The 56,905-nt window shown below is 59.2% G+C and carries 57 protein-coding genes, 1 tRNA gene and 2 pseudogenes (1 of these 60 cut by a window edge); 20 read left to right on the plus strand and 40 right to left on the minus strand.

The window, feature by feature from the left end; translation table 11 throughout:
- Positions 1-105: 105 nt before the first annotated feature.
- Positions 106-564: pseudogene (locus tag NA637_RS06440) on the plus strand (IS5-like element ISPst5 family transposase); the annotation flags it as partial.
- Between the two features lie 372 nt (positions 565-936).
- Here the strand turns inward: NA637_RS06440 and NA637_RS06445 are convergent.
- The 4 genes from NA637_RS06445 to NA637_RS06460 all read right to left on the minus strand — a co-directional run bounded on the left by NA637_RS06445 (position 937) and on the right by NA637_RS06460 (position 6,014).
- The gene (locus NA637_RS06445) at positions 937-1,344 is read right to left on the minus strand and encodes a TetR family transcriptional regulator (RefSeq protein WP_256071501.1); all 408 of its coding nucleotides are present in this window, start codon (positions 1,342-1,344) and stop codon (positions 937-939) included.
- Entirely contained in the window at positions 1,337-2,959 is a 1,623-nt protein-coding gene (locus NA637_RS06450) for a tyrosine-type recombinase/integrase (protein WP_256071502.1), read from the minus strand. The genes NA637_RS06445 and NA637_RS06450 overlap by 8 nt, the downstream gene beginning before the upstream one ends.
- A 251-nt stretch (positions 2,960-3,210) precedes the next feature.
- On the minus strand, positions 3,211-4,872 hold the full coding sequence (locus tag NA637_RS06455; RefSeq protein WP_256071503.1) for a hypothetical protein: 1,662 nt from the start codon (positions 4,870-4,872) through the stop codon (positions 3,211-3,213).
- Between the two features lie 2 nt (positions 4,873-4,874).
- Complete coding sequence (locus NA637_RS06460; protein ID WP_256071504.1) at positions 4,875-6,014, minus strand: tyrosine-type recombinase/integrase; 1,140 nt, start codon at positions 6,012-6,014, stop codon at positions 4,875-4,877.
- Between the two features lie 93 nt (positions 6,015-6,107).
- Between NA637_RS06460 and NA637_RS06465 the strand changes: the two are divergent.
- The 3 genes and pseudogenes from NA637_RS06465 to NA637_RS06475 all read left to right on the plus strand — a co-directional run.
- Positions 6,108-6,611, plus strand: a pseudogene (locus tag NA637_RS06465) (endonuclease); the annotation flags it as partial.
- 102 nt (positions 6,612-6,713) lie between these two features.
- On the plus strand, positions 6,714-7,340 hold the full coding sequence (locus NA637_RS06470; RefSeq protein WP_256071505.1) for a DUF2238 domain-containing protein: 627 nt from the start codon (positions 6,714-6,716) through the stop codon (positions 7,338-7,340).
- Between the two features lie 4 nt (positions 7,341-7,344).
- On the plus strand, positions 7,345-7,725 hold the full coding sequence (locus NA637_RS06475; RefSeq protein WP_256071506.1) for a DUF2784 family protein: 381 nt from the start codon (positions 7,345-7,347) through the stop codon (positions 7,723-7,725).
- Positions 7,726-7,738: 13 nt separating this feature from the next.
- Here the strand turns inward: NA637_RS06475 and NA637_RS06480 are convergent, their stop codons facing one another.
- The 21 genes from NA637_RS06480 to trmJ form a co-directional block, all read right to left on the minus strand.
- Positions 7,739-8,533, minus strand: a complete 795-nt coding sequence (locus tag NA637_RS06480) for an amidohydrolase (RefSeq protein WP_256071507.1) — start codon at positions 8,531-8,533, stop codon at positions 7,739-7,741.
- Entirely contained in the window at positions 8,521-9,669 is a 1,149-nt protein-coding gene (locus NA637_RS06485; protein ID WP_256071508.1) for a pyridoxal phosphate-dependent aminotransferase, read from the minus strand. Before NA637_RS06485 ends, NA637_RS06480 begins: the two co-directional genes overlap by 13 nt.
- An 89-nt stretch (positions 9,670-9,758) precedes the next feature.
- Entirely contained in the window at positions 9,759-11,237 is a 1,479-nt protein-coding gene (gene der / locus NA637_RS06490; RefSeq protein WP_256071509.1) for a ribosome biogenesis GTPase Der, read from the minus strand.
- A 106-nt stretch (positions 11,238-11,343) separates the two neighbouring features.
- Positions 11,344-12,492, minus strand: a complete 1,149-nt coding sequence (gene bamB, locus NA637_RS06495; RefSeq protein ID WP_256071510.1) for an outer membrane protein assembly factor BamB — start codon at positions 12,490-12,492, stop codon at positions 11,344-11,346.
- A 4-nt stretch (positions 12,493-12,496) separates the two neighbouring features.
- Entirely contained in the window at positions 12,497-13,138 is a 642-nt protein-coding gene (locus NA637_RS06500) for a YfgM family protein (protein WP_256071511.1), read from the minus strand.
- A gap of 40 nt (positions 13,139-13,178) precedes the next feature.
- Positions 13,179-14,462 (minus strand): histidine--tRNA ligase, encoded by a 1,284-nt coding sequence (gene hisS, locus NA637_RS06505; protein WP_256071512.1) that lies wholly within the window; start codon positions 14,460-14,462, stop codon positions 13,179-13,181.
- A 14-nt stretch (positions 14,463-14,476) separates the two neighbouring features.
- The gene (ispG, locus tag NA637_RS06510) at positions 14,477-15,589 is read right to left on the minus strand and encodes a flavodoxin-dependent (E)-4-hydroxy-3-methylbut-2-enyl-diphosphate synthase (protein WP_256071513.1); all 1,113 of its coding nucleotides are present in this window, start codon (positions 15,587-15,589) and stop codon (positions 14,477-14,479) included.
- A 2-nt stretch (positions 15,590-15,591) separates the two neighbouring features.
- Positions 15,592-16,581 carry a RodZ domain-containing protein gene (locus NA637_RS06515; RefSeq protein WP_256071514.1) on the minus strand — a complete coding sequence of 330 codons (990 nt, stop codon included), beginning with the start codon at positions 16,579-16,581 and terminating at the stop codon, positions 15,592-15,594.
- Positions 16,578-17,336 (minus strand): type IV pilus biogenesis/stability protein PilW, encoded by a 759-nt coding sequence (gene pilW, locus NA637_RS06520; RefSeq protein WP_256071515.1) that lies wholly within the window; start codon positions 17,334-17,336, stop codon positions 16,578-16,580. The genes NA637_RS06515 and pilW overlap by 4 nt, the downstream gene beginning before the upstream one ends.
- A 14-nt stretch (positions 17,337-17,350) precedes the next feature.
- Positions 17,351-18,499: a 23S rRNA (adenine(2503)-C(2))-methyltransferase RlmN gene (gene rlmN, locus NA637_RS06525; RefSeq protein ID WP_256071516.1), complete on the minus strand. Its 1,149-nt coding sequence runs from the start codon at positions 18,497-18,499 to the stop codon at positions 17,351-17,353.
- 20 nt (positions 18,500-18,519) lie between these two features.
- Positions 18,520-18,951, minus strand: a complete 432-nt coding sequence (gene ndk / locus NA637_RS06530) for a nucleoside-diphosphate kinase (RefSeq protein WP_256071517.1) — start codon at positions 18,949-18,951, stop codon at positions 18,520-18,522.
- 235 nt (positions 18,952-19,186) lie between these two features.
- Positions 19,187-19,384, minus strand: a complete 198-nt coding sequence (iscX, locus tag NA637_RS06535; protein ID WP_256071518.1) for a Fe-S cluster assembly protein IscX — start codon at positions 19,382-19,384, stop codon at positions 19,187-19,189.
- 13 nt (positions 19,385-19,397) lie between these two features.
- Complete coding sequence (fdx, locus tag NA637_RS06540; RefSeq protein ID WP_256071519.1) at positions 19,398-19,736, minus strand: ISC system 2Fe-2S type ferredoxin; 339 nt, start codon at positions 19,734-19,736, stop codon at positions 19,398-19,400.
- Between the two features lie 5 nt (positions 19,737-19,741).
- The gene (hscA, locus tag NA637_RS06545; RefSeq protein WP_256071520.1) at positions 19,742-21,604 is read right to left on the minus strand and encodes a Fe-S protein assembly chaperone HscA; all 1,863 of its coding nucleotides are present in this window, start codon (positions 21,602-21,604) and stop codon (positions 19,742-19,744) included.
- Positions 21,605-21,645: 41 nt separating this feature from the next.
- Positions 21,646-22,167, minus strand: a complete 522-nt coding sequence (hscB, locus tag NA637_RS06550) for a co-chaperone HscB (RefSeq protein WP_256071521.1) — start codon at positions 22,165-22,167, stop codon at positions 21,646-21,648.
- An 8-nt stretch (positions 22,168-22,175) separates the two neighbouring features.
- On the minus strand, positions 22,176-22,499 hold the full coding sequence (gene iscA / locus NA637_RS06555; protein ID WP_256071522.1) for an iron-sulfur cluster assembly protein IscA: 324 nt from the start codon (positions 22,497-22,499) through the stop codon (positions 22,176-22,178).
- A 10-nt stretch (positions 22,500-22,509) separates the two neighbouring features.
- Positions 22,510-22,902 (minus strand): Fe-S cluster assembly scaffold IscU, encoded by a 393-nt coding sequence (gene iscU, locus NA637_RS06560; RefSeq protein WP_256071523.1) that lies wholly within the window; start codon positions 22,900-22,902, stop codon positions 22,510-22,512.
- Between the two features lie 47 nt (positions 22,903-22,949).
- Entirely contained in the window at positions 22,950-24,164 is a 1,215-nt protein-coding gene (locus NA637_RS06565; protein ID WP_256071524.1) for an IscS subfamily cysteine desulfurase, read from the minus strand.
- Positions 24,165-24,194: 30 nt separating this feature from the next.
- Positions 24,195-24,686, minus strand: a complete 492-nt coding sequence (gene iscR, locus NA637_RS06570) for a Fe-S cluster assembly transcriptional regulator IscR (RefSeq protein WP_256071525.1) — start codon at positions 24,684-24,686, stop codon at positions 24,195-24,197.
- Between the two features lie 183 nt (positions 24,687-24,869).
- Positions 24,870-25,646, minus strand: coding sequence for a serine O-acetyltransferase (gene cysE / locus NA637_RS06575; protein WP_256071526.1), 777 nt, complete (start codon positions 25,644-25,646; stop codon positions 24,870-24,872).
- Positions 25,646-26,422 (minus strand): tRNA (cytosine(32)/uridine(32)-2'-O)-methyltransferase TrmJ, encoded by a 777-nt coding sequence (gene trmJ / locus NA637_RS06580; RefSeq protein ID WP_256071527.1) that lies wholly within the window; start codon positions 26,420-26,422, stop codon positions 25,646-25,648. The genes cysE and trmJ overlap by 1 nt, the downstream gene beginning before the upstream one ends.
- Positions 26,423-26,575: 153 nt before the next feature.
- Here trmJ and suhB point away from each other — a divergent pair, with 153 nt between their 5' ends.
- Positions 26,576-27,391: an inositol-phosphate phosphatase gene (gene suhB / locus NA637_RS06585; protein ID WP_256071528.1), complete on the plus strand. Its 816-nt coding sequence runs from the start codon at positions 26,576-26,578 to the stop codon at positions 27,389-27,391.
- Positions 27,392-27,436: 45 nt separating this feature from the next.
- Here suhB and NA637_RS06590 read toward each other — a convergent pair whose 3' ends face one another.
- The 6 genes from NA637_RS06590 to queA form a co-directional block, all read right to left on the minus strand.
- A complete protein-coding gene (locus NA637_RS06590; RefSeq protein WP_256071529.1) occupies positions 27,437-27,970 on the minus strand; it encodes a glycine zipper 2TM domain-containing protein in 534 nt (177 codons plus the stop codon).
- Positions 27,971-28,043: 73 nt separating this feature from the next.
- Positions 28,044-28,952 carry a protein translocase subunit SecF gene (secF, locus tag NA637_RS06595; protein WP_256071530.1) on the minus strand — a complete coding sequence of 303 codons (909 nt, stop codon included), beginning with the start codon at positions 28,950-28,952 and terminating at the stop codon, positions 28,044-28,046.
- Positions 28,953-28,964: 12 nt separating this feature from the next.
- Positions 28,965-30,833, minus strand: coding sequence for a protein translocase subunit SecD (gene secD / locus NA637_RS06600; protein ID WP_256071531.1), 1,869 nt, complete (start codon positions 30,831-30,833; stop codon positions 28,965-28,967).
- Between the two features lie 67 nt (positions 30,834-30,900).
- Positions 30,901-31,230: a preprotein translocase subunit YajC gene (gene yajC / locus NA637_RS06605; RefSeq protein ID WP_256071532.1), complete on the minus strand. Its 330-nt coding sequence runs from the start codon at positions 31,228-31,230 to the stop codon at positions 30,901-30,903.
- Between the two features lie 41 nt (positions 31,231-31,271).
- Positions 31,272-32,387 carry a tRNA guanosine(34) transglycosylase Tgt gene (gene tgt, locus NA637_RS06610; RefSeq protein ID WP_256071561.1) on the minus strand — a complete coding sequence of 372 codons (1,116 nt, stop codon included), beginning with the start codon at positions 32,385-32,387 and terminating at the stop codon, positions 31,272-31,274.
- A 14-nt stretch (positions 32,388-32,401) separates the two neighbouring features.
- A complete protein-coding gene (gene queA, locus NA637_RS06615; RefSeq protein ID WP_256071533.1) occupies positions 32,402-33,451 on the minus strand; it encodes a tRNA preQ1(34) S-adenosylmethionine ribosyltransferase-isomerase QueA in 1,050 nt (349 codons plus the stop codon).
- 113 nt (positions 33,452-33,564) lie between these two features.
- Here queA and NA637_RS06620 point away from each other — a divergent pair.
- The 3 genes from NA637_RS06620 to NA637_RS06630 all read left to right on the plus strand — a co-directional run bounded on the left by NA637_RS06620 (position 33,565) and on the right by NA637_RS06630 (position 34,903).
- Positions 33,565-33,651: transfer RNA gene (locus NA637_RS06620), tRNA-Leu, on the plus strand.
- Positions 33,652-34,093: 442 nt separating this feature from the next.
- Positions 34,094-34,306: a cold-shock protein gene (locus NA637_RS06625; protein WP_003284681.1), complete on the plus strand. Its 213-nt coding sequence runs from the start codon at positions 34,094-34,096 to the stop codon at positions 34,304-34,306.
- 99 nt (positions 34,307-34,405) lie between these two features.
- Positions 34,406-34,903 (plus strand): RDD family protein, encoded by a 498-nt coding sequence (locus NA637_RS06630; RefSeq protein WP_256071534.1) that lies wholly within the window; start codon positions 34,406-34,408, stop codon positions 34,901-34,903.
- 127 nt (positions 34,904-35,030) lie between these two features.
- On the opposite strand, the gene lptG is transcribed toward NA637_RS06630, so the two are convergent.
- Both lptG and lptF read right to left on the minus strand, forming a co-directional pair.
- Positions 35,031-36,092 carry an LPS export ABC transporter permease LptG gene (lptG, locus tag NA637_RS06635; protein ID WP_256071535.1) on the minus strand — a complete coding sequence of 354 codons (1,062 nt, stop codon included), beginning with the start codon at positions 36,090-36,092 and terminating at the stop codon, positions 35,031-35,033.
- Positions 36,085-37,206: an LPS export ABC transporter permease LptF gene (gene lptF / locus NA637_RS06640; RefSeq protein WP_256071536.1), complete on the minus strand. Its 1,122-nt coding sequence runs from the start codon at positions 37,204-37,206 to the stop codon at positions 36,085-36,087. The genes lptG and lptF overlap by 8 nt, the downstream gene beginning before the upstream one ends.
- Positions 37,207-37,392: 186 nt before the next feature.
- Between lptF and NA637_RS06645 the strand changes: the two genes are divergently transcribed.
- The 9 genes from NA637_RS06645 to rlmF all read left to right on the plus strand — a co-directional run bounded on the left by NA637_RS06645 (position 37,393) and on the right by rlmF (position 49,102).
- Positions 37,393-38,886: a leucyl aminopeptidase gene (locus NA637_RS06645; RefSeq protein WP_256071537.1), complete on the plus strand. Its 1,494-nt coding sequence runs from the start codon at positions 37,393-37,395 to the stop codon at positions 38,884-38,886.
- A 22-nt stretch (positions 38,887-38,908) separates the two neighbouring features.
- Entirely contained in the window at positions 38,909-39,328 is a 420-nt protein-coding gene (locus NA637_RS06650; protein ID WP_256071538.1) for a DNA polymerase III subunit chi, read from the plus strand.
- Positions 39,329-39,454: 126 nt separating this feature from the next.
- Positions 39,455-39,820 (plus strand): DNA polymerase III subunit chi, encoded by a 366-nt coding sequence (locus NA637_RS06655; protein ID WP_256071539.1) that lies wholly within the window; start codon positions 39,455-39,457, stop codon positions 39,818-39,820.
- A gap of 158 nt (positions 39,821-39,978) precedes the next feature.
- Complete coding sequence (locus NA637_RS06660; RefSeq protein ID WP_256071540.1) at positions 39,979-42,813, plus strand: valine--tRNA ligase; 2,835 nt, start codon at positions 39,979-39,981, stop codon at positions 42,811-42,813.
- A 362-nt stretch (positions 42,814-43,175) separates the two neighbouring features.
- Positions 43,176-44,558, plus strand: a complete 1,383-nt coding sequence (gene nhaD / locus NA637_RS06665; protein WP_256071541.1) for a sodium:proton antiporter NhaD — start codon at positions 43,176-43,178, stop codon at positions 44,556-44,558.
- Positions 44,559-44,617: 59 nt separating this feature from the next.
- Entirely contained in the window at positions 44,618-44,914 is a 297-nt protein-coding gene (locus tag NA637_RS06670) for a winged helix-turn-helix domain-containing protein (protein ID WP_256071542.1), read from the plus strand.
- Between the two features lie 6 nt (positions 44,915-44,920).
- The gene (locus tag NA637_RS06675; protein WP_256071543.1) at positions 44,921-46,747 is read left to right on the plus strand and encodes an SLC13 family permease; all 1,827 of its coding nucleotides are present in this window, start codon (positions 44,921-44,923) and stop codon (positions 46,745-46,747) included.
- Between the two features lie 110 nt (positions 46,748-46,857).
- Entirely contained in the window at positions 46,858-48,027 is a 1,170-nt protein-coding gene (locus NA637_RS06680) for a YbfB/YjiJ family MFS transporter (protein ID WP_228208387.1), read from the plus strand.
- Between the two features lie 70 nt (positions 48,028-48,097).
- A complete protein-coding gene (gene rlmF / locus NA637_RS06685; RefSeq protein ID WP_256071544.1) occupies positions 48,098-49,102 on the plus strand; it encodes a 23S rRNA (adenine(1618)-N(6))-methyltransferase RlmF in 1,005 nt (334 codons plus the stop codon).
- Positions 49,103-49,136: 34 nt separating this feature from the next.
- Here the strand turns inward: rlmF and NA637_RS06690 are convergent, their stop codons facing one another.
- From NA637_RS06690 to NA637_RS06700, 3 genes are all read right to left on the minus strand, one after another.
- A complete protein-coding gene (locus NA637_RS06690; protein ID WP_045425197.1) occupies positions 49,137-49,328 on the minus strand; it encodes a hypothetical protein in 192 nt (63 codons plus the stop codon).
- A 148-nt stretch (positions 49,329-49,476) separates the two neighbouring features.
- Positions 49,477-49,599 carry a hypothetical protein gene (locus NA637_RS06695; RefSeq protein WP_256071545.1) on the minus strand — a complete coding sequence of 41 codons (123 nt, stop codon included), beginning with the start codon at positions 49,597-49,599 and terminating at the stop codon, positions 49,477-49,479.
- Positions 49,599-50,810: an MFS transporter gene (locus NA637_RS06700; RefSeq protein WP_272888934.1), complete on the minus strand. Its 1,212-nt coding sequence runs from the start codon at positions 50,808-50,810 to the stop codon at positions 49,599-49,601. The genes NA637_RS06695 and NA637_RS06700 overlap by 1 nt, the downstream gene beginning before the upstream one ends.
- A gap of 149 nt (positions 50,811-50,959) precedes the next feature.
- Between NA637_RS06700 and yejK the strand changes: the two genes are divergently transcribed.
- On the plus strand, positions 50,960-51,967 hold the full coding sequence (yejK, locus tag NA637_RS06705; protein WP_256071546.1) for a nucleoid-associated protein YejK: 1,008 nt from the start codon (positions 50,960-50,962) through the stop codon (positions 51,965-51,967).
- A 178-nt stretch (positions 51,968-52,145) separates the two neighbouring features.
- On the plus strand, positions 52,146-52,943 hold the full coding sequence (locus NA637_RS06710) for an undecaprenyl-diphosphate phosphatase (protein WP_256071547.1): 798 nt from the start codon (positions 52,146-52,148) through the stop codon (positions 52,941-52,943).
- Between the two features lie 50 nt (positions 52,944-52,993).
- On the opposite strand, the gene NA637_RS06715 is transcribed toward NA637_RS06710, so the two are convergent.
- Positions 52,994-53,932 carry a glutathione S-transferase family protein gene (locus NA637_RS06715; protein WP_256071548.1) on the minus strand — a complete coding sequence of 313 codons (939 nt, stop codon included), beginning with the start codon at positions 53,930-53,932 and terminating at the stop codon, positions 52,994-52,996.
- Positions 53,933-53,967: 35 nt separating this feature from the next.
- Entirely contained in the window at positions 53,968-54,297 is a 330-nt protein-coding gene (locus NA637_RS06720; RefSeq protein WP_256071563.1) for a GIY-YIG nuclease family protein, read from the minus strand.
- Between the two features lie 266 nt (positions 54,298-54,563).
- Here NA637_RS06720 and mltF point away from each other — a divergent pair, with 266 nt between their 5' ends.
- Complete coding sequence (gene mltF / locus NA637_RS06725; RefSeq protein WP_256071549.1) at positions 54,564-56,024, plus strand: membrane-bound lytic murein transglycosylase MltF; 1,461 nt, start codon at positions 54,564-54,566, stop codon at positions 56,022-56,024.
- A gap of 18 nt (positions 56,025-56,042) precedes the next feature.
- Here the strand turns inward: mltF and ybaK are convergent, their stop codons facing one another.
- Entirely contained in the window at positions 56,043-56,513 is a 471-nt protein-coding gene (gene ybaK, locus NA637_RS06730) for a Cys-tRNA(Pro) deacylase (RefSeq protein ID WP_256071550.1), read from the minus strand.
- Positions 56,514-56,637: 124 nt separating this feature from the next.
- A protein-coding gene (metE, locus tag NA637_RS06735) for a 5-methyltetrahydropteroyltriglutamate--homocysteine S-methyltransferase (RefSeq protein WP_256071551.1) crosses the window boundary here: on the minus strand, positions 56,638-56,905 show its 3' portion. 2,033 nt of this gene lie beyond the right edge of the window; 268 of the gene's 2,301 nt are visible here — the last part of the coding sequence; the start codon falls outside the window, past its right edge; the stop codon is at positions 56,638-56,640.

Below are 56,905 nucleotides of genomic sequence, written 5' to 3' on the forward strand. Positions count from 1 at the left end.
ACCCAGTCTCACTCAGGCTGCTGGAAGGCTTGAGCCGTATGAGGGGTGACTCTCAAGTACGGTTCTTAGGGGAGGCAGGAGTGGTAACACTCCTGCTTTACCCGACTGAAGGCCCACATCGGCGCGGATGCCGAGTCTGGCCTGGTGCACAGCGTGGTGGGGACGGCAGCCAACGTTGCTGACGTTACCCAGGTCGACAAACTGCTGCATGGAAAGGAAAACATGGTCGGCGCCGACGCGGGTTACACCGGCGTAGAGAAACGCCCGGAACATGAAGGCCGGGAGGTGATCTGGCAGATTGCGGCCCGCCGCAGTACGTACAAGAAGCTGAGTAAGCGCAGTGCGCTGTACAAAGCCAAGCGCAAGATCGAGAAATCCAAGGCCCAGGTGCGCGCCAAAGTCGAGCACCCGTTCCGGGTGATCAAGCGCCAATTCGGCTACGTGAAGACACGCTTCCGTGGCCTGGCGAAGAACACCGCGCAGTTGGTGACACTGTTCGCGCTGTCGAACCTGTGGATGGCGCGCCGACATTTGCTGACGAATGCAGGAGAGGTGCGTCTGTAATGCGGGAAATGGCCGGCGCGAGGTGCTCGCGCCGGCTATAAATCCGGAAAGAGGGGATGATTTGATCGTTTTTTAGCCGAATCACCGTTTTGAAATCGGCAAGGGCTGGAGTCAGCCAGAAATACCTGACTACTTCAGACCATCCCTAATGTATTTTTTAACCGTCCAAAGCTGACATCTCAAAAACCAACTTTTCCAACAGAATCGGCGGAAGAGGTTCTTCGCAAACAACTGTATCCATGCCAAACAAAATCTCTAACAGCTGCTTACGAAGGGGCACTTCATTATGATTTTGACTAGGGAATTTTGATGCTAGAACTCTGGCATAACCGGACTAAGCCACTGCCATAGCTCGCCCTGAAATAGTCACACTCAACCTCTGGACTTCAACGCTTTGACATTTTTTGAGTCGACAATAGCTCGAAGCATCCTCAGTTCTGCTTCGAGACTTTCGTTGATAGACACGAGTTTAACCTTCATAGCTTTCAATCCATTAATTTCTATACGGAGCTCCTTGATTATATCGCGCATCTCTCGCTGAGCCTCCAGTCCTTTGACAATCTTTTCTCGATGCCCCTGACCGAGAGCAGTACGAATTTCTTCGGCAACACGGGGATAGCGATTATGGATTGTTGCACGACTCATACCTGCCTCTTCGGCAACCGAGGCAATAGACAACTTTCTACTAGATTCTACTATCCTCGTACGTCCGTGCTGGATCCGCTTTAAAGCATCTAGCAACTTTTTTTCGGTTCCCGATATTCGATCTTCTTTATGCATGACGAAGCCCCCCTTCAAGTAAAACACCGAGCTTAAGCTCCTCAATATCAGCTCCAAGCTCTTGAAGGACGACTTCACACCGTCGAATATCGCTGTCAATTCGTGCACCCGCACCTGGACCACAGTCATTAGCGATAGCTTTAAGCTCCAACATTTGAGCATATATGCCTACCCAATGTGGCAGCCGCGATTCATCGATAAGACTTTTCGAGCAATCACCGCATCGAGTTTTATCCAAGACACTGCCACCGGAGCAGCCCGTACTATCTGCAGTACACCATGCAATACCAGTACTTCTCAGATGCACAACCTCCGATACAAACTGAACCATTTCACGGCGGCTTTTGTAAGTCCGAATCGCCTCATCAGAGGATCGAAAAATACGAATGGTCTCTGCCAAACCACCAGAAACTAATGCATCTTCTTCAAAAACACTTTCAAGCACCAGCATCTTTTCGTGACGCATTGCAACATAGATTTCATCAAACAGCTCTTTATCTCTAACTTGATCCTCTGTATATATCGCAGTCATATCCAGCGTCCAATGTTTGAAATGATCACGAAGATAACGAACATCACCGAGTTGACTGCGAGCCACATATCGAGCGAACGTCCTTCTAAATTGGTGTGGCGCGACCTCCCAGTCAATATTATGAGCCAGCATAAACCGCTTTAATCTTGCCCTAATGGTTTGTGCAGCAAAAACTTGGAGTTTATGTGCATGCCCTCCCCACCCAAGGAACAAAGAATCGAGATGCGCTTCATAATCATGCATCTCTATCAGATTATTTGCCGACTTAGCCAAACTGTATCTATCATTTAGCTCGGCACGAATCTCTGCGGTGACCTTCCCCGCAACATCTAGCGCTTCATGGGTAAGCTTTGTGACTAGCCAATCTACCTTACCCTCTTTGGTCTTTGTGGATACTCCAGACATCCAGTAAAACTTAGTACCATCTTCCCCATCACGTACGTAGTGAGCGCCTACTTTTAAGCTCATGAGCTCTGAAACTCTTATACCGCTCGTTAGAAGAATGACGATACTGCAGGCATCTAGCAGGAGATTTTTCTCAAGTCTCAACCCTAAAATGCCACCCCGGTATCCCGTAGCCGCAAGTTTTGCGTTTACAGTGCCAGAATAGGAATATTGGGTTTGCCAATCGGAAACCATTTCCGCAAGCGCTAATGTCTCGTCTGCGCGCTCTAGACGTGATACAGCCGCACGAAAAATTTCCGCGAGCTTGTTATCTGGAATTGGCAAGGTCTTTGATTGGGCCCAGTGAGCACGATTTGCGCCTGACAACTCAGTCGCGCTACTTTCAGGCCAAGGGTGCACCATGGGAGTAGTAGTAACTTTACTGAGCAGATGCAGTGTGTGCACCGAGCTAAATCGCGTACAAAGATAGGACTTAGAAAACTTATCACCAGATCTACTGCTACTATTTTTTAAATAATTAACATACTGCATACACAGAAATTCTGAAATTTCAGACAAGCACTCGACATAAGCATCAGCAAACTTCAAAAATAATGATACATTTTTGAAAAAAGAAATTAACGAAGATCCGACTGGTCGCACCCGGCCCTCTATGCCGTTTAAATAGTATTCAAGCATAACTATTTTCAGAACTGAGCGCCAACGCTCTGGAATCTTACCGAATCGAATGCATTTATCGTGGTCAGCAGTCCCTGGTGGAAAAATCGCGTTTGGGAATCGCCAAACGTCATCCGCGAGATAACTTAAGACTTTGTATGTCCCGTCCCCTAGCCGTGTAGCGGTGACTGCTATAGGCAGGTGCGTGTGACCTTCACGAGCCTTTCTCAGTGCTTCTTGTTGATAATAGCTAACACCCTTAGCCAAAATCATTATGCCAACCCCAAAATTTCAGGATCTTTCCAAAATGGATGAGGATTCTGCCTAGCTTTTTCCCTAGCAGCCACAACAGTGGACTTATCAAATTTAGGCAAGATTTTTTCGTCAATAATTTTAATTATATGCCTATATAACCTCACCCATTTTTTTGCACCGATTCGCCCGCGCTCACGAACCAACAACCAATAGAAGCTTAATAATCTATGCAGGTCATCCGCAGTCACTACAAAAGAGCTGCAGCGAAAGCAGTTTAAGAACTCCACACAATGACTCCCATTCTTGGGAGCCCTGTGCCCGTTAACGGTATCCTTGCAACGGGCCACAGCAGTATTTACCTCTTTTACCGGAATAATACCAAAATCGGTATGATCATTTTCGAGAAGTTCTTTATTACGAACCTCCCCCATCAACGCCCAATTTTTCTCAGCATCAGCCGGCGCTTCCAAATAACTATCTAGGAGGACTTTTGGAGTATTTCCAGCCAACATTGCAGTTAAAAAAGGATCATTACCTGAGAGCTCCCATATTTTATTTGCAAAGGTCTTCCTTAATCTAGACACATTAACAACCAGTCTATCACCATTATCAGAAATCAACTCATGACGAACTACCAGCGCCTCCAAAGCTCGATTAATAGTATTAATAGTTATAGGTGCAGGAGTTCTTTCATCAGGATTCTTTAAGGGGCGCTCACGAACGAATAGCCTATCTTTCCACTCCCCCCTACTCCTTATAGACTCATTCCTTTCTGCGACCATGTTTATAATAGCGGAAATATCGGGCAGCACCACACTCAGGGTATCTACTTCATCATCCAGCGCTGACACAGCGCCACTACTAACTGACTGACAGTTCACTTTATGAGCGCGGCGCTTATAAGTAATCAAAATACTACGATCACGCCTAAGCGGATGAGGAAGCAAACAACTCATGGAAAGTTCGATTAAAGGCGTAAGATTCAATCCAGTACGAGCTACAATTGCAACCGCACAAAAGGCCAAGCCTTCCGCCAAAATAGGACCAGACGCCTCTTTTAGTGCAATCACCTCTCTTTTCAAAGCATTAATAACTTGTGTAAACTCTTTCTTTGAAAAAGCTTTTTCACTACTTTTCCTCCTATTGGAGTGCGGGTAAGGATTAGGAGGAAATATATCACTTGAAAGTAACCCACACCGTACCAATTCGCCAAGCACTGACTTACAACAGGTGTAAATATTTTTCTGAGTTGTATATCCAGCACCAGAGGCCTCGAGATATCTAATAAAAGATGCAACAAACCCCCTATCAATATGTCGCAAACCTATCTCACCCTTCATAGCCATTGACATAAACGAGCAATAACATAAAAAGCTTCTCGAAACGCGCTTTGCATAAGTAATAATACTCGCCACGGACTTAGTCTTACCTTGCGAAGCTATAGCAGACCCGAGCAGCACTTCTATGACTTTATGGCAATAATAGGTAACCTCATCACACCCTACACCATAATATCGCCCGAAATCCAATTTCCGCACTGTCAACGGACTTTCCGGAAAGTTAATCACATAACTCTCCGGAACAAAATTAATGGTCTTTGACAGATGATCCGCAATGATGGGGCTAGATGAGCCTTTATCTATCACCAGAGCAGCAGAAGAAAAATCTTTGCGCGCCATATTCATATTCTTCCAACGCAGACAGAATCAATAAATTCTTGATACTCTCCCATAACATCATCTTCAATCATAGAAATTAAGTGCAAGTACCTCTGCGTAGTAGCCACACTGGAGTGGCCGAGCCTATCCCGCACATATAGCAACGGATCTATAACACTCTTACGCCTGCGCATGTCATGGAGTGTATGCGTCGCATAGGTATGACGGAGCATATGAGGAGTGACTGTGAAAGGAAGCCCCAGATCTTTCCACATATGGTTTAGACTCTGGCCTTTAGGACTGTAAGGCACACCATACCTAGATAGAAACAACGGAATTGACTCTACACATGAGGTCTGCATACTCCGATTACGCTCATGAATTTTGTACTGCCATAGCGCCGCCATAAGCGAGCGAGGGATGTCAATCTCCCGCGCCTTATTCCCCTTAAGCTCCATATCCTTTGGACTACAGAAAACTCTAAAGTGAGAACTGCCTTTAGATATTTTAGCGGGATCAAATATATAGGAGCTTGGAAATGTAAGGAGCTCTTCCTTCCTCAACCCACTACTTAGGGCTAGTCGTGCAATAAGCTTTTGAGTAGAACAACTTACGGCATTTAAAAAAATTCTAACCTGCTCTTTAGTTAAAATTTTTATTGCTGCTCTCTTCCCCTTCACTAGTATATCGGGAGAAGCGACATATCCTCCAGTTACATCCACATGAGCCAAAAATACAGAATGGACTGCGACCCTTACTGTTTCAACATCATATGGAACCCTCTCTATCCAACCTTGGCGCCTTGCATAGTTATAGAAAGAGCAAACAACTCGCAGTCTAAGATTTATGGTGTTTTCGCTAAGCCCGCAACTACGCATCGACCAGTCACGGTATGCAGCCAGTGGGCTCGAGCCCAGCTCAAAAAAACCAACATCTCTCCAGTCTCGATTGGCAGCATTTAGAAAACCTAAATAGTCGTAAAGGGCTTGCCCGTATGAGGCCCATGTATGTTTACTTTCAACTCGCCCCCTGTGAAGGCAGCGGTAAATCAAGAAGGCGCTTACCTCGGGAATTGACCGTAGTTCTGCTGTTAGGATGATAGGAAATCCAGGGTAGCTAACCCCGTTTATTTGGAACCCCTCATTTGCGAAGACCAACTCCATCTCACCCGCCCCATAAAGCTTGCAATATGAGTCACGGTAGACACCCCAGACTCCTACGACAAGGAAATGTGTAACTATTTAACAGGCACATTTCACATCGTTCCCGCATGGGTGATCGGCCATCAGCGCCAATGCTGGCAGGACGGTGGACGCAAACACTGCACGTCTACCGACCCGGTGTTCAGCCAGGCGGAAGCCGATCTGCACAACCTGGTACCTGTGGTCGGTGAAGTGAACGGCGACCGCAGCAATTACGGCTTCGGCATGCTCAGCGAAAAGCCCAGCCAGTACGGCGCCTGCCCCTTCGTAGTGAATTTCAAGCAGCGCACCGCCATGCCACCGACCTATGCCCGAGGCGCCATTGCCCGCACCTACCTGTACATGAGCGAGCGCTACGGATTGCGGCTGTCGAAGCAGGATCGCCGCCTGTATGACCTCTGGAATCGCCAATTCCCGGTCGACGAGTGGGAACGGTGGCGCAACCGCAGCGTCGCCTGCATACAGGGCAATGCCAACCCATACATCGGTGCAATCGACTTGCGGCGCTGCGGCCGTTCGCTTTCGCGTGCAGCCTCAGCACCAGGTCGAGAAGGCTAGATGACGCAGCTTTGCCAAGCCGAGGCTCGCCGCGCTTACAGTTGCGGCTAACCCCGCAAGCACTGCATGCTGCCGGCTCGACCGTTAATCATGGCGACGCCAATGCAAGACCGCACGCTTTACGCAGCGCTGGGATCGGGTGTACTGCTGGCACTGATCTGTTCCGCTGTTGCACCCTATGACCGCGCAACCTGGCTGCTTGAGGTAGCGCCAGTGCTGATCGCCGCCCCACTGCTGATCTGGAGTCACCGGCGCTTTCCGTTGACCCACCTGCTTTATTGGGTGATCGCCATCCATGCGCTGGTGTTGATTGTTGGTGGCACCTATACCTATGCCCGCGTGCCGCCGGGGTTCTGGGTGCAGGACTGGTTTGACCTCGCCCGCAACCCTTATGACAAGCTGGGCCATTTCATTCAGGGCGTCACGCCGGCCCTGCTCACGCGGGAGATTCTGCTGCGCCGTCGCTTCATCGCCGAAGGCAAGATGCTGGGCTTCCTAGCGCTTTGCGTCGCGCTGGCGTTCAGCGCCTTTTACGAGCTGATCGAATGGTGGGTAGCGCTCCTTGCCGGCCAGGGCGCGGAAGACTTCCTCGGTACGCAGGGCGACCCCTGGGATACCCAGTCGGACATGCTCATGGCGCTGATCGGCGCGGGGCTCTCCGTCACCCTACTGGCGCGGCCGCAAAACCGGCAGATCCGCCGGCTGGGCGGGGCAGGCGCAGCGGTGTAGCGCGGTGCTTTATCGACTTGGAGCTGATGCAGTTCTGCTGCTGCATCTCGCCTTCATCGTCTTCGTGTTGCTGGGCGGCCTGCTCGTTGCCTGGAAACGCGGATTCTTGCTGTTGCACCTTCCAGCGATCGCCTGGGGCCTCTTCGTTGAGCTGAGCGGACGCCCCTGCCCACTCACCCATTGGGAAAACCTGCTGAGGCGGCTGGCCGGGAACGCAGGCTACGAGGCCGGCTTCATCGAACATTACCTGCTACCACTGATCTACCCCGCCTGGCTGAGCGTGCCAGTGCAATATCTGTTGGCTGCCGTGGTGGTACTGGTTAACGCACTCATCTATGGCGGCCTGGCGTGGCGTCACCGGCATCCATCAACAGCGCGCCGCTGACTTCCACTCCTGCTTAAAGCTTCAGCTCGAAAGCGTCGCCATCGTGGTAAGCGGGGAATTTACTGCGAAACTTGGCCAGATGAGCCGCGCGAAGCGTTGTGCGGAACACCCCTTCAGCATCGCCGGCTTCGAGCAGCGGATCGCCGAGATAGTCCAGTACCTGGCTGTCGCCGCTGTAGGGATAGCCCTTGCCGTCTTCCCCGACCCGATTCACCGCCGCGACGTAGCAGAGGTTCTCGATCGCGCGCGCGGGCAACAGGCGATTCCAGGCACTACGCCGGGCTGCCGGCCAATTGGCCGTATAAAGGAGCAGGTCGGTATCATGGGGATCGCGGCTCCACACCGGAAAGCGCAGGTCATAGCAGATCAGCGGGCGCACGTGCCAGCCGTTGAGTTCGAACAGAGCCTGTTTTTCACCCGCCGTGTAGTGCTTGTGCTCCCCTGCCATGCGAAACAGATGGCGCTTGTCATAGTGCAGCATTTCGCCGTTCGGCCGGGCCCAGAGCAGACGGTTGCGATGGCTGCCATCGGCGGCCTCGATGATCACGCTGCCGGTGATCACCGCATCCATACGGGCCGCCTGCTCGCGCAACCAGGCGTAGGTCGGGCCTTCTTCAGGCTCGGCGAGCTCGGCGGAGTTCATCGAAAAGGCCGTGGTGAACATCTCCGGCAGGACGATCAAGTCCGCGCCGCGGGCGTCATCCAGCAGCCCGATGAAGCGCTCACGATTGGCAGCGGCATCCTGCCAGACCAGCGTCGTCTGGATCAGCGCCAGTTCAAGGTCGGGTAAATTATTCAGATCGCGCATAGTCGTTCTGCTGCTTGGCGCAGCGTCTCCTCTCGTTTGGCGAAGCAGAAGCGGACGAGCCGCGACTCTGCAGGAGGCGTTTGGTAGAACACCGAAATCGGAATACTGGCCACACCGTGTTCACGGGTCAGCCACTCTGCCATGGCGACATCTCCGAGATCCGGGCGAATCGCGGAATAATCGGCCAATTGGAAATAGGTGCCCGCGGCGCGCGTGAAGCGGAAGCGCGAGTTGGCCAGCAAATCGCAGAACAGATCACGCTTGGCCTGGTAGAACGCAGGCAGTTCCGCCAGATGCTCGGGATGCGCCGCCATGAAATCGGCCAACGCCCACTGCAACGGCGTGACACCGGTGAAACTGACGTACTGGTGCACCTTGCGCAGCTCGTTGCTGAGCGCGGCGGGCGCCACTACGTAGCCGGTTTTCCAACCGGTAACATGGTAGGTCTTGCCGAAGGAGCTGATGACATAGGCGCGCTGATACAGCTCATCATGACGCAACACGCTGGCGTGCTCGCGGCCGTCGAACACAAGATGCTCGTAGACCTCGTCGCTGAGCAGATAGATGTCGCGATCGCGGATCAGCACCGCCAGGCGATCCAGATCAGCCATTTCGATCAATGCGCCACTGGGATTGTGCGGCGTATTGAGCACGATCATCCGCGTGCGTGGGGTAATCGCATCGGCGAGCTTCTGCCAGTCGATGGCAAAGTCCGGCAGGCTCAGCGCCTGATGCACACAAACGCCGCCGGCGAGTTTCACGGCCGGCTCGTAGCTGTCATAGCAAGGATCGAAGACGATGACCTCGTCACCTGGCCGGATCACCGCCTGGATCGCACAGAAAATCGCTTGCGTCGCCCCGGGCGTGATCGTGACCTCGGCCTCGGCGCTGACCTGGCGGCCATATAGCGAGCTGACCTTGAGTGCCACCTGCTCACGCAGGGCCGGCAAGCCGGTCATTGGCGCGTATTGGTTGTGCCCTTCCATCACATGCCGGGCAACCGCCTCGCGCAGCGCGTCGGGGCCATCGAAATCGGGAAAGCCCTGGGAGAGATTCAGCGCACCGGTGTCCGCGGCCAGCTGGGACATGGTGGTGAAGATGGTCGTGCCAACGTTGGGCAGTTTACTGGTGATCATGGGCATCGGAGGCTTGAGGCTTGAGGCTTGAGCATGCACCGCCGCGATCCCGGTCGTCCAGCCTTCAGCCTCCATCGCTCTTGTCGGCTCTACCGCTTGTCGCGGCGCTTCTTCTCGGCCTTCTTGTGGTGGGACATGAGGCGACGCTTCTTGTTTACCTGACGGTCGGTCAGGGTGTTCTTCTTGCCTTCGAAAGGGTTTTCGCCGCCCTTGTACTCGATACGGATGGGCGTACCGACCAGCTTCAGAACGCGTCGGTAAGTGTTCTCCAAATAACGCGTATAGGACTTGGGGACCGAGTCGACCTGGTTGCCATGGATAATGATGAGCGGCGGGTTGGCGCCGCCCAGGTGTGCATAACGCAGCTTGATTCGCCGGCTGGCAACCATCGGCGGCGCATGCTCGCGAACCGCGTCTTCAAGGATCTGCGTCAAACGGCTGGTGGGCCATCGAGTCACGGCTGAAGTGAACGAGGCCTGCACCGACTTGTACAAATTGCCAACGCCGGTGCCATGTTTGGCGGAGATGAAGTGGATGTCGGCGAACTCGACGAAGAACAACCGGCGCTCCAGCTCGGTCTTTACATAGTCGCGCTCACTCGGCTCCATGCCGTCCCACTTGTTCAGCGCGATAACCAGCGCGCGGCCGCTTTCCAGCACGAAACCAAGCAGGTTCAAGTCGTGTTCGACGACGCCCTCACGGGCATCCATGACGAAAATCACCACGTTGGAGTCCTGAATCGCCTGCAGCGTCTTGACCACCGAGAACTTTTCCACGGCCTCGAAGACCTTGCCGCGGCGACGCACACCGGCCGTATCGATCAGTGTGTACTTTTCGTCATCACGCTCGAACGGAATGTAGATGCTGTCGCGGGTAGTACCGGCCTGGTCATAGACAATGACCCGCTCCTCACCGAGCATGCGGTTGACCAATGTCGACTTGCCCACGTTGGGCCGGCCGATGATGGCGATCTTGATGCCATCCTTCTCGCTCGGCCCCGGAATGCGTTTGAGTTCCTCGCCTTCGGCTACCGCTTCGCCTTCTTCGCCCTCGTCTTCAGCAACCTCGGCGTTGTCCTTGGGAAACACACCGAGCGCCTGCTCAAGCATATGGCTGATGCCACGGCCATGGGCCGCGGCGATCGGTAGAGCATCGCCGAGGCCCAGCGGACTGAATTCCGCCCGGGCGATGTCGGGATCAATGCTGTCGACCTTGTTCGCCACCAGGAAGTGGCGCTTGTTCATCTTGCGCAAGTGCTCGGCAATCATCTGGTCGCCAGGTGTCATACCGGCACGTGCATCGACCATGAACATGACCGCATCGGCCTCTTGCATGGCTTGCAAGGACTGCTCGGCCATCTTCGCGTCAATGCCCTGCTCGTCCCCGGTAAGGCCGCCGGTATCGATGACGATGTAGGTGCGGCCCTGCCATTTGGCTTCGCCATACTGGCGGTCACGGGTCAGACCGGCATATTCCGCGACAATGGCGTCACGGCTTCTGGTCAGACGATTAAACAGGGTGGACTTGCCAACGTTCGGGCGGCCCACCAGGGCGATTACGGGAACCATGCGGCTCTCCACTGCGATATTTCAGAAAACACGAAGGCCGCTGCAAGGCAGCGGCCGACTATTTGTTGTTCCGCCTGGACGGAACAAGGTGCACGACGTGAGGCTGTCAATCCGCCTGGCGAATGGTCATTGCGACAAGCTTGCCGTCGTTGCCGTAGGCATACAGCCAGTCACCTTCGACCACGGGTCGGGCTCGCACCCCGGCGCTGTCGACGCGAGTTCGCGCGACGAAACGCCCATCGACCTGGCTGAGGAAGTGCAGATAGCCCTCCTTGTCTCCCACCACGACGTAGCTGGAAAAAACCGCCGGGGCGGAAAGCTGCCGACGCAGCAGCGAATCGTTGCTCCACAGCACGGTTGTCGATCGCTCATCGATGCCTAGCACCGTGCCGTCGGCTTGGCTCACGTAGACACTGCCATACCCCATTGCAAGGCCGGTCGCCGTGGACGCATCGCGTTGCCAGAGAATCCGACCGCTCTCCAGATCCAGCGCCGCAGCACGGCCCTGGAAGGAGGCGACATACAAGGTGCCGCCTGAAAGTAGCAGCCCGCCATCGATATCGACTACGCGCTCCAGTTCGGAACGGCCTTGTGGAATGGCGACGCGCTGCTCCCAGATCGGCAAGCCACGGCGGGTGTCCAGCGCCACCACCTTGCCAGTGGAAAGGCCGGCGATTGCCAATTGATTGGTCAGCAGTGGCGCTCCAGTCCCCCGTAGCGTCAGCACCGCCGGCGAGCTTTCGTAGCTCCAACGTTGCGCTCCGGTGTCGATTTCGAGCGCAATGACGCGATCGTCCTGGGTTTGGACCACCACGACATCGCCGTTCACGGCCGGCGCAGCAAGTACCTCGCTGCTGACCTGGCTGCGCCAACGTTCTTCGCCGGTCGAAACATCCAGCGCCAACACTTCACCCCGTAGCGTACCGACTAGAATCAGACCATAGCCAGCGCCCACTGCACCCGAGATCGGGACCTCCAGGTCGTTCTTCCAGTTGACCTTGCCGGTCGTGCGGTCCATGGCCACGACCAACCCTTCAACGTCGGCAGCAAATAGCTCGTTACCGTAGACAACGGGAGTCAGCAGATTGTAGGTCTCGCCCTGGCCATCGCCGATGGAGCGGCTCCACTGTTCTTTCAGCTGGATTTCAGCGTCAAACTTGACCAGTTCGGCGGGCTCGGGTTCTTTCTTGTCATTGCTGCTGCAACCCGCCGCCAGGACGGCCAGGGTCAGCAATGCTGCAGTTTTCCAACGCATCAATTCACGCCTCTCCACGAGCCAGATCGTCAAGTTTCAGCTGCAGGCCACCAATTGCAGCATCCTGCGACAGCAATTCCTTCGCCTTGGAATAGGCAGCGTGGGCCTCGTCAGGACGCTCAAGCTTGACCAGCAGATCACCCCGCAACTCTTCGCGGCTGGCAGCAAATGCTTCAACCGCGTCGCCTTCCAACAGCGCGAGCCCTTCTTCGGCCTTGTCCTGAGCCGCCAGGATACGGGCCAAACGTTGGCGAGCCAGCTCTTCCAGGGTCTTGTCGGCCGGCTTGTCCAGCACCGCCTGCAACTCTGTCGCGGCCTCGTCGAGACGTCCGGACTCCACCGCCACCTTGGCGACGAAGAGGCTGCCGTACTGAGCGTAGTGGGAACCTGCAAATTCTTTCTGCAGCAGATTGCCCAAGCGCGAGACCTCGGCGGTATCTGCATTACCTTCTTCCAACGCGGCATTCAGCAGCTGCTGGTAGATCGTCGAGGCGCTCTGGGCCTGATTGAGCTGGTGCTTCTGCCAGAACTGCCAGCCAAATACCAGCACCAGAGCAAGCGCGCCTCCCATCAGCAATGGTTTGCCGTTCCGCTGCCACCATTCCTTGATTTGCGCCAGCTGTTCTTCTTCGGTACCCGAGGTCACACCGTCACTCCTTACATTCGCTGAAATCGGACCTGTTTGCTCACGCCAAACAGGCAGCCAGACACTCGGGCAGAGCATCCCAGGCAATGCTTTGTTGCTCGCTATCGTCGCGCAGCGGCTTGCAACCTACCACGCGGCCGGCCAGTTCGTCGTCACCCAGAATCAGTGCGAACCGGGCGCCGCTCTTGTCAGCTTTCTTGAACTGACTCTTGAAGCTTCCGCCGCCCGCGTTGACCAGCAAGCGCAGGCCGGGCAACGCATCGCGCAATCGCTCCGCCAGGCCGAGTGCAGCCAGTTCGGACGCCTCACCAAAGGCACAGATGTACACATGGGCCGGCTGATTAAGCTCCTCAGGCACCAATTCGAGCGTCTCGAGTAACAACACCAGACGCTCGATACCCATGGCGAAACCTACGCCCGGCGTCGGCTTGCCGCCAAATTGAGTGACAAGCCCGTCATAGCGACCACCCGCACAAACGGTACCTTGCGAGCCCAGTTTATCGGTCACCCACTCGAACACGGTCCGGCCGTAGTAATCCAGGCCCCGCACCAGCTTGGGATTGATCTGGTAGTCGATTCCCGCCACTTCGAGACGGGCCTTGAGGCCCTCGAAATGCGTACGTGACTCTTGGTCGAGATAGTCATGCAAGCTCGGCGCATCGACGAGCAGCGCTTGGGTCTGAGCGTTCTTGCTGTCGAGAATACGCAGCGGGTTGCTGGTCAGACGGCGCTGGCTGTCTTCGTCGAGTTGCTCGAAATGCTGTTGCAGGTACGCCACCAGCGCGTCCCGATAGGTCGCCCTCGCCTCGCTGGAACCTAAGCTGTTCAACTGCAGGGTGACTGCACCGGATAGGCCAAGCTTCTTCCACAGTCGAGCCGTAAGCGCGATCAGCTCGGCATCGATATCCGGACCCGGCTGATTGAACACCTCAACACCGATCTGGTGGAACTGACGATAGCGGCCTTTCTGCGGCTTTTCATAGCGGAACATGGGCCCTGCGTACCAGAGTTTCTGTACCTGTCCGCCCCCGGTCATGCCATGCTCGAGCACCGCGCGCACGCAACCGGCAGTGCCCTCAGGACGCAGCGTCAGTGATTCCTCGTTCCGGTCCAGGAAGCTGTACATTTCCTTGTCGACCACGTCGGTCCCCTCGCCGATTCCACGGGCGAACAGATCGGTGAATTCGAGAATCGGCAGACGAATCTCGCTGTAGCCGTAGCTATCGAGCAGCTGTGCGAAGGTTGTCTCGAGATAGCGCCAGACCGGCGTCTGGGCCGGCAGAATATCGTTCATGCCACGAATGGCTTGCAGGGACTTGCTCAATTCGTTTCCTTAGTTCAGCTGCGCAGAATCAGCGCAGCGTCAGTCTCAGCCTTCTCGGTGGCCTTGCGGCGAATCAACTGTTCCAGTTCATCGACCAGATTGTCATTGTTCAGCTTCTGCGCTGGTTTCCCGTCGATATATATAAGGTTGTTCGGCGTGCCACCCGTAAGACCTATGTGCGCTTCCTTGGCTTCCCCGGGTCCATTCACAACGCAGCCGATCACCGCGACGTCCAAAGGCACCAGCAAATCATCAAGCCGGCCCTCAAGCTCGTTCATGGTCTTGACCACGTCGAAGTTCTGGCGCGAGCAACTCGGGCAGGCGATGAAATTGATCCCGCGTGAACGTAGACGCAGCGACTTGAGAATGTCGAAACCGACCTTGATTTCTTCTACCGGGTCGGCGGCCAGGGAAATCCGGATGGTGTCGCCGATGCCTTCGGCGAGCAGCATGCCCAGCCCTACCGACGACTTCACCGTACCCGAACGCAAGCCACCGGCTTCGGTAATGCCCAGGTGCAAAGGCTGTTCGATTTTGTCCGCCAAGAGACGATAGGCAGCCACCGCCATGAACACGTCAGAGGCCTTGACGCTGACTTTGAAATCAGGGAAGTTCAGCCGGTCGAGATGCTCGACATGGCGCAACGCAGATTCCACGAGCGCCTCGGGCGTCGGCTCGCCGTACTTTTTCTGCAGATCCTTTTCCAACGAACCGGCATTGACGCCAATGCGGATCGGGATGCCGCGGTCCCGCGCCGCTTCGACGACGGCGCGGACACGGTCTTCGCGACCGATATTACCGGGGTTGATGCGCAGGCAATCGACGCCAAGCTCGGCGACGCGTAGAGCGATCCGGTAGTCGAAATGAATGTCCGCCACCAACGGCAAACTGACGCGCTGCTTGATCTTGCCGAACGCCTCGGCCGCCTCCATCGAAGGTACTGACACACGCACGATGTCAGCTCCGGCATTCCTCAGCCGCTCGATCTGGGCAACCGTGGCATCCACATCGCAGGTTTCGGTATTGGTCATGCTCTGTACGGCGATAGGCGCATCGCCGCCGACCGGTACGTTGCCTACCCAGATTTTTCGAGTAGGGCGACGCTTGATGGGAGACTCACTATGCATGATTACTGTCCGAGCTTGAGACGCGCAGTCGCGCCGCGCGTTTTGCCAGAAAGACTGACGGCTTCACCGTTGAAGCTGACCTGCACACCAGACGCAAAGCCCAGGTGCAGATCTAGCGGGGTTTTACCGACCAGGGTGCGACTGCTGCCAGCCTTGGCCAGGCCGCTGTAGAGAACCTTCCCGTTCGCATCGGTAACCCGGGTCCAACTATCCGCCGTGTAGTCCAAGGTCAGACGACCCTCCCCCGGTGCGACCGCCTCCACTTCGGCGACCTGGGCTCGCGTGGCGTCGGCCTCCGCAGCGGCCGGCGCCTCACTGGACGGTGCAGTCTCGTCCTGTTGCATGGGCATTCCAGCGGCCGTTTCGACTGCCGGCTGCGCGTCTGACTGCAACGTTTCGGTGCTGGCTACCTGGGCCTCGTCGCTGGTGTCCGATGGAATCGAGTCAGCCCGTTCCTCGATCAGGGGTTCAACAGGCTCCTCAGCTCGGTCGAGCAGATGAATCTCGGTGGTACCGTCTGCAGCCTCGACCTCAATTCGCTCGAGTGCGGACACCGCTGGGCCCGACTCGGTACGCGCCGAGCGATCCTGCCACCACAGGAAGGCACCTATGCCGATTACCAGCGTCAGGATGAAGGTAAAGAAGCGCACCATGCTGCGCGACAGGCGCACGGGCTGATCAATGTGGCCGAGGCTATTGACGCTGCTGCCGGTTGCATCCGTACCGGTATGTTGGTCGAACTGCTGTACCAGACGATTCTGGTCCAGGCCCAGAAGCTTGGCGTAAGCACGAACGTAGCCGCGGGCAAATGTGTGGCCAGGCAGCTGACTGAAGTCCCCCGCCTCGATCTGGGTGAGCGATCGTTCCGACAGATTGAGCTGCTTGGCTACCGCAGCAAGAGACCAGTTTTTGCCTTCGCGTGCGGCGCGTAACGTTTCGCCAGGGTTGGCCAGGGCCGTCGGGGCAGCGGCATCAGAATGGGGCGCTATCATTGTTGCTCCGAAAGAAACTGGCGATATTCAGGCGTCCCCGGATACAGGCGCTTTAGCTGCAAACCCAGGCTCGCCGCCTGATCGCGGTCCTGATGGATTTTCGCCAAACGAATGCCCAGCAACAGACTGCGGGCATTCTGCTCGGAAAGGCTGCTGAAACCGTCGTAGTAGCGTTTTGCAGGAACGTACTGCCTGTCTTCATACGCCATCATGGCCAATTCGAGCAGTGCGCGTGGTTGTCGACTGTCGAGGCGCAGGGCGCGAGTGAAATAGGTTTCGGCCTGCTCGCGCTGGCCCAGCATCAATGCGGTCATGCCCATGTTCTGAAAGACGTGCGAGCGCCCTGAATAGAGATTATCTTCGGCTGCTTGCGAGAAGCGTTCCATTGCCTCCCGATAGCGCTTCTGCTCGAACAGAAAACTGCCGTAGTTGTTCAGAATGCGGGCGTCGCTGCGACTGGATAGCGCCTTGCGGTAATGCTCGTCTGCCAGCTGATTTTCCATCTCGTTCTGAAATACCAAGGCCAATGCGGCGTGGGCATCTGCACTGTTCGGATCCAGCTCGAGCGCTTTGCGTAGCGGCGATTTGGCACGAGAGGCCTCGCCTTGCTGCAAATAGCCGATGCCAAGCTGAACATAGGCATCTCGCGCTTCGTCGCGCCCTTCGGAGGTACGCATCGGGTTGCCCGACCCGGAAGACACGCAGCCAACCAGCAGGCTGGCGAGCAGAAACAGCAGCGCAACGCGCAAGGTCATCAACAGCATCCCCCTCAGGAACGGTTCGCAGCAACGGGCGCCGTCACTGGCTCGGATTGCAGCTGGCGCACTGCGATGTAGCGCTCGCTTCGGCGTGTTCTATCCAATACCTGCCCGACCAGCTGGCCGCAGGCGGCATCGATATCCTCACCGCGAGTGGTACGCACCGTTACATTGTGCCCGGCTTTGCGCAGGATGTCCTGAAAACGACGAATTGCATTGTTGCTCGGCCGCTCATATCCGGAATGCGGGAAGGGGTTGAAGGGAATCAGGTTGATCTTGCAGGGAATTTTCGCCAGTAGGGCGGTCATCTGCTGTGCATGTTCAGGCTGATCGTTGACGCCCTGCAGCAACGTGTATTCGATCGTTAGAACACGCTTTTCGCCCAGATTGGAAATGTAGCGCTGACAAGCCGCGAGCAGCATCTCCAAGGGGTATTTCTTGTTGATCGGGACCAACCGATCACGCAATTCATCGTTCGGCGCGTGCAGTGACAGCGCCAGCGACACGTCGATGACCTTGGACAGCTCGTCGATCATCGGCACTACGCCTGATGTCGAAAGGGTCACCTTGCGCTTGGAGATACCGTATCCGAGGTCGTCCATCATGATTTGCATGGCGGCGACGACATTATCGAAGTTGAGCAAGGGCTCGCCCATGCCCATCATGACGACGTTGGTGATGGCGCGGTCGACCTTCGCCGGTATCGAGCCGAACGACTTGTTGGCAATCCACACCTGACCGATCACTTCGGCAGCGGTGAGGTTGCTGTTGAAACCTTGCTTGCCCGTCGAGCAGAAACTGCAGTCCAGCGCGCAGCCAGCCTGGGAGGAAACGCAGAGCGTGCCCCGCCCACCCTGGGGAATATAGACGGTCTCCACACAGCTACCCGAAGCCACCCGCACCACCCATTTGCGGGTGCCGTCGGTGGAAATGTCTTCGCTGACAATTTCGGGGCCGCGGATCTCGGCAGAGGCCTTGAGCTTTTCGCGCAAGGCCTTGCCAATATTGCTCATGGCATCGAAGTCATCGACGCCAAAGTGGTGAATCCATTTCATGACCTGACCGGCACGAAAGCGCTTCTCCCCTATTGAATCGAAGAAGCTTTCCAACTGAGGCTGGGTCAGGCCCAGCAGATTCACTTTACCGGTAGTCGAAGTCATCTGGATTCACCTTCGCCTGATCAGCGAATGCGGGCACACACTTCGGTGGCAGAGAAGAAGTAGGCGATTTCGCGAGCAGCGGACGCCTCGGAGTCGGAACCATGAACAGCGTTCTCATCGATGGAGACGGCGAAATCGGCGCGGATAGTGCCAGGAGCTGCTTCCTTCGGGTTGGTAGCGCCCATCAGCTCACGGTTTTTGGCGATCGCGTCTTCACCTTCGAGCACCTGAACGATGACCGGACCAGAAACCATGAACGCGACCAGATCCCTGAAGAAGCCGCGCTCGCTGTGCTCGGCATAGAAACCGCCCGCTTCACGCTCGGACAATTGGACCATCTTCGAAGCGACGACACGCAGACCAGCCTTCTCGAAACGAGCGGTGATTTCACCGATAACATTCTTGGCGACGGCGTCAGGCTTGATGATGGAGAAAGTGCGTTGCAGGGCCATTTGAAACTCCAGAAAACGATAGGTTAAAGCGAACGAGTAAACCCGCGAATTATACGCGGGTCAGGTCGAAAAATATAAGGGCAGCCTGATGGGCCGGAAGCGCTGAAGGCTTAAAGGCCGGAAGATCAAGCCTCAAGCCTCAAGCCTCAAGCCTCGTAGGATGGGCTTCACCTTGCCGGTGTCGATGCTGGTGGGCTGAAGCCCACCCTACCCAAGGCTTGCACTTGCCACTACTCTAGATTTCTTCTATCCAGGCCGCCTGTATGGCTTCCAGAACCTTTTCGCCGCCACGCGTCGGATCGTCAGAAAATTCCGGCAGCTCGACAACCCAACGATGCAGTTCGACGAAATTCACGTAGCGGGGATCCACGTCAGGCTTGCGCTCAGCCAGCTCGATCGCGATATCCAATACGTCAGACCATTTAAGCGCCATGACTCACCTCGCCTTAATGACCTTCGGACACTTGATTGATGGTGTATTTCGGAATCTCGACTACCAAGTCCATATCCGCGACAGCAGCCTGACAGGACAGCCTGGAGGTAGGTTCGAGCCCCCACGCCTTGTCCAACATGTCATCTTCCAGCTCGTCGGAGGCTTCCAGAGAAGCAAAGCCCTCACGGATCACCACATGGCAGGTCGTGCAGGCACAGGATTTTTCACAGGCATGCTCGATATCAATGCCATTTCGCAGCGCAGCGTCGAGCACCGTCTCACCGGGCTGAGCATCCACTACCGCCCCCTCCGGACAATGCTCGGCATGGGGCAGGAAAACAATCTGCGGCATCTGGTTCAATCCTCGATATCGTTAAGCCGCCGTCCGGCCAACGCGGCCTTGACGGTGGAATCTAGTCGGCGTGCTGCAAAGGCATCGGTAATCTGGCTAAGACGCTTGACCTGGCGTTCGATGGCTAGGCCATCCTGACTATCAAGAAGCCCACGCAATTTCTGCATCTGCGACTCGATCGCCGCTCGCTCGTCATCATCCAGCAAACGCTCGCCATCAACTGCCAATGCCCCCTCAACCGCCTCAAGCAATCGCTGCGCATCGACCAACTGCTCACGAAGCGCTCGGGCCGTTTTGTCTTCACTGGCCTTATGAAACGAATCTTCCAACATGCGAGCAATCTCGCCATCGGTCAGCCCATAGGACGGCCTCACCTGGATACTCGACTCGACGCCGGACGCCAGCTCACGCGCCGAAACACTGAGCAGCCCGTCCGCATCGACCTGGAAGGTGACACGGATCTTCGCCGCCCCGGCCACCATTGGCGGGATGCCCCGCAGCTCGAAGCGAGCCAGAGACCGGCAATCGGCAATGAGCTCACGCTCACCCTGCAGCACATGGATCATCATGGCCGTTTGGCCGTCTTTGTACGTGGTGAACTCCTGGGCTCGGGCGACCGGAATGGTGGTATTGCGCGGAATGATCTTTTCCATCAGACCGCCCATTGTTTCCAGCCCGAGCGACAGAGGAATCACATCCAGCAGCAACAGCTCCTCGCCATCGCGATTGTTGCCGGCCAGCGTCTCGGCCTGAATTGCTGCGCCAATGGCGACCACCTGATCGGGATCGATGTCGGTCAGCGGATCCCGACCAAACAGTTCTCCAACCCGCTCACGAACCCGCGGTACACGAGTGGAACCGCCGACCATGACCACCGCATGGACCTCTTCCAGCTCTACAGACGAATCACGCAGCGCGCGCCGGCACGACTTGAGACTGCGAGCGATCATCGGATCGATGAGTTCGTTGAACATGGCACGCGTCAGAACGCCCTGCCAACCGGCGTAGCGTACTTCGACAGCTTCGGCTTCACTGAGCTGCTCCTTGGCATCACAGGCAATTTTCAGCACTTCACGCTGGGTGCCCGGATCGAGATCCTGTGAGGCACCGGCCTTAGCCAGAATCCAGCCGGCGACCGCATGATCGAAGTCATCCCCACCCAGCGCGGTATCGCCACCGGTAGCCAGCACCTCGAACACACCCCGGGTCAGACGCAGGATGGAAATATCGAAGGTGCCGCCCCCCAGGTCATAAATCGCCACGACCCCTTCAGCTTCGCGGTCCAGACCATAGGCAACGGCGGCGGCGGTAGGCTCGTTGAGCAGGCGCAGCACGTTGAGATTAGCGAGACGTGCAGCATCCTTGGTCGCCTGACGTTGCGCATCATCGAAATATGCCGGCACCGTGATCACCGCACCGACCAGCTCGCCCCCCAAGACTGCCTCCGCACGTTCACGCAACGTGCGAAGAATCTCCGCCGAGACCTCTACCGGGCTTTTCGCGCCCTGCACCGTCTCGATGAAGGGCATCTGTGACTGCCCCTCACTGAATCGATACGGCAGCTGCACACCCAGTTGCTTCACATCACCAATACCGCGCCCCATCAAACGCTTGACGGACAAAATGGTATTCAACGGATCGCTGGCCGCAGCAGCTTTCGCCGCCCGCCCCACCTCAACCTGATCGCTGTGATAACGTACCGCGGACGGCAGAATCACCTCGCCATCGGCATCGGCCAACGGTGCGGTTGAGCCACTACGCAGGGCTGCAACGAGTGAATTGGTAGTGCCCAGATCTATGCCAACCGCCAGGCGACGCTGGTGAGGTTGCGGGCTTTGTCCGGGTTCAGCTATCTGAAGTAAGGCCATGTCTGTCTGATATCGGGCGCAGCGTCTGGCGCTACGCGGGGTTAATCGTCGAGGCGCTCTTCTAACTGGCGCACTTCCTGAGACAGCTTGTCGAGGAATTGCATGCGGCGCACCAGCCGTTCCGCCTCCTCACGCTGCGACTCATCCCGCCAGATACCGGCGAAAGAATCATTGAGATTTTGCTGAGCCACTTTGAGGCGAGCCTTGAAGGTAGCTATGCCTGCGATATCCGCATCGCTTTGCAGCTCCTCGAGCTCTTCGCGCCACTGCATCTGCTGCATAAGGAAAGCAGGATCCTGAACGGTCGCCTCCAGTGGCACCTCGCGACCCTCGAGCATCAGCAGGTAGCGAGCCCGACGCGACGGGCTTTTCAGGGTCTGATAGGCCTCGTTCAGATTCGTCGAGCGCTCGATCGCGTAACGCTGCTCGGTCTCACCAGCGTCAACAAAGCGGTCAGGATGAACCTTACGCGCCAGCTCGCGGTAACGAGACGACAGCATCTCCGGATCGATATCGAATGTCGGCTGCAGCTCGAACAGCGCGTAGTGGCAGGGAGTTCCCACAGTGCTCCTCAGATATTGAAGCTTTCGCCGCAGCCGCATTCGCCACGCACGTTAGGGTTGTTGAACCTGAAGCCCTCGTTCAGCCCCTCGCGGACAAAGTCGAGCTCCGTCCCGTTGAGGTACACGAGGCTCTTCGGATCGATGATCACCTTCACGCCATGGCTGTCGAAGACCGAGTCCTCTGCGGCTGCTTCGTCGACGAACTCAAGCACGTAAGCCAGGCCGGAACAGCCGGTGGTCCGTACGCCCAACCGGACCCCAAGCCCCTTGCCGCGCCCTTCCAAAGAACGGCGCACGTGATCGGCAGCGGCGGTTGTCATGCTGATAGCCATCGATACCCCCTTAGGCCTGCGGCAACCCTTTTTTCTCACGGTAATCGCGAACGGCCGCCTTGATGGCGTCTTCTGCCAGTACCGAGCAATGTATTTTGACCGGCGGCAGCGCCAGCTCTTCAGCGAGCTGGGTGTTCTTGATGGTTTCGGCCTCTTCCAGTGTCTTGCCCTTCATCCACTCGGTGGCGAGGGAGCTGGAAGCGATGGCCGAACCGCAACCATAGGTCTTGAATTTGGCGTCTTCGATCACGCCCTGCTCGTTGACCTTGATCTGCAGGCGCATCACATCGCCACACGCCGGGGCACCGACCATGCCGGTGCCGATGGTAGGATCCTCAGCGTCGAACTTGCCGACGTTGCGGGGATTTTCGTAATGGTCAATGACTTTAGTACTGTATGCCATGGTGCAATCCTCATTGAATCAGGCTATGCGGAACTCGACGGTTCGAATCAGTGGGCTGCCCACTCGACCTGCGAAATATCGACGCCATCCTTGAACATGTCCCACAAGGGTGAAAGCTCACGCAATTTCGTTACCGCCTCGCTGACTTTCTGCGCGGCGTAATCGACTTCCTCTTCGGTGGTGAAGCGGCCGAAAGTGAAACGGATCGAGCTGTGTGCCAGTTCGTCATTGCGACCCAGTGCGCGGAGTACATAAGACGGCTCCAGCGAAGCAGAGGTACAGGCCGAACCAGAGGAAACCGCCAGATCCTTGAGCGCCATGATCAGCGACTCGCCTTCGACATAGTTGAAACTCAAGTTCAGGTTGTGCGGCACCCGTGCAGTCATACTGCCATTTACGTACAGCTCTTCCAGGTGCTCGAGCTGCTTGTAGAAACGGTCACGCAGTCGGGTGATGCGCTCGTTCTCTGCCGCCATTTCTTCCCTGGCGATACGGAAGGCTTCACCCATGCCCACCGACTGATGCGGCGCGAGGGTACCCGAGCGCATGCCGCGCTCATGCCCACCGCCATGCATCTGCGCTTCCAGACGTACACGCGGCTTGCGCCGTACATACAGCGCACCGACACCCTTGGGGCCGTAGGTCTTGTGAGCAGAGAAGGACATCAGATCGACCTTCATCTTCTCCAGATCGATCTCCACCTTCCCTGTCGACTGGGCGGCATCGACGTGGAACAGAACACCACGCGAGCGAGTGAGTTCGCCGATGGCGGCAATATCATTGATCGTCCCGATCTCGTTGTTCACGTGCATGATGGACACCAGCGCGGTGTCGTCGCGCAGCGCTGCCTCGACCATTGACGGCGTGATCACGCCGTCTTCGCCTGGCTCGATGTAGGTTACTTCGAACCCTTCACGTTCGAGCTGGCGAGTCGTATCAAGGACGGCCTTGTGCTCGATCTTGCTGGTTACGATGTGCTTGCCCTTGGATGCATAGAAATGTGCTGCACCCTTGATCGCCAGGTTATCCGACTCGGTCGCGCCGGAGGTCCAGACGATTTCGCGAGGATCGGCATTGACCAACTCGGCGACCTGACGGCGTGCATTCTCGACCGCCTCTTCGGCTTTCCAGCCAAAGGCGTGAGAGCGCGAAGCCGGATTACCAAAGTTGCCGTCGGCAGTCAGGCATTCGACCATCTTCTCGGCGACGCGAGGGTCGACCGGCGTGGTAGCGGAGTAATCCAGGTAAATCGGCAATTTCATCAGGTATCTCCTATCAGGCTGTCGTCCTGCTCATTCGACGGCGGACGTTTCAATCTTATCCAGTTGCGGAGTCTGGCCATTGGCGCGGCGCATGTCTTGACGCAGAGCCACTTCCTGCACCTCGCGGCGCATCACCAGATCCGCCAGACTGATACCAGTCAAAAACTCATGGATCTGCTGACTCAAGTCGCACCAGAGATGGTGGGTCAGACAGGTGTCTCCCGAATGACAGTCACCCAGCCCCTGGCAGCGCGTTGCATCTACCGACTCGTTGACCGCATCGATGACCTGCGCGACCTGAATGCCCGCCATTTCACGCGAGAGCTGATAGCCGCCACCTGGCCCGCGAACACTGGTCACCAGGCTGCCACGACGGAGCTTGGCAAACAGCTGCTCGAGATAGGAAAGCGAGATGCCTTGCCGCTCGGAAATATCCGCAAGGGAGACCGGCCCGTGTTGCGCATGCAGCGCAAGGTCGAGCATCGCAGTGACAGCGTAACGGCCTTTGGTAGTCAATCGCATCGGTTTGCACCAAGCATCATGGTTTGAGGCAAGTATGCAATACCCGACTATTTAGATCAACTATAAGCCCCATTAAATCACTCGGACTTTGGCCGTATCAGGTTGATCGCTACGGGGCGAGACTCCACTGACAGGCACGCAGACAGGAATTCATCGTAACAGCTCGCCCGCGCTACCGCACTTTCAGGAGCGGGGCGCTTCCCCAGCCCGCTTGACCTCAGCGAAATCCTCCTCACGCAGCTCGGGCATCTGCTTTGCGCAATAATCGCTGCCAAGCGCGGTCAACGCCTTACACATACCGTCCATGCGCTCCTCGACCGCCTGGACATGATCGAGTAACTGGCCGATAGCCCGCGCTACCGGATCAGGCATGTCCTCGGTCACACCGTATGCATCGAAGCCGATCTTCTCTGCGATCGCCTTGCGCTTGGCCTCTTGCTCGTCATCGGACTTGGCAATAATCCGACCCGGAATACCGACCGCGGTAGCACCGGCCGGAACCGCACGAGTCACTACCGCATTTGACCCGATCTTGGCGCCTGCACCCACCGTAAACGGGCCAAGTATTTTCGCCCCCGCCCCAACGATTACCCCATCCTCGAGGGTTGGGTGACGTTTGCCCTTGCTCCAACTTGTACCGCCCAAGGTCACTCCATGGTAGAGCGTCACGTCATCGCCGATCTGCGCCGTCTCACCGATGACGATGCCCATCCCGTGATCGATAAAGAAACGGCGTCCTATCTGCGCGCCCGGATGGATCTCGATGCCCGTCAGCCAACGCGCCAGATTCGAATTCATCCGTGCCAGCCATTTGCAGTGATTCACCCAAAGCCAGTGAGACACCCGATGGAACCAGACAGCGTGCAGCCCCGGATAACAGGTGATGACCTCGAATGTGTTACGCGCTGCCGGATCGCGGTGGAAAACGCTCTGGATATCTTCGCGCATGCCTTCGAACATCAATCATTTCTCCGTTTGTGGGGTTCGCCGCGGACGGCCTTCTGGGTTTCGGTGAGGATTCCGCGCAGAATATTCATCTCCAGCTTGCTTATACCACTACGGCCGTAAAGCCTGCGCAGGCGGGGCATGAGATGCCGGGGTTTCCGGGAGTCGAGGAAGCCGATTTCGACCAGGGTCCGCTCGAGATGACCGTAATAAAGCTCGAGCTCATCAGCCGTAACCGGCTGGGTGTCAAGCATCGAGGTTGTTTCGAGCTTCTCCTGCTTGGTTGGCTGATCGTTCGCCACCAGCCAGGCCATGCGCACTTCATAAGCGAGCACCTGCACCGCAGCGGCCAGGTTCAACGAACTGAAGTCAGGATCTGACGGGATATGCACATGGTACTGGCAACGCTGAAGCTCTTCATTGGTAAGCCCGGCGTATTCCCGCCCAAACACCAACGCAACCTCACCGCCCCGCTCGACCTGCTCAAGACAGACCGCGCCGGTTTCGCGCGGATCCAGCAGCGGCCAAGGTATGCGGCGATCGCGCGCACTGGTGCCGAACACGAGGTTGCAGCCCACCAATGCCTCCTCGAGCGTCGCAACGATCTCCGCGGAGTCGAGAATATCGGTTGCACCCGAGGCCCGAGCGACTGCGTTCGGGCTCGGAAAATCCTCCGGATCCACCAGCACCAAGCGGGACAAGCCCATATTCTTCATGGCACGGGCCGCACCCCCGATATTCCCGGCGTGACTGGTATTGACCAACACCACGCGAATGCTCTGTAGCGACACGGTTTTTTCTTCTATCAGAAAGCAGACCGAAAGCTTACAGGAAGGATCCGCAGCTTCGCCATTAACCATCTGAACGAGCCGTTGCCGAGCAACATGCCGCATAGGTTTCTGATAGAATTGCCGGCTTTCTTTAAACGACCAGGTATTTGATCGATGCAGCCCATGCTGAATATCGCGCTGCGCGCCGCCCGTAGCGCTGGCGAAATGATTATTCGTTCCACCGAGCGCCTGGACGTGATCTCGGTTAGCGAAAAGGACGCGCGCGATTACGTCTCGGAAGTCGACCGCACAGCCGAACAACTGATCGTTGCCGCGCTGCGCAAAGCCTATCCAAATCATGGAATCCTTGGCGAGGAAGGCGGGCAGCTGGAAGGCAGCGGGGACGGCAAAGATTATCTCTGGGTGATCGACCCGCTGGACGGCACCACCAACTTCCTGCGCGGCGTACCTCACTACGCAGTCAGCATCGCTTGCAAATACCGTGGCCGCCTCGAACACGCCGTGGTGATCGATCCGGTTCGCCAGGAAGAATTCACCGCCAGCCGCGGTCGTGGCGCCGCACTCAACGGGCGTCGCCTGCGTGTCAGCGCGCGGAAAAGTCTGCAGGGCGCACTCCTTGGCACTGGATTCCCGTTCCGCGACAGCCAGCTGGATAACCTCGATAGCTATCTCAACATGTTCCGAAGCCTGGTTGGCCAAACCGCAGGGCTTCGCCGCGCCGGCGCGGCCAGTCTTGACCTGGCCTACGTCGCAGCCGGTCGCTATGACGCGTTCTGGGAGTTCGGCCTGTCCGAATGGGACATGGCCGCGGGCGCGCTATTGATTCAAGAAGCTGGCGGCTTGGTCAGTGATTTCAGCGGCAGCCATGAATATCTGCACAAAGGCCAGATCGTCGCGGGCAATACCAAATGCTTCAAAGCGGTGCTTACCGCCATCCAGCCTCATCTGACTGCAGCACTGAAACGGTAACCACAAGCCTTAAAAAAACGCCTTCTGGGCGTTTTTTTTATCCGCTCACTGCTGCGTCAGCACCAGTTGCCCATCCTGGACCGGTATTCTCGGACCCGGGTCGCGATCCATCCGAACCTGCCCAGACTTGCCATCGAGATCATACTCCACCTCGTAACCGACGATTTTTTCATGGCTATCGGTGACCGTACTGCAGCGCGTTTCCGTTGTGCTGTAGGTATCATTCGCCTGCATGCGGCCCTGTACCTGATTGCCAGCGTAACCACCGCCCACGGCTCCGGCGACCGCGGCAATCTTCTTGCCACTGCCGCCACCAACCTGGTTACCGAGCAGCCCACCGACGACCGCACCCATGGCCGTGCCAGCAATACGATTGCTGTCCTGCACGGGCCTCTGGCGCGTGACCGTCACCTCCTTGCATACCTCACGAGGCGTCTGGATGGTCTCCTTGACCGGGCTCACGGCCAGCACGCTGGCAAACTCAGGCCCCCGATCGACCAAGGTGTAGGTGGCAAAGGCAGCCCCTGCGCTCACCACAACCACCCCCAGAACAGCACCCACCAGCATCGACTTGCTCATTGCGTCTTCCTTCTTCTGACGGGCGAGGCCCGCGGCGACGCGTTGGACCTGCCGGGCCGCGAGAAGTTCAATATCAGGGGAGCTCGTCCACCTCTTCGACAACCGGGGGGATCAGATCTTCACGCGTCAGGTTCAGCCACACCAGTAACATGCCAGCCACGTAGACGGATGAGTAGGTACCCGCACCAACTCCAATCAACAGAGCCAGCGAGAATCCCCACAGATTCTCGCCACCGAAAAACATCAGCGAGCCCACCGCAAGCAGCGTGGACACGGAGGTAGCGAGGGTCCGAAGCAGTGTCTGGGTGGTGGATATATTGATGTTCTCGAGCAACTCCGCCTTACGCAGCATGCGGAAGTTTTCCCGGATCCGGTCGAAGATGACGATGGTGTCGTTCAACGAATAACCGATCACTGCCAACACCGCCGCCAGCACCGTCAAGTCAAAGGATATCTGGAACAGGGAAAACACCCCGAGCACCAGAATCACGTCATGGAACAACGACAGCACGGCACCAAGGCCAAACTTCCACTGAAAGCGGAATGCGACATAGACCAGAATGCCACCGAGGGCGAGCAACATGCCCAGACCGCCCTGATCCCGCAACTCTTCACCCACCGCCGGCCCAACGAACTCGACTCGCTTAACCGTTACCGCACTCCCCGCCTCGCCACCTCTCAGCGCTTCGGCAATGCGCTCGCCCAGCAGCGGATCATCGCCCGGCATGCGCACCAGGACATCAGTGGTAGCACCAAAGCTCTGAACCACGGCCTCATTGAAACCGGAACCCGCTAGCTGAGAGCGCACCTGATCCAGAGCGATCGGCTGCTCATACGAGAGTTCGATCAGCGTGCCGCCGGTGAAATCCAAACCAAAATTGAGTCCTTTCACCGCCAGACTAGCCAGGGACACAAGCGTGAGCACTAGGGTCAGGGCAAACGCCACGTGACGTACGCCCATGAAATTGATTACGCGTTTCATCGTGCCAGCCCCTTAAATCCACAACTTCTTGAGATCGCGACCACCGTAGATCAGGTTGACCATGGCGCGGGTCACGATGATGGCGGTGAACATGGACGTCATGATCCCGAGCGAGAGCGTAACGGCAAAACCCTTGATCGGACCGGTGCCCATGGCGAACAGGATGCCCCCAACCAGCAGGGTCGTCAGGTTGCCGTCAACGATCGCCGAAAATGCCCGATCGAAGCCTTCATGGATTGCCCGCTGGATCGACATGCCGTTGCCTATTTCCTCCCGGATGCGCGAGAAGATCAGCACATTGGCGTCGACTGCCATGCCCATCGTCAGAACAATACCGGCGATACCGGGTAGCGTCAGCGTGGCGCCCAGCATCGACATCAATGCAGTCAGCACGATCATATTGAACAACAGCGCGACCGTAGCCAGCACCCCGAAGAACTTGTAGATCAGCACCATGAACACCGTGACGAACAGGAAGCCCCACATGGCCGCCTCGACGCCGAGCTGGATGTTCTCGGCGCCCAGGCTCGGACCGATGGTGCGCTCTTCGACAAAATACATTGGCGCAGCGAGGCCGCCAGCACGAAGCAGCAATGCCAGCTCGGACGACTCGCCTTGACCGTCCAGACCGGTGATACGGAACTGGCTACCCAGGGGCGACTGAATGGTCGCCAGACTGATGATCTTCTTTTCTTCCTGGAAGGTTTCGACGCGAACTTCCTGCTCTACACCGTCGACCATCTGCTTGACGTAGCGAGTAGTAGGGCGCTGCTCGATGAAAATAACCGCCATGCTGCGCCCGACATTGTTGCGAGTGGCGCGATTCATCAGCTCGCCGCCATGGCCATCCAGGCGGATGTTGACCTGGGGCCGTCCATTCTCGTCATAGCTGGCCTGGGCGTCGGTAACCTGGTCGCCGGTAATAATCAGGTTGCGCTCAAGCTGGACAGGCGGACGCCCCTCCTCACGAAACTCGAAGCTCTCGGTGGTTGCACGGGCAGCATCGGCTTCGGCGGCCAGTCGGAACTCGAGGTTGGCAGTCTTGCCCAGAATACGCTTGGCTTCAGCGGTATCCTGCACACCGGGAAGCTCGACGACGATGCGGTTGGCACCCTGACGCTGAACCAGCGGCTCGGAAACGCCCAGTTCATTCACCCGGTTACGGACCGTGGTCAGGTTCTGCTTGATCGAATATTCACGAACTTCTGCCAGCTTGGCCTCGGTAATCGCCAGGCGCAGCACCCGCTGACCATTACGCTCAGCGGAGGTCAGCTCGAAATCGTTGAAGTTCTTGCGAATCAGCGACTGGGCAGCAGAAAGCGTGGCCTCGTCAGCGAAACCGAGCTGCACTGCATTTTCCAGCTGTGGGAGGCTGCGATAGCGCACGCGCTCCTTGCGCAACAGACTCTTGACCTCGCCCTCGTACACGTTGAGGCGGGTCTCGATGGCTTTTTCCATGTCGACTTCGAGCAGGAAATGCACACCGCCAGACAAATCCAGGCCTAGCTTCATCGGGCTTGCGCCCAGATCGCGGAGCCACTCAGGGGTCGTGGGTGCGAGATTGAGCGCAACCACATAAGCATCGCCCAGCGCCCGGCGCACTACGTCCTTGGCAGGCAGCTGATCGTCCTGCTCGGTCAATCGCAACAGACCGCCTCGCCCCTGCTCGTCCAGGCTCGCCGACTTGACCTCGATACCGGCTTCGGCAAGCGCCTTGCTGGCACGATCCAGATCGGCTTCAGTGACATTGAGCGAGGCCGCAGCGCCAGTGATCTGCACCGCAGGATCATCTGGATAAAGGTTGGGTGCCGAATAAATGAAGGCAATGCCAAGCACTACCACTATCAGCAGGTATTTCCAGAGGGGGAATCTATTGAGCATGACGCAGCCCGTCTAATGACGCGGGGCGCCTTGCGCGCCCCGTCGTTGGTGTTGAGTAGAGGTCAGCTCAGATGGCCTTCAGCGTGCCCTTGGGCAGCGTTGCGGCGATCGCCGCCTTCTGGAACTTCAGCTCCACCGAATCGGAGACTTCGATCACGACGAAGTCATCGGACACTTTCGTGACCTTGCCCGCGATACCACCGGAAGTTACCACTTCGTCGCCCTTCTGCAGACCGCCGATCAGGCTCTTGTGCTCCTTGGCGCGCTTGGCCTGCGGGCGCCAGATCATCAGATAGAAAATGACCAGAAAGCCGACCAGGAACAGCCACTCGAAACCGCTACCAGCGGGACCAGCGGCAGCCTCTTGAGCATAGGCGGCGGGAATCAGAAAGCTCATGTAGCACTCCTGTTGCAGAGATCAGTTTAGTTATGGATTCGTCACGCAAGCGGCGGCGTTGGCAGGCCGCGCCTGGCATAGAAGGCGTCGACAAAGGCCGCCAATGTACCCTGTTGGATAGCGTCGCGTAAACCAGCCATCAGGCGCTGGTAGTGCCGCAAGTTGTGGATGGTATTGAGCATACTGCCCAACATTTCGCCACATTTATCCAGATGGTGCAGATAGGCCCGAGAGAAGTGTTTACAGGTGTAACAATCGCATCCTGCGTCCAGCGGCGAATCGTCGTGCCGATGCACGGCGTTGCGGATCTTGACCACCCCGACATCGGTAAACAAGTGCCCGTTTCGCGCATTGCGGGTCGGCATCACGCAATCGAACATGTCCACCCCTCGGCGCACCCCTTCAACGAGGTCTTCCGGCTTGCCGACGCCCATCAGGTAACGCGGCTTGTCCGCCGGCATCAGGGGCGGCAGAAAGTCGAGCATGCAAATCATCTCCTCTTTCGGCTCCCCGACGGAGAGCCCACCGATCGCCAGACCGTCAAAGCCGATCGCGCACAACCCCTCCAGTGAGCGCTTGCGCAGCGACTCGTGCATGCCGCCTTGCACGATGCCGAAGAGTGCTGCTGGACTGTCGCCGTGAGCGACCCTGGAGCGTTTGGCCCAGCGCAGCGACAATTCCATTGAACGCCGCGCGACGTCTTCGTCAGCCGGATAGGGGGTGCATTCATCGAAGATCATCACGATGTCGGAGCCAAGATCACGCTGCACCTGCATCGACTCTTCCGGCCCCATGAACACCTTGGCCCCATCCACCGGCGAGGCGAAATAAACGCCCTCTTCCTTGATCTTGCGCATCGCGCCCAAGCTGAACACCTGGAAGCCGCCGGAATCAGTCAGGATCGGGCCCTGCCACTGCATGAAATCATGCAGGTCTCCGTGCGCCTTGATCACCTCGGTACCGGGTCGCAGCCACAGATGGAATGTATTGCCGAGAATGATCTGCGCGCCGATCCCCTCGATATCGCGCGGCAGCATGCCCTTCACCGTGCCATAGGTCCCCACCGGCATGAACGCCGGCGTTTCTACCGTGCCTCGCGGGAAGGTCAAACGCCCACGACGGGCTTTGCCTTCGGTGGCAAGCAGCTCGAAAGACATCTGACAGGTACGACTCATTGAAAATCCTCGGGGCCGCGCGGGGCCGGATTGCGTGTGATGAACATGGCATCACCGTAACTGAAAAATCGATAACCCTTGGCGATAGCCTCGGCATAGGCGGCCATCGTTTCCGGATAGCCCGCGAACGCGGATACCAGCATCAAGAGGGTTGATTCAGGCAGATGGAAGTTCGTGACCAGCGCATCGACAACCTGAAACGGCTTGCCTGGGTAGAGAAAGATGTCGGTATCGCCACTGAATGGCTTGAGCACACCGTCGCGCGCGGCACTCTCAAGCGAGCGCACACTGGTGGTCCCGACGGCCACCACCCGACCACCGCGAGCATGGCAAGCCGCCACGGCATCGACGACACTCTGGTCGACCTCGAGCCATTCGCGATGCATAGGGTGCTCTTCGATACGCTCGACCCGCACCGGCTGAAAGGTGCCGGCGCCTACGTGCAGCGTGACAAACGCACTCTCAACAGCTTTGTCACGCAGGGCCGCCAGCAACTCCGTATCGAAATGCAATCCCGCCGTTGGCGCAGCGACTGCGCCTGCCCGTTGCGCATAAACCGTTTGGTAGCGTTCTCGGTCTGCCACGTCGTCCGGGCGATCTATGTAGGGCGGCAAAGGCATATGGCCGACGCGCTCGAGCAACGGCAGCACGTCTTCCTCGAATTCCAGTTCGAACAACGCATCTTGCCGCGCCCGCATCAGCGCCTCGCCGCCCCCATCGACATGAATCCTGGTCCCGGCCTTGGGCGCTTTACTGGAGCGGACATGCGCCAGCACCCGACGACCCTCGAGCACACGCTCGATAAGCACCTCGACTTTGCCGCCGGTGTCTTTCTGGCCGAACAGGCGCGCCGGAATGACCCGCGTGTCGTTGAACACCATCAGGTCGCCGGGGCGCAAATAATCGAGCAACTCAACGAAACTGTGGTGGCCCAACGAACCGGTCGGACCATCGAGCGTTAACAAACGACTGGCACGGCGCTCGGCCAAAGGATATCGGGCAATTAGCGAATCGGGGAGATCGAAGGAAAAAGCAGAGACTTGCATTGAATAGATCAGCACGGGCATCGGGGGCGCAAAGCTTAGCGGAAACACCTCATTCTGACCACGCCAGACGATTGACCGCTTCGCAATGCATCCCTATACTGCGCCGCCACTGTGCCTCGATGGCGGAATCGGTAGACGCAGCGGATTCAAAATCCGCCGTTGGTAACAACGTGAGAGTTCGAGTCTCTCTCGAGGCACCATTAGTCAGTGACCAGAGGCAGCTATTGCTTCTGGTAAAGGGGGAACCGCAGCTGAACACGCGGCTTCATCCCCTGCCACGGGCCAACAGCAGCCTGCCGATACAAGCCTTACGCATCATTGGAAAACAGATTCGTACTGGCGACACAGTTGGCCGCATCAGCTGAATCAAGCTGCAATAATACGAATGTCGGCAACACCAAACAGCACCGAAAGCACCGCTTGCAGTGAGCGTAATTCTGTGGCTCCAAGGGCTTGGCATCGCCCAGCGAGTTATCGTAGAGTGTGACCACTGTGTTTGCATGGGTCGCTGTTGAATCGTGGCCTGATGCAGTAGATCTTCAGATCCGCTACATCCGTTCGACTCTTTACTCCTTGCAACCAGTTTCCGCTTTCTGCACATGCAGGGGCGTTTCCACTATTGAGTTTCAAGGATACAAAGCTATGTCGAATCGTCAGAACGGTACCGTCAAGTGGTTTAATGACGAAAAAGGTTTTGGTTTCATCACTCCCGAAAGCGGTCCGGATCTGTTCGTGCACTTCCGCGCGATCGAAGGCAACGGCTTCAAGAGCCTGAAAGAAGGCCAGAAGGTCAGCTTCGTCGCAGTGCAAGGTCAAAAGGGCATGCAGGCAGACCAGGTTCAGATCCAGGAGTAAGCCCCGCCCCGAAAAGCCCCTGATGACCAGCATCAGGGGCTTTTTTATGCGCGCGTTTTCGTAAAATGCGCCACCGCCTTCCCTAGCGAGACAACAAGCATGCGCAACCACCCGCTGAGCCCGCAGGGCCAGTTTCCTGCCGCCGGCCTGATTCGCAGACTCGCCGCTATCTTCTACGATGCTTTTCTGTCGATTGCACTGATGATGGTGGTCACGCTTTTCTACCAGCAGGTGATCTTGCGTTTTTTTTATGGGAGCGAAGGACTTAGAGCAGTAGCGGAAGCAGGCGGCCTGGATATGGACCCGATCCTCTCGACACTGTTACTGTTCGCGCTGTTCGCATTTTTTGCCAAATTCTGGACGCATAACGGTCAGACGCTCGGCATGCAGGTCTGGGGTGTGCGCATCCAGAACGCCGATGGCAGCGCCATCGACCTGTGGCAGGCCCTGTTGCGCTTCCTGATTGCGATCATGTCCTGGCTTGCCCTGGGATTGGGCTATTGGTGGATGCTCTGGGACAAGCAACACCGAACCTGGCACGACATCTATTCGCAGAGCCAAGTCGTGCAGCTACCGAAAAACATCCATAAAAAATAGCTGCAAGCTGCAAGCTGCAAGCTGCAAGCTGCAAGCTGCAAGCTGCAAGCTGCATCAGCGTGCGGGCGGATGCCAAACCATTGTCATGCTGTTACTTGAAGCTTATGGCTTGAAGCTTGCCGCTGCCTTAACCCGCCCGCCGCAACAACCAGACACCTGCCAGCGCGCAGATGCCCGCCGGCACCGCCACCGCCAGCAGTGGCGAGAAGCCGAAGACCTGGCTCGCCGGACCCAGCAGGTCCTGCAGAATGCGGAACACGAAGCCGACAATGACACCGGTGAAGATGCGCTGGCCGAGCGTCACTGAGCGCAACGGCCCAAAGATAAACGAGATCGCCAGCAAAACCAGCGCCACCGTCACGGCCGGCTGCAACACCTTGCTCCAAAACGCCAACCAATAGCGGCCGTTGTTCAATCCTTGCTCACCCAGATAGTGGATATAGCGCCACAATCCCGTGATCGACAATGCATCCGGCTCCATCACCACAGTGCTGACCAGCTGGGGCGTCAGCTGCACATCCCAGCGCTCCTCGGCAGACTTGGTCACCTCGGTATGATCAGCTCGAAAGTGGGTCGTCGCGACGTCACTGAGTAGCCACTGATCACCCTCGTAGCGCGCGCGACGGGCGAAACTCGCCGACAGCAGTTGCCGTTGGTCATCGAAACGGTAGCGGGTCACTCCGAGCAGTAGACCACTGGGCTGCACCGCATTGATATGGATGAACTCGCCGCCCTGCCGGTGCCACAACCCGCGCTTGCTGCTTTGCGCCTCACCAGCGCCCTGCGCTGAGGAACGGCTGGCTTGTGCAATATTCTCGCTCCAAGGCGATACGTATTCACCGATCAGTACCCCTATCAGCAACAGCAGCAGCATTGGCTTCATTACGGCCAGCACGATTCGCCCCAAAGACACGCCCGCGGCACGCATGATGGTCAGCTCGCTACTGCTCGCAAGCGCACCAAGACCAATCAGGCAGCCAATCAACGCCGCCATAGGCAGCATCTCGTAGATCCGCGATGGCGTGGTCAGTAATACGTAAACGGCGGCGTTCAACGTGCCGTAGCCACCCTTCACATCACCCAATTCGTCAATGAAGGCGAACAACAGGGCCAGACCGACAATGATGCCGAGCACCGTCAGAATCGCCAGCAGAACATGGCTGCCAATGTAGCGATCAAGCTTACGCATGGGCGGCCCCCGACAGGCTGCGGCGCTTACTCATGGCAAGCCTCAGCGGTTCCCAGTACAACATCAGCATCCCTATGCCAAAGAAGATTCCATGCACCCACCAGAGCCCCAGGGCCGGGGGGATTCGGCCCTTGTCCAGGGAGCCGCGTGCGGCGATGAGCAACGCGAGGTAGGCCATGTACAGGAGGATTGCGGGGAGCAGCTTCAAGAAGCGTCCCTGCCGCGGATTGACCTTCGACAACGGGACCGCGAGCAGTGTGACAATGAATACCAGTAGCGGCAAAGACAGGCGCCACTGCAGCTCGGACTGCAAGCGGACATCCTCGCTCCCAAGCAGATCGAGCGTCGGCATTGATTCACGCTCGCTCAGCTCGACGCTGACCTCCGGCCTGGGCACCAGCACGCCATAGGTGTCGTACTGGATCGCCCGGTAGTTTGCCTGCCCTGGATTGCCGTCATAGCGATAGCCGTTTTCAAGAATCAGATAGCGGCTTCCGTCAGGCTGGATTTCCTGGCGTCCGCGTTCGGCTACCAGCACGGAGAGCCCGCGCTTATCGCCCGTGGCGTTGGAAAGGTTGGTTTCGGAGATGAACACACCAGCCAACTCGGTGCGATCAGCAGTCAGCTCGCGCGTATAGGTCACACGGGTACCGTCGCGCAGCGTCTGGAAGCGACCTGGCAGCAGCGTGTCGAACTCGGTCAGCGAGTCCTGCTCATTGAGGATGCGATCCACCTCGGCCACCCCCTGCGGGGCCAACCCGAGGCTCAGCCAACCGACCAGCCCGGCGACCAGCGCAGCCGGTGCCAGACTATAGATCAGCAGGCGACGCTGACTCATGCCGGTAGCCGAGAGAACGGTCATCTCACTGTCGAGGTAGAGCCTGCCGTAGGCCAGCAGGATGGCGAGAAACAGGCCCAGCGGCAGAATCAGCTGCAGGAACCCCGGCAGGCGGAACCCCATGATCATCAGCAGCACACCCGGATCGAGCAGCCCCTGTGCGGCCTGCGCCAGGTATTTGATGAAACGGCCGCTCATGATGATTACCAACAGCACGGCACTTACAGCGCTCAGGGTAACCAGCAGCTCACGGGACAGGTAACGAAAGACGATCAAACCGGACACTCCAGGGTTGTCAGGCTCCGGCGGCTACGCTCAAACTAGCCACCAAGCAGCCGGCCCGCCCGTAACAGGACGTTGGATTGACTCAGCATTTTCCAACGCCCCGGTAGACGAACCACCGGAAAACAAGCCCGGCATTATCCTGCAAAACCCGACTCTTTGTCTTGGGGACTCGACGCCATGGAATTCGTTGTAAAGAACACCAAAGCCGCTGCAGCCAAAACAGCCACCCTTGTTCTGCCTGTTGGCGAAGAGGATCTGCTCGGCGCGACAGCCCAGACTGTGGACCAGGCCTGTGGAGGCGCCATAAGCGCGGTGCTCAAGCGCGGCGACCTGAAAGGGAAACCGGGACAGACCCTGCTGCTGCATAGCCTGCCAAACCTCAAGGCGGATCGCGTCCTGTTGGTTGGCACCGGCAAGGATGAGGAGCGCGACGGGCGCCAGTGGCGCAAGATCGCCGGCGCAGCACTCGGCGTACTCAAAGGTCTCGCGGGCAGCGATGCGACGTTCGCCCTGCAAGATGTCCAGGTCAAGGATCGTGACATCTATGCGCGTGCTCGTATGCTGGTCGAGGTATTGGCCGACGGCCATTATGTTTTCGACCAGTTCAAGAGCAAGAAAAACGACGAGCCCAAGCTCGACAAGATTATTCTGCTGGCTGACAAAGCGGATCAGGCACGCGTCGAGCAGGCTGCTCGCCATGCCGCAGCGATTGCCGCCGGCATGAGCTTCGCCCGCGACCTTGGCAACCTGCCGCCGAATATTTGCCATCCCAGCTATGTGGCCGAGCAGGCCAAGCAGCTCGAAAAGACCTTCAAAGGCCTTAAAGTCGAGGTTCTGGACGAAAAGAAGCTGCGTGAGCTTGGCGCTGGTTCGTTTCTCGCCGTATCCCAGGGCAGCGATCAGCCCGGTTGCATCGTCGTCATGCAATACAACGGCGGCAAGAAAGGCGAGCAGCCCTACGCACTGGTCGGCAAAGGCATCACGTTCGACACGGGCGGCATCAGCCTCAAGCCCGGCCAGGGCATGGACGAAATGAAGTACGACATGTGCGGTGCCGCCAGCGTGCTTGGCACCTTCCGCGCCGCATTGGAACTTAAGCTGCCGATCAATCTGGTCGGTTTGCTCGCCTGCGCAGAAAACATGCCGAGCGGCAACGCCACCCGCCCCGGCGACATCGTCACCACCATGAGCGGGCAGACCGTTGAGATCCTCAACACCGACGCCGAAGGTCGGTTAGTGCTCTGCGATACCCTGACCTATGCCGAGCGTTTCAAGCCACGCGCGGTAATTGATGTCGCCACCCTGACCGGTGCCTGCATCGTAGCGCTGGGCAGCAACACGTCCGGCCTGCTGGGCAATAACGACGAACTGCTGCAGCAAATACTGGGCGCTGGCCAGAAAGCCGACGACCGCGCCTGGCAACTGCCATTGTTCGACGAGTATCAGGAACAGCTCGACAGCCCCTTCGCCGACATTGCCAATATCGGTGGCCCCAAGGCCGGCACCATCACCGCGGCCTGTTTTCTATCACGCTTTACCAAGGCCTATCCCTGGGCGCATCTGGACGTCGCGGGTACCGCCTGGATCAGTGGCGGTAAGGAAAAAGGCGCCACGGGACGCCCGGTCCCCTTGCTGACCCAGTACCTGCTGGACCGAGCCGAGCAGGCATGAGCCAGGCGAGCGAACACCGGGCATGACTCGAATCGAGTTCTACGTGTTGCCGGACAGCCAGCCGGCAGGCCGTGCGAGAGCGGCCTGCCAGTTGGCGAGCAAAGGCTGGCAGCACGGCTTGTCGGTATTTATTCGCTGTCAGGATAACCGACAGTGCAACGAACTGGACGAGCTGCTCTGGACGTTTCGTGCAGAGCGCTTCATTCCGCATGAGCTTCATGATGACAATCCACGCGCACCCGTGGTGATTGGCACGGAGCAGCCACCCGCCGCGACACAGGGCCTGCTGATCAACCTCTCACCTACGCTATCGCCGCACACTGACCAGTTCAGCCGGGTGATCGAAATCGTCAATCAGCAGCCTGAGCTGCTGACCGTCTGCCGGAACAATTTTCGCCTCTATCGGCAGCGTGGCTATGATCCAAAGAGAGTCGAGCTGTAAGGCGTACTGGCCGAACGCGATGGAGCCGCCGAGTCAGCGCCGACCAGCAATGATGGTTACTGGGCCAACGCCCGATCAGTACCGCCCCCTAACACGCCTGGACGCTCACTTCCGGATGCCCCGTACATGACGCAATCGCGCCCCCCAAAAGCCCATCTTCTTGATGATCTGGAATCCATTCGTACGCTGCTGGGTGACCAAGACCCGCCACTACTGAGCGAGACGCTGGACCCCGACAGCTTTCCCTTGCTTTTGGAAATCGTCGAACAGCCACCTGCACCGGCAGCCGAACCTGAGGTCGAGCCGCGCGAACCTGCCGTGCGTACAGCCTTTCGGACGCTCGCCGAGCGTCATCTCGACCACGAGCTGCACAATGCTGCGCAACTCATCCTGCAGGAGGTCATCGACGACTTTGTCCCGCAGATCGAAGCCGAGCTGCGCGTCCGCCTGGAAGCGCGCGCCGAGCAGCTGATCAAGTCCCATCGTTCCTGAGTCGCAGCCAACCGAGGCAAACGCCACGCCGGAATAGACACTTGCGCGCGGCTCAGCTGTGCCGGCAGGACAAAAGCGGCATCGCCACCCTGCCGATCATCCACTTTGCCTTTATACTTGCCCGCTTTTCCGATCAGCCGTTCTAAGGGTCCCGCCGCATGGACAAGACCTACCAGCCGCACGCCATCGAAACCTCCTGGTACCAGACCTGGGAAACGAACAACTATTTCGCACCCCAAGGTTCAGGCGAGCCCTACACCATCATGATCCCGCCGCCGAACGTCACCGGCAGCCTGCACATGGGCCACGGGTTCAACAACGCCATCATGGATGCGCTGATCCGCTGGCGCCGCATGCAGGGCCGCAACACCCTGTGGCAGCCGGGTACCGACCATGCCGGTATCGCCACGCAGATGGTGGTCGAGCGCCAGCTCGGCGCGCAGGGCGTTTCGCGTCATGACCTTGGACGCGAAAAGTTTCTCGACAAGGTCTGGCAGTGGAAGGAAGAGTCCGGCGGCACCATTACCCGGCAGATTCGTCGCCTGGGCTCCTCGGTAGACTGGTCGCGCGAACGCTTCACCATGGACGACGTCCTGTCCGAGGCGGTCAAGGAAGCCTTCGTCCGCCTGCACGAGGACGGCCTGATCTACCGCGGCAAGCGCCTGGTCAACTGGGATACCAAGCTGCACACCGCGATCTCAGACCTCGAAGTCGAGAACCATGACGAGAAAGGTCATCTCTGGCACCTGCGTTATCCGCTGGCCGACGGCTGCAAGACTGCAGACGGCCTGGATTACCTGGTGGTCGCCACGACTCGTCCGGAAACCATGCTGGGTGACGCCGCCATTGCGGTGCACCCGGAGGACGAGCGCTACAAGAGCCTGATCGGCCGCCACGTCATGCTGCCGCTGGTCAACCGCCTGATCCCCATCGTGGCCGACGACTATGTCGACCTCGAATTCGGTACCGGCTGCGTGAAGATCACCCCGGCCCATGACTTCAACGACTACGAGGTCGGCCAGCGTCATCACCTGCCGCTGATCAATATCTTCGACCAGAATGCCTGCATCCTGGCCCGTGCCCAGGTGTTCAACGTCGACGGCACGGTGAACGACAAGGTCGACGCCAGCCTGCCGGACGGCTACGCGCACATGGACCGCTTCGATGCGCGCAAGGCCATCGTCGCCGAGTTCGACGCCATGAGCCTGCTGGAAAAGATCGACGACCACGCGCTGAAAGTCCCCCGCGGTGATCGCTCCGGCACCATCATCGAGCCGTGGCTGACCGACCAGTGGTACGTTTCCACCAAACCGCTGGCCGAGAAGGCCATCGCCGCCGTCGAAAGCGGCGAAATCCAGTTCGTGCCCAAGCAGTACGAGAACATGTACTTCAGCTGGATGCGCGACATCCAGGACTGGTGCATCAGCCGTCAGCTCTGGTGGGGCCATCGCATTCCTGCGTGGTACGACGAAGCCGGCAACGTCTACGTTGGCCGCGATGAAGTGGAGGTACGCAGCAAGTACAACCTCTGCAACAACGTCGAACTGCGTCAGGACGAGGACGTGCTGGACACCTGGTTCAGCTCCGGCCTGTGGACCTTTTCCACACTCGGCTGGCCGCAGCAGACCGAGTTCCTGAAGACCTTCCACCCCACCGACGTGCTGGTCACAGGCTTCGACATCATCTTCTTCTGGGTCGCCCGGATGATCATGCTGTCCACTCACCTGACCGGGCAGATTCCGTTCAAGACCGTCTACGTGCACGGTCTGGTACGCGATGGTCAGGGGCAGAAGATGTCCAAGTCCAAGGGCAACGTGCTCGACCCGCTGGACATCGTCGATGGCATCACCCTCGATGAACTGCTGACCAAGCGCACCAGCGGCATGATGCAGCCCAAGCTGGCCGAGAAGATCGCCAAGCAGACCCGCGCCGAGTTCCCCGAAGGCATCGCCAGCTACGGCACCGACGCCCTGCGCTTTACCTTCTGCTCGCTGGCCTCAACCGGCCGCGACATCAAGTTCGACATGGGCCGCGTCGAGGGTTACCGCAACTTCTGCAACAAGATCTGGAACGCCGCCAACTTCGTCTTCGAGAACACCGAGGGCAAGGACACGGGGCTCAACGGCGAGCCCGTCGAGCTCTCGTCGGTGGATCGCTGGATCATCTCCGCGCTGCAGCGTACCGAGAGCGAAGTGAATCGACAGCTGGAGGCGTTCCGCTTCGACCTGGCCGCTCAGGCGCTGTACGAGTTCATCTGGGACGAGTACTGCGCCTGGTACCTGGAGCTGGTCAAGCCGCTGCTGTGGGACGAGACCGCAAGCGCCGAACGCCAGCGCGGCACCCGCCGCACCCTGGTGCGCGTGCTGGAAACCGCGCTGCGTCTGGCGCATCCGTTCATGCCGTTCATCACCGAGGAAATCTGGCAGCGCGTCGCGCCACTGGCCGGCAAGTCCGGTCCGACGCTGATGCTGCAGCCGTGGCCGGAGTTCAACCCGGAGCGTATCGACGAAGCCGCCGAAGGCGATATCGAGTGGCTCAAGGCCTTCATGCTGGGCATCCGCCAGATCCGCGGCGAGATGAACATCTCCATGGCCAAGCGCATCGACGTGGTGCTGGGCAACGCCTCGGCTACCGATCAACGCCGCCTGACCGACAACGAGCCGCTGCTGAAGAAACTGGCCAAGCTGGAAAGCGTGCGCCTGCTCAACGACGGCGAAGAAGCACCGCTGTCGGCCATCGCGCTGGTGGGTGACATGCAGGTGCTTGTGCCGATGGCTGGTCTGATCGACAAGGATGCCGAACTGGCTCGCCTGGACAAGGAACTCGCCCGGCTGGACGGCGAGGTCAAGCGCGTCGGCGGAAAGCTGTCGAACGCCGGTTTCGTCGACAAGGCTCCCGCCGAGGTGATCGACAAGGAACGCGCCAAACTGGCCGAGGCCGAACAGGCCAAAGCCAGGCTGCAGGAGCAGCGCGACCGCATCGCCACGCTCTGATCAGATGCGGCAATCGCAAAAGGCCAGCCCGAAAAGGTGCTGGCCTTTTTGCTTAAGGAGGTCATCTTGATTGATGACAAGTTATTACCGGCAACGCTGATACACTATGCCGCACATGAAACACCCCTTTACAAACTGGCAGGCCGTTAAAGCCAAGACGAACAGCTCGACGATGTGAAATGAGCCCCCTGCTGCGAAGCGCAATGCCCCACGTATTTCGCCGAACGCGCAACCGTCTCCCAGGGCAGTCCACCGCCCCGATTTGTTTCACCTCGCTAGCGAATCGTTCCCCTGCCAGCCGCTGAGGCTGCGTCGACACACCCGCATGCCCCGGCAAGGTTCCTCAAGATGGAGTCCCTCCGATGTATGCACTCATGGCTGTCGTGTTCGTCATAGGCTATCTATGCATCGCCTTTGAACATCCCCTGAAGATAGACAAGGCCGCTGCCGCGATCCTGACCGCGGTTGTAACCTGGACCATTCTGGTGCTGGGCGCCGACCAGATACTTCCGCTGCTGCAACCCGGCAGCCACAACCCCGGGGACTCCTCGGCGGTGGTGATCGAATCGCTGCGTCATCATCTGGGAGAAGTCTCGGAGATTCTCTTCTTCCTGCTCGGCGCGATGACCATCGTCGAGCTGATCGACTCCCACGAAGGTTTCAAGGTAATCACCGACCGCATCCAGACCCGCAAGCGCGTGCACCTGCTGTGGATCATCGGCTTCCTCACCTTCTTCCTCTCTGCAGCACTGGACAACCTGACCACCACCATCGTCATGGTCTCGCTGCTGCGCAAGCTCATCCGTGGCCGTCCCGAGCGCTGGTTGTTCGTCGGCGTCGTGGTAATCGCCGCCAACGCCGGTGGTGCCTGGTCGCCGATCGGTGACGTGACCACCACCATGCTCTGGATCGGTAGCCAGATCAGCGCTTCCGGCGTGATTACCGGCCTGTTCCTGCCAAGCCTGGTGTGCCTGCTGGTACCGCTGCTCATCCTCAGCTTCCGCCTGCACGGTGAAGCCCCGCGGCCACGAGCACGGGCGCACCTGGCGGAAAAATACCCGCCGGCCACCACGCCATTCGAGCGCAATCTGGTACTCGGTCTTGGCCTCGGCGCCCTGCTCTTCGTCCCGGTGTTCAAGACCGTGACCCACCTGCCGCCGTACATGGGCATCCTCTTCGGCCTGGGCGTGCTCTGGGTGACCACCGAGTTCATCCACCGCAACAAGAGTGCCGAAGACAAGCACCCGCTTTCGGTAGTCGGCGTCCTGCGCAAGGTGGACACCCCCAGCGTGCTGTTCTTCCTCGGCATTCTGTTGGCCGTATCCAGTCTCGCTACCGCGGGCCACCTGACCCAGGTCGCGACCGCGCTGCGTGAATCGCTCGGCCACATCTACCCGATCACCTACGCCATCGGCCTGCTTTCGGCCGTGGTCGACAACGTGCCGCTGGTGGCCGGTGCGATGAAGATGTACCCGCTGGTCAGCGAGAAGATGCTGGCTGCAACCGCGGCAGAGGAAATTAGCTGGATGTCCCAGTTCGTCGTCGATGGCAACTTCTGGGAGATGCTCGCCTTCTGCGCCGGTACCGGCGGTAGCACGCTGATCATCGGCTCGGCTGCGGGGGTCGCGGCGATGGGCATGGAGAAGATCAGCTTCACCTGGTACGTCAAGCGCGTCAGCTTGCTGGCCTTCCTCGGTTACACTGCGGGCGCCGCGACCTACATCGGCATGCTCGCCCTGCGCTAAACCGCAGTGAGCCTGGCCAGGTCGCTGCCCCCCATAGACGACCTGGCCAGGGACCTTCCATGACCGTCAGCAAGACCAAAACCAGTTTCTATCGCCGACTCTACGTCGCCTGGCTGATTGACAGCGGCACCGCCTGCAGTGTCCCTGCACTGATGGCCGCGACCGGCATGCCACGGCGTACCGCCCAGGACACCCTTGCCGCGCTCACGGAGCTGGACATCGACTGCAGCTTCGAGCAGGACGACGGCGAACGCCACAATGCCGGCCACTATGCCATCCGCGACTGGGGTGCCATCGAAAAGGGCTGGATCGAGCGCAACCTGCCGCGTATCAAATCCATTCTCGAATATCCCTGATCGACCATGAGTGGCGACCTGCTGCTGGTTCTCGCCCTGCTCACCGGCTGCATCGGCCTGTTCGCGCTGAACAAGCCACGCATGGACGTGGTGGCGGTACTGGCCATGGTCGCGCTGCCGCTCACTGGTGTGCTCAGCGTGCAGGAGGCACTGGCCGGCTTCAGCGATCCGAGCGTGGTGCTGATCGCCACCCTGTTCGTCATCGGCGACGGCCTGGTGCGCACCGGCATCGCCTATCGCCTGGGCGACTGGCTGATGCGTACCGCCGGCAGCAGCGAGACCCGCTTGCTGATTCTGCTGATGCTGGCCGTCGCGGGGCTCGGCTCGGTGATGAGTTCGACCGGCGTGGTGGCGATCTTCATTCCCGTGGTGCTCGGCGTCGCCAATCGCATGAAGGTCTCGCCACGGCGGCTGATGATGCCGCTGGCGTTCGCCGGCCTGATCAGCGGCATGCTGACGCTGGTGGCGACGCCGCCGAACCTGGTGATCAACAGCGAACTGCGCCGCGCCGGGCTCGACGGCTTCTCCTTCTTCGATTTCACCCCCATCGGCCTGGCGATTCTGTTGCTCGGCGTCGGCTACATGCTGCTGGCGCGCCGCTGGCTGGGCAGCGACAAGCGCAGCGAAGCGACAGAACATCGCCATACGCTGGCGGATCTGGCGCGAGAGTATCGACTGGAAGAACGCGAGCGGCGACTGCGGGTGATGCCGGGATCAATTCTCGCCAACCAGGCGCTGGACGAGCTGAAGCTGCGAACCCAGTACGGCATCAACGTGATCGCCGTGGAACGCCATGACCGCTTTCGCAACCTTCTGCTGATCGCGACGGGCAATACCGAACTGTTCGTCGGCGATGTGCTGCTGGTCGATCTGGCCAGCCCGGCCATCGGCCTGCTCGGCGCCTATCAGGAGCTGGGCCTCGAACCCCTGCAACTCAGCACCTCCTACTATTCGGTGCACGGTCGCGAGCTGGGGCTGGCGGAAGTGGCGCTGCCACCGGATTCGCGCCTACCGGGCAAGACCATCCAGCAACTGGGTTTTCGCAGCCGGCACAAGCTCAACGTGGTCGGTCTGCGCCGCAATCGCCAAGCCCTGCAGGGGCTGCTGGTGGATGAAAAGCTCAAGCCAGCCGATACGCTGCTGGTGGCCGGCAGCTGGAAGCACATTCACCGTCTGCAGGGCATGAGCCGCGACCTCCTCGTGCTGAGCCTGCCGGCCGAGGTGGACGATGTGGCGCCCGCGGCCAACCAGGCACCGTTCGCGCTGCTCGGGCTGGCGGTGATGGTGACATTGATGGTCAGCGGCCTGGTGCCCAACGTGCTGGCGGCGCTGATTGGCTGCCTGGTCATGGGCCTGTTCCGCTGCATCGAGATGGAGAGCGCCTACAAGGCGATTCACTGGCAAAGCCTGGTGCTGATCGTCGGCATGTTGCCGTTCGCCCTGGCGTTGCAGAAAACCGGCGGCATCGCCCTGGCGACATCGGGGCTGGTCGGCCTGCTCGGCGACGCCGGACCGCATGCCCTGCTCGCCAGCCTGTTTCTGCTGACCGCCGTGATCGGGCTGTTCATCTCCAACACAGCGACGGCTGTGCTGATGGCACCCGTTGCGCTGTCCACCGCCGAGCAGCTGGGCGCCTCGCCCTACCCGTTCGCCATGATCGTCGCGCTGGCGGCCTCCGCCGCGTTCATGACGCCGATTTCCTCGCCGGTGAACACCCTGGTGCTCGGTCCCGGGCAATACCGCTTCGCCGACTTTGTCCGAGTTGGCGTGCCCTTTACCGCGCTGGTCATGATCGTCTCGGTGCTGCTGGTGCCGCTGCTGTTTCCGCTATGAATGCCGGCTGCCTCGGGACACCCACCGACGGGTAGCCAGCGAAAAGTGGCATTGCGGCTGAAAGGGCCAGCCGTTAAGCTCCAGCTCTCATTCTAAAAAGAACAGACTCCATGCCTCAGCGTGTCGCCCTGTTTCCGGTCCTGCTGGCCGGTGCCGTTCTCTTGTTGGTCGTCCATGGCCTTGGCCGCTTCGTCTATACCCCTCTTCTGCCCTGGCTGGTGGAGGACGGCCTGCTGACCGTGCAGGAAGGCGCCAGCATCGCCAGCTGGAACTACCTGGGCTATCTGATCGGCGCCCTGCTCGCGGTGCGCTGGCATCGCGTCGCGCAGATCCGCCGTACGCTGCCCTGGGCACTGGCGCTACACGTCCTGAGCGCCCTGCTGCAGACCCAGGCGGAATCCGCTGACGCCCTCGCCGCATTGCGCCTGGCCAATGGCATCAGCAACGGTCTGGTATTCGTCCAGGCGCCTTCGCTGATCCTCGAATGGCTGGCGCGACAGCAGCGCGTTTCCTCCAGTGGCCTGGTCTATCTCGGTGTCTGCGTCGGGCTGATTCTCTCCAGTTTGCTGGTGAGCCTGAGCGACGGGTACCTGCTGGGAGCCGAGCGTTGGTGGCCGGCGGCGTTGCTTTCGATACCGCTGGCCTGGTGGGGCTGGCGGCAGCTGTCGCGGCTGGACATGCCTGACGAGGAAAAGGCCCATTCTGCGGAGGAGCCACCCAGCGGCAAACTGCTCGATCGCTCCAGCACACCGCTGTTTCTTTCCTATGCCGGCGCCGGCATGGGCTACATCCTGCCGATGACTTTCCTGCCGATGGTCGCGCGTCTGCAGGTGGAGCCCGGTGACTTCCTCATCGGTGGCAGCTGGCTGGTGGTGGCGCTGGCGACGCTGCCGGCGCCCTGGCTGTGGAATCGTCTCGGCGTGCGCATGGGTGACGACATCGCCTTGCGCCTGAGCTACCTCACCCAACTGCTCGGCGTACTGGCCGCGCTGCTGCTGCCCGGCGCGGTCGGCATCCTGCTCTGTGCGGTACTGGTCGGCGGCACCTTTCTCGGCACCGTGCTGTTGACCCAGCGCCTGGCGCGAGCGCTGCATCCACACCAGGGGCCGCGGCTATCGGCGGCGCTGATCGCACTCTACGGCCTGACCCAGCTCGCCGCCCCCTGGCTGACCAGTATCTGGATGGGCATGGGCGGCAGCCTGCACAGCGCCTTCTGGCTCGGTGCCGGGGCGCTGCTCTGGGGCCTGCTGTGGATGCTGATGGTGCCGCGTCGTCGCTAGCATCAAGCCTATCCGCCAGCAGCGGTTGTGGGACAATGCGCGCCCCAGCCGCCAATCTCCCGCTGATCAGATGCCGCGTAAATCTCCGTCCCCGACTACCCAGCCCGGCCGTGCCGAACCCGGCAAGGCCCTACTGCATCCACGCAACCGCCATACCGGCCGCTACGACTTCCCGACGCTGATCGCTGGCTGCCCGGAGCTGGCCGGGCACGTCATCCTCAATCCCTACGGCAAGCAGAGCATCGACTTCGCCAACCCGGATGCGGTCCGCGTGTTCAATCGCGCACTGCTCAAGCAGTTCTACGGGATCGCGCATTGGGACATACCGCCGGGTTACCTGTGCCCGCCGGTTCCAGGCCGGGCCGACTATCTGCACGGTCTGGCCGACTTGCTGGCGGACGAAAACACTGGCGAGATTCCTCGCGGCACAGGCATTCATGCGCTGGACATTGGCACTGGCGCCAACTGCATTTATCCGTTGATCGGTCGGCGCGAATATGGCTGGCGCTTCACGGGGTCGGATATCGACGCAACGGCGCTGACATCGGCCCGTACCATCGTCACCGCCAATAAGCTGGGCAAGAGCATTGCGCTGCGCCCGCAGCAGCACCCCCGCCACGTATTTGAACACCTGGTGCAGGCCGACGACCGCTTCGACGTCACGCTGTGCAATCCGCCCTTCCATGCGTCCCAAGCAGAAGCCAGCAGTGGCAGCCAGCGCAAGTGGCGCAACCTTGGCAGGCTCGACCCCAAGCGCAAACTGCCCACCCTTAATTTCGGCGGTCAGGCGGCAGAACTTTGGTGTGAAGGCGGGGAGGCAGCCTTCATTGCGCTGCTGGCGGATGAAAGTCGCGGGGTGAGCCAGCAGGTCTGCTGGTTCAGCACGCTGGTGTCGAAAGCAAGCAACGTACAGCCGCTGCAGGCTCGGCTCAAGAAGCTCGGCGCCCAGCAGGTCCGCGTATGCGAAATGTCCCAGGGGCAAAAGCGCAGTCGCTTCGTGGCCTGGAGCTACCTCGATCATGAACAGCGCGCGACCTGGCGTGCTGATCGCTGGTCGAACCGCCAGGCAGGCTGATCATTTCCGCTACGATCAGCTTAAGCATTTCACCTCAGACGGCAATATCCCAGCGTTGGCGATCTTTCAGGGCCAGCGTCTGGATATACCGCGGCTCCCCGTTGATTTCCTCCAGCTCGGTCATCCCGGCGAGTTCGCCGACAACGCGATAGCGCTTGCCGACGCGCTTGTCCTGCAGCGGATAGAGCTGGGCGATCTGTTGGGCGAGTTCGGTAAGAGTGGACATGGTTCGGTAGCTCCAGATGACTGCATGCCGCAGCTTTTTACAGGCCTTAGGTTACGATTCAACGACAACCTTCCTTCGTCTCGCCTGTTGGAGCGACCCGTTGCGCAATTGATTCCCTACCAGGGGCAAAAACTACCCGAACGATTGATCAGCAGATACCTGCACCCAGCTGTAGCAGAGCCAGGCCGCCCTGCTGCCAGCCCCACCAGGCCGCCACCAAGAGCAGCGCCGCCAACACGGCGCCGCCTGCCCATAACCAGCCGCGGCGCATCAGGCCGTACCTGCAGCCAAGCGCACACGCTCGACAGGTTGCTCACGAATTGGCCAGTTGAGCGCAGCAGCCATCAGGCTCAGCGCGATGGAAATCTGCCAGACCAGGTCGTAACTGCCCGTCGTGTCATAGACCCAGCCGCCCAGCCAGCCACCGAAGAACGAGCCGATCTGGTGGAACAGAAACACGATGCCGCCCAACATCGACAGATTGCGCACGCCGAACAGCGTAGCGACCGTGCCATTGGTCAAGGGCACGGTGGACAGCCAGAGCAACCCCATGGCGATGCCGAAGGCATAGGCGGTCCAGAGCGTCAGCGGAGCGAAGAAGAACGCACTGATCACTACCGCTCGAGCCAGATAGAGCGCGGTCAGCAATTTCGGTTTCGAATAGCATCCTCCCAGCCAGCCCGCTGTGTAGGTACCGACGATATTGAACAGCCCGACCAGGGCCAGGACCGTCGTGCCGGCCATCGCGGGCAATTGCTTGTCGACCAGATAGGCGGGCAGGTGTATGCCGATGAATACGACCTGAAACCCGCAGACGAAGAAACCCAGCGCCAGCAGGCGGAAGCCCGAATGGTTGACCGCTTCACGCAGCGCCTCCATCAGCGTTTGCTGCGGGCCGGTCACTGGCGCTGCCGGCCCGCTGCGCAGCATCAACGCCAGCGGCATGATCAGCGCCACCAACAGCCCCAGCGCCAACAAGGCCGATGACCAGCCAAGCCAGCCGATCAGACCGAGCGTGCCGGGCAGCATGGCAAACTGACCGAACGATCCCGCTGCGCTGGCAATCCCCATCGCCATGCTGCGTTTTTCGACCGGCACCGCGCGCCCGACTGCGCCAAGGATCACGGAAAACGATGTTCCGGAAAGCCCCAGCCCAATCAGCAGCCCTGCACTGAGAGACAACGATACCGGGGAATCCGCAGCCGCCATCAGCAACAGGCCGACCGCATAGAGCACGCCACCGAGCAGCACCGCACGGGCCACACCAAAACGGTCCGCCAGCGCGCCGGTGACCGGCTGCGCCAGGCCCCAGATCAGATTCTGCAGGGCGATGGCAAAGGCAAAGGTTTCACGCCCCCAGCCGAATTCGGCGCTCATGGGTGGCAGGAAAAGGCCGAACCCGTGTCGGATTCCCAGGGAAAGAGCGAGAATCAAGGAGCCACCCAGCAGGATCCAGGTACTGTTGCGCCAAATCGCATTCATCACTGACACGCTTGCAAAAATCGAGGGGGATCCATCTTACTCGCAACCACCTCGTCATCCACCTCCCCCTTTTTACTCAGGCGAACGGCGAGCGACAGGGTAGCTCGGGTAGACTGCCGCCTGTCTGCCTTCTCGACACGAGTACCTCCATGCCGATTCGCCACTGCATCGTTCATCTGATCGAAAAAAAGCCGGACGGCACACCTGCCGTTCTCCATGCCCGCGACTCGGAGCTGGGCGATTCCCAGGCCATTGACAACCTGCTGGCCGATCTAAACGAAAGCTATAACGCCAAGCAGGGCAAAGCCTGGGGCTACTTTCATGACGAATCGGGCGCCTACCCCTTTAGCGGCTGGCTGACGCAGTACATGGACGGCAACCAGAATTTCACCGCATTCAGCCGGCAAGCCGTGGAACACCTGCAAAAGCTGATGGAGGAATCCAACCTTTCCACTGGCGGCCATGTGCTGTTCGCCCACTACCAGCAAGGCATGACCGATTACCTGGCGATCGCATTGCTGCACCACAGCAATGGTGTGACAGTCACCGACGCGCTGGATGTCGCCGAAGCCCGGCACCTGGACCTGGGTCAACTGCACCTGGCGACGCGGATCAATCTGTCCGAGTGGAAGAACAACAAGCAGTCCAGGCAGTACATTTCCTTTATCAAGGGGAAAAACGGCAAAAAGGTCTCGGAATACTTCCGCGACTTCATTGGCTGCCAGGAGGGTGTCGACGGTCCCGGTGAAACGCGCACGCTGCTCAAAGCCTTCAGCGATTACGTCGAAAGCGAACAACTGCCCGACGAAAAGGCACGCGAGAAGACCAGCGCGCTGGTGGGCTATGCCAGCAGCCAGGCCAAGATCGGCGAGCCCATGTCCCTGGAGGAACTGTCCGGCGTCATCGACGAGGAGCGCCCACGCGCCTTCTACGAGCACATCCGCAACAAGGACTATGGCCTTTCGCCGGAGATTCCCGCTGACAAGCGCACCCTGAACCAGTTTCAGCGGTTCACCGGGCGCGCCGAAGGACTGTCGATCAGCTTCGAATCACACCTGCTGGGCTCGAAAGTCGAATACGACGAAGCCCGCGACCTGTTGATCATTCGCAACCTGCCAACGCAGCTGACCGATCAGCTCAAGCGGCGCAAGGGATAGGCCCTGAGCGGCGACGTCTGTACATACCGCAGGCTCCTGAGGGTTCTCGGAAGCCCGAACCAAGCACGTCGCCAGGAAAATCTGTCTCCTCGCTGGAACGAAACGGCCATCTGCCAGTCAGATGGCTGCTCATCGCTGCTGCAACCCTGTACGACCCGCCACGGCTAAGGATTTCACAATGGATTGGCTGCACCTGATTATTCTGTCCCTGGTCCAGGGCATCACGGAATTTCTCCCGATTTCATCCTCTGCACACCTGATTCTGCCTTCCCAGGTTTTCGGTTGGCCCGATCAGGGCCAGGCATTCGACGTCGCGGTACACGTCGGCACCTTGCTCGCCGTATTGATCTGCTTCCGCCACGAGGTGATCGCGACCACCCGTGGCTGGCTGGCACACGTGTTCCGCCGACAGGTCAGCGCGGAAAGCCGTCTCGGCTGGGCAATCATCATCGGCACATTGCCGGCGGCCCTCATCGGCTTGCTGCTGGAGGACTATATCGAGCAGTACACCCGATCGATGCTGTTCATCGCGGGCACGACCATCATCTTTGGCCTGCTGCTGTGGTACGCGGACGTCAAGGGACGGCGTGTCGCCGAAATGGATCAGCTGACCTGGAAAAGCGCACTGATCATCGGCTTCGCCCAAGCGCTAGCGCTGATTCCCGGCACCTCCCGCTCAGGTATCACCATGACTGCGGCCCTGCTGCTCGGCTTCACCCGGCAGACCGCGGCACGCTTCTCCTTTCTACTGTCGATACCGCTGATCCTTGCAGCCGGCGGGTTGAAAGCGGTCGAGTTAGCCCAGTCAGGTGAAGCCGCGCCGTGGAATGACATTTTCATCGGCGCCGCACTGTCGTTCGTTGCCGCGTTTCTCTGCATCAAGCTGTTCCTCAAGGCGCTCGACGCCTTGGGTATGCTGCCCTTCGTGATCTATCGCTTGCTGCTGGGTGTGACACTGTTGTTCATCGCGCTCTGACGAGCTGCGTTAAGAAGGCCCGCGCAACGGCTGCGCGCGGGCCGGAGGCATCAACGGGCGTCGATGCGATAGCCGATACGTGGAAAATGCACGTGCACGACGCCAGCACGCTCATCCTCACGTCGCAGAATCAACTCTTCCACGCCAGCGAAGAGCAGCTCACCCTCAACCGGATCGGTGCCGTAATCCACTGCGGATATGGTCACGGCCTGTCCCGCCTCGAACCCATTGGGCTCGGAGAATGGCTCATTCGGCAATTCCGCAGGCGTCGCGCTGCGAGCAACAGACACGGCCTCTTCCGCCGACAGCTCGGACAGCGAGCCATGCCCCACTGCCAACACCTTGCCCAGCCAGGCCGCCACGTCCGGATAGGCATCGACCAGCGGCGCCGTCACCGGTGTGCCCTTGAGGAACCAAAGGCAATGGGCAACGGCGAAGTCCGCCACGCAAGGTGCGGCACCAAGCAGAAACTCTCCGCTACCACGCGCCAATTGCTGTTGCAGGCGCGCCATCAGGACCGGCCAGTTATTCTTCGCCTGGTCCAGCGGAATGCGGGCCACCGAGCCGCTGCTGAACAAGGCGGCGCGGTCCTTTCTGAACACCTCGACGAACGCTTTAGGCACTTGAGCGAAACGCACGGCCATGGATTCCGGCTGGAACACCAGGCTTACCGCATGCAGGAACAGCACCGAGTCAGCCCACTGTGCCAGCGTCGCCGCGACGAACTCCTGCCCCTCGGGAAACAGCGCGGGTGTGGCTTTCTCGGCTTCGAGGCGACGCGCAAGCAATGCGGTATCGCAATAGATGTCGGCGCCGATCTGCAGCACCGGAGTACGCCGATAGCCGCCTGTCAGCGCCGTGAGATCAGGCTTGGGCATCACCGGAGGAATTTGCACCGAACGCCAGGACAGCTGCTTGAAACCCAGCATCAGTCGCGCTTTTTCGGCAAAGGGCGAGGTGGCATAGTGGTGCAGGATCACTTCGTGCATGGCAGGCTCCGCCAGTCGTTAGGTAGAACGGCAGTTTACCCGCGCGAACAGAGGCAGCCTACCCGTTCAGCTGATGCCTGGACATTCACCGGACCACTGCCGGACTGCACCGAAACCAGCGCCTCCTTGGCCGACTTCTTCATTTGCTTGATGGCGCGCTCACGCCGCAACGCGTCGCTCTTGCTGCCAAGCGTCTCGACATAGACCAGTGCCACCGCCGGGCTGGAATGGAAGAATCGCGCCCCTCGGCCACTCTGGTGAGCTGCAAAGCGGCGCTGTGCATCGTCACTGATTCCGCAATAAAGCGAGCCGTTGGCGGCGCGTACCAGATAGACGAACCAGGGTTTGCCAGCAGTGGTGCTCATGTAGCAGGCTCTCGAGAAGATGGTTGGATTGTCCCGGGCCACGCCTGCCAGGGCAAGGCTGCTCTTGCCAAGCAAAAAGCCGAAAATGTGCAGCATGGCCTCGACTCCATCGCGCTTGAACGCTGCGGCAATGTCCCGACACAGTTGTCGTCAGCGGCAGCCAAGCCGCGAGTGGCAACGGTCGCAAGGGCTCGCCGTTTCGCCTAGCAAATTCCGTCGCTCCTGTCGAGATATGGTGGCGGTTCGCCTTTGCGTATACTGCGCCGATGTTTGCCCAACCTGCATTCTGCACTCGCTGCACCTCCTGGCTGCTGGCGACCGGACTCCTCCTCATGCTCAGCAGTTGCGCTGAACCGCCCAGCGCACTCGAGCGAATCAAGGAGGAAGGCGTCCTGCGCGTGATCACCCGCAACAGCCCTTCCACCTATTTCCAGGATCGCAACGGCGAAGCCGGCTTCGAGTATGAGCTGGTCAAGCGCTTCGCCAGCCATCTCGGCGTCAAGCTGCAGATCGAGACCGCTGACAGCATCGATGAAATCTTCACCCGCCTGAACCGCCCTGGCGGTCCAACCTTGGCGGCTGCCGGCCTGGTAGCAAGCGAAGGACGCAAGGACCTGGCGCGCTTCACCCAGCCCTACCTGGATGTCACCACTCAGGTCGTCTATCGCCGGGGTCAGCGCCGCCCTACCCAACCCGAAGACCTGGTCGGCAAACGCATCCTGGTGCTCAAGGGCAGCAGTCAAGCCGAGAAACTCAAGGCGCTACAGAGCGAATTTCCGGATCTTCGCTATGAGGAATCGGATGCGGTTGAGGTGGTCGATTTGCTGCGCATGGTCGATGAAGGGCAGGTAGATCTGACGTTGGTCGAGTCCAATGAGCTGGCGCTGAATCAGGTCTACTTCACCAACGCACGAGCAGCATTCGATCTCGGCGAGCAAAGCAGCCTGGCATGGATCGTCGGCAAGGGCGAAGACAACAGCGTGCTCGAAGCGGCCAACCAGTTCCTCACCCAGGCGCAGGAGAACGGAACACTGCAGCGCCTGCGAGAACGCTATTACGGTCACGTCGACGTGCTCGGCTACGTTGGCGCCTATGCCTTTGCCAAGCACCTGCAGGAACGTCTGCCGCGCTATGAAAAGGTATTTCGCGAAACGGCCAAGGAACACCGCGTCGACTGGCGCCTGCTGGCCGCCATCGGTTATCAGGAATCCCACTGGCAGGCCGAAGTCACCTCGAAAACCGGCGTGCGGGGGCTGATGATGCTGACCTTGAATACCGCCAAGGCCATGGGCGTGAACAATCGTCTCGACCCGGTCCAAAGCATCCGCGGCGGGGGGAAATACATCGCCAAGGTGCATGCCAACCTGCCTGACAGCATCGAGGAGCCGGACCGTACCTGGTTTGCCCTGGCCGCCTACAACATCGGTGGCGGCCACCTGGAAGATGCGCGCAAACTGGCGGAAGGCGAGGGACTGGACCCGAACAAGTGGCTGGACGTGAAACAGATGCTGCCAAGGCTGGCGCAGAAGCAGTGGTATACCAAGACGCGCTACGGATACGCCCGCGGAGGCGAGCCGGTGCATTTCGTGGCCAACATCCGCCGCTATTACGACATCCTCACCTGGGTGACTCAGCCGCAAATGGAAGGCCAGCAACTGGTGAACAACGAGATCCACGTTCCCGGTATCGACTCCACCGAACTCGGTGAGATTCTTCCGCCGCTCTGATCCTTGCAGCCCTGCGCCTCAGCCCCTTCCGATGGGGGCGAAGCTGCCTGCGGTATGCTCGGCCAGCACCTCGGCCGCCAACTCCAGCTCCAGCCCTCGCCGCCCGGCGCTGACATAGATGCTCGGTTGCGCCTGCGCCGACACGTCAATGAACGTGCGTAGCCGCTTCTTCTGCCCCAGCGGACTGATGCCACCGACCAGATAGCCGGTCGCGCGTTGCGCCGCCATGGGATCGGCCATGTCGACCTTCTTCACCTTGGCCGCCTGCGCCAGCGCCTTCAGATCGAGCGTACCGGCGACCGGCACCACGGCGACCAGCAGCTCATTCTTCTCGCTGCAGGCCAGCAGCGTCTTGAATACACGCGCAGGCTCGAGGCCGAGCTTCTCAGCGGCTTCGAGACCATAGGATGCCGATTTGGGATCGTGTTCGTAGCTGTGGATGCGGTAGTCGGCCTTGGCCTTTTTCAGCAGATCGATAGCGGGCGTCATGGCGAAAAGAATCGTCGAGGAAAGGTCGCTACATTAGCCAAAAACACAACGGCCCGCACAATGTGCGGGCTGTTGCGTCGCGGCCGGGTCGACAGATCAGACGGCCACGCCAGCGGACAAGCGGTCAGGCCACCTCGGCGCGGTACGCCGCCCGTAACTGGCGGGCGGCCGCGACCATGTTGACCAGAGCCGCCTCGGTTTCCGCCCAGCCGCGGGTTTTCAGGCCGCAATCCGGGTTGACCCAGAGCCGCTCGGCCGGGATTCGCTCGGCGGCCTTCTGCAGCAGCTGGACCATTTCAGCCGTGTCCGGGACGCGCGGCGAGTGGATATCATAGACGCCGGGACCAATGTCGTTGGGATAGTCGAAGACGCGGAACGCTTCCAGCAGCTCC

The organism is Stutzerimonas stutzeri, from assembly GCF_024448935.1.
In the GTDB taxonomy this organism is placed as follows: domain Bacteria; phylum Pseudomonadota; class Gammaproteobacteria; order Pseudomonadales; family Pseudomonadaceae; genus Stutzerimonas; species Stutzerimonas stutzeri_AO.

Bases quoted from the DNA above. Each gene is read 5' to 3' on its own strand.
- NA637_RS06625 (WP_003284681.1), top strand. From the start codon at position 34,094: ATGTCGAATCGTCAGAACGGTACCGTCAAGTGGTTTAATGACGAAAAA.
- yajC (WP_256071532.1), bottom strand. From the start codon at position 31,230: ATGAGCTTTCTGATTCCCGCCGCCTATGCTCAAGAGGCTGCCGCTGGT.
- yejK (WP_256071546.1), top strand. From the start codon at position 50,960: ATGCCGATTCGCCACTGCATCGTTCATCTGATCGAAAAAAAGCCGGAC.
- iscA (WP_256071522.1), bottom strand. From the start codon at position 22,499: ATGGCTATCAGCATGACAACCGCCGCTGCCGATCACGTGCGCCGTTCT.
- lptG (WP_256071535.1), bottom strand. From the start codon at position 36,092: ATGCGTAAGCTTGATCGCTACATTGGCAGCCATGTTCTGCTGGCGATT.
- NA637_RS06460 (WP_256071504.1), bottom strand. From the start codon at position 6,014: ATGGAGTTGGTCTTCGCAAATGAGGGGTTCCAAATAAACGGGGTTAGC.
- NA637_RS06470 (WP_256071505.1), top strand. From the start codon at position 6,714: ATGCAAGACCGCACGCTTTACGCAGCGCTGGGATCGGGTGTACTGCTG.
- secD (WP_256071531.1), bottom strand. From the start codon at position 30,833: ATGCTCAATAGATTCCCCCTCTGGAAATACCTGCTGATAGTGGTAGTG.
- NA637_RS06485 (WP_256071508.1), bottom strand. From the start codon at position 9,669: ATGATCACCAGTAAACTGCCCAACGTTGGCACGACCATCTTCACCACC.
- NA637_RS06645 (WP_256071537.1), top strand. From the start codon at position 37,393: ATGGAATTCGTTGTAAAGAACACCAAAGCCGCTGCAGCCAAAACAGCC.
- ispG (WP_256071513.1), bottom strand. From the start codon at position 15,589: ATGCATAGTGAGTCTCCCATCAAGCGTCGCCCTACTCGAAAAATCTGG.
- NA637_RS06695 (WP_256071545.1), bottom strand. From the start codon at position 49,599: ATGCGCCGCGGCTGGTTATGGGCAGGCGGCGCCGTGTTGGCGGCGCTG.
- iscU (WP_256071523.1), bottom strand. From the start codon at position 22,902: ATGGCATACAGTACTAAAGTCATTGACCATTACGAAAATCCCCGCAAC.
- mltF (WP_256071549.1), top strand. From the start codon at position 54,564: ATGTTTGCCCAACCTGCATTCTGCACTCGCTGCACCTCCTGGCTGCTG.
- rlmN (WP_256071516.1), bottom strand. From the start codon at position 18,499: ATGACTTCGACTACCGGTAAAGTGAATCTGCTGGGCCTGACCCAGCCT.
- NA637_RS06680 (WP_228208387.1), top strand. From the start codon at position 46,858: ATGCCTCAGCGTGTCGCCCTGTTTCCGGTCCTGCTGGCCGGTGCCGTT.
- NA637_RS06515 (WP_256071514.1), bottom strand. From the start codon at position 16,581: ATGATAGCGCCCCATTCTGATGCCGCTGCCCCGACGGCCCTGGCCAAC.
- ybaK (WP_256071550.1), bottom strand. From the start codon at position 56,513: ATGACGCCCGCTATCGATCTGCTGAAAAAGGCCAAGGCCGACTACCGC.
- NA637_RS06455 (WP_256071503.1), bottom strand. From the start codon at position 4,872: ATGGCGCGCAAAGATTTTTCTTCTGCTGCTCTGGTGATAGATAAAGGC.
- iscX (WP_256071518.1), bottom strand. From the start codon at position 19,384: ATGGCGCTTAAATGGTCTGACGTATTGGATATCGCGATCGAGCTGGCT.
- NA637_RS06670 (WP_256071542.1), top strand. From the start codon at position 44,618: ATGACCGTCAGCAAGACCAAAACCAGTTTCTATCGCCGACTCTACGTC.
- NA637_RS06655 (WP_256071539.1), top strand. From the start codon at position 39,455: ATGACGCAATCGCGCCCCCCAAAAGCCCATCTTCTTGATGATCTGGAA.
- NA637_RS06650 (WP_256071538.1), top strand. From the start codon at position 38,909: ATGACTCGAATCGAGTTCTACGTGTTGCCGGACAGCCAGCCGGCAGGC.
- secF (WP_256071530.1), bottom strand. From the start codon at position 28,952: ATGAAACGCGTAATCAATTTCATGGGCGTACGTCACGTGGCGTTTGCC.
- tgt (WP_256071561.1), bottom strand. From the start codon at position 32,387: ATGTCTTTCGAGCTGCTTGCCACCGAAGGCAAAGCCCGTCGTGGGCGT.
- bamB (WP_256071510.1), bottom strand. From the start codon at position 12,492: ATGCGTTGGAAAACTGCAGCATTGCTGACCCTGGCCGTCCTGGCGGCG.
- NA637_RS06690 (WP_045425197.1), bottom strand. From the start codon at position 49,328: ATGTCCACTCTTACCGAACTCGCCCAACAGATCGCCCAGCTCTATCCG.
- NA637_RS06445 (WP_256071501.1), bottom strand. From the start codon at position 1,344: ATGCATAAAGAAGATCGAATATCGGGAACCGAAAAAAAGTTGCTAGAT.
- ndk (WP_256071517.1), bottom strand. From the start codon at position 18,951: ATGGCCCTGCAACGCACTTTCTCCATCATCAAGCCTGACGCCGTCGCC.
- queA (WP_256071533.1), bottom strand. From the start codon at position 33,451: ATGCAAGTCTCTGCTTTTTCCTTCGATCTCCCCGATTCGCTAATTGCC.
- NA637_RS06720 (WP_256071563.1), bottom strand. From the start codon at position 54,297: ATGAGCACCACTGCTGGCAAACCCTGGTTCGTCTATCTGGTACGCGCC.
- hscA (WP_256071520.1), bottom strand. From the start codon at position 21,604: ATGGCCTTACTTCAGATAGCTGAACCCGGACAAAGCCCGCAACCTCAC.
- NA637_RS06660 (WP_256071540.1), top strand. From the start codon at position 39,979: ATGGACAAGACCTACCAGCCGCACGCCATCGAAACCTCCTGGTACCAG.
- iscR (WP_256071525.1), bottom strand. From the start codon at position 24,686: ATGCGATTGACTACCAAAGGCCGTTACGCTGTCACTGCGATGCTCGAC.
- NA637_RS06700 (WP_272888934.1), bottom strand. From the start codon at position 50,810: ATGAATGCGATTTGGCGCAACAGTACCTGGATCCTGCTGGGTGGCTCC.
- rlmF (WP_256071544.1), top strand. From the start codon at position 48,098: ATGCCGCGTAAATCTCCGTCCCCGACTACCCAGCCCGGCCGTGCCGAA.
- NA637_RS06565 (WP_256071524.1), bottom strand. From the start codon at position 24,164: ATGAAATTGCCGATTTACCTGGATTACTCCGCTACCACGCCGGTCGAC.
- NA637_RS06590 (WP_256071529.1), bottom strand. From the start codon at position 27,970: ATGAGCAAGTCGATGCTGGTGGGTGCTGTTCTGGGGGTGGTTGTGGTG.
- fdx (WP_256071519.1), bottom strand. From the start codon at position 19,736: ATGCCGCAGATTGTTTTCCTGCCCCATGCCGAGCATTGTCCGGAGGGG.
- NA637_RS06450 (WP_256071502.1), bottom strand. From the start codon at position 2,959: ATGCTTGAATACTATTTAAACGGCATAGAGGGCCGGGTGCGACCAGTC.
- der (WP_256071509.1), bottom strand. From the start codon at position 11,237: ATGGTTCCCGTAATCGCCCTGGTGGGCCGCCCGAACGTTGGCAAGTCC.
- pilW (WP_256071515.1), bottom strand. From the start codon at position 17,336: ATGACCTTGCGCGTTGCGCTGCTGTTTCTGCTCGCCAGCCTGCTGGTT.
- nhaD (WP_256071541.1), top strand. From the start codon at position 43,176: ATGTATGCACTCATGGCTGTCGTGTTCGTCATAGGCTATCTATGCATC.
- NA637_RS06480 (WP_256071507.1), bottom strand. From the start codon at position 8,533: ATGCGCGATCTGAATAATTTACCCGACCTTGAACTGGCGCTGATCCAG.
- NA637_RS06630 (WP_256071534.1), top strand. From the start codon at position 34,406: ATGCGCAACCACCCGCTGAGCCCGCAGGGCCAGTTTCCTGCCGCCGGC.
- NA637_RS06675 (WP_256071543.1), top strand. From the start codon at position 44,921: ATGAGTGGCGACCTGCTGCTGGTTCTCGCCCTGCTCACCGGCTGCATC.
- cysE (WP_256071526.1), bottom strand. From the start codon at position 25,646: ATGTTCGAAGGCATGCGCGAAGATATCCAGAGCGTTTTCCACCGCGAT.
- NA637_RS06715 (WP_256071548.1), bottom strand. From the start codon at position 53,932: ATGCACGAAGTGATCCTGCACCACTATGCCACCTCGCCCTTTGCCGAA.
- NA637_RS06710 (WP_256071547.1), top strand. From the start codon at position 52,146: ATGGATTGGCTGCACCTGATTATTCTGTCCCTGGTCCAGGGCATCACG.
- suhB (WP_256071528.1), top strand. From the start codon at position 26,576: ATGCAGCCCATGCTGAATATCGCGCTGCGCGCCGCCCGTAGCGCTGGC.